Annotated in this window: 49 protein-coding genes, 1 tRNA gene and 1 pseudogene (1 of these 51 running past the window's edge); 26 read left to right on the top strand and 25 right to left on the bottom strand. The window is 63.1% G+C overall.

Translation table 11 applies throughout. The features are described 5' to 3' along the window. On the bottom strand, nt 1-759 hold the 5' portion of the coding sequence (locus tag FQU96_RS34280; protein ID WP_146545904.1) for an amidohydrolase family protein. The gene continues 102 nt to the left of window position 1, outside the view; the window shows 759 of its 861 coding nt (coding positions 1-759); its start codon is at nt 757-759; the stop codon falls past the left edge of the window. Nucleotides 760-816: 57 nt separating this feature from the next. After that, nucleotides 817-1,476 (bottom strand): RraA family protein, encoded by a 660-nt coding sequence (locus FQU96_RS34275; protein WP_146545903.1) that lies wholly within the window; start codon nt 1,474-1,476, stop codon nt 817-819. Nucleotides 1,477-1,706: 230 nt separating this feature from the next. Between FQU96_RS34275 and FQU96_RS34270 the strand changes: the two genes are divergently transcribed. From FQU96_RS34270 to FQU96_RS34240, 7 genes are all read left to right on the top strand, one after another. Next, nucleotides 1,707-3,317 (top strand): ABC transporter substrate-binding protein, encoded by a 1,611-nt coding sequence (locus tag FQU96_RS34270; protein ID WP_178130902.1) that lies wholly within the window; start codon nt 1,707-1,709, stop codon nt 3,315-3,317. 43 nt (nt 3,318-3,360) lie between these two features. Further along, nucleotides 3,361-4,305, top strand: coding sequence for an ABC transporter permease (locus FQU96_RS34265; RefSeq protein ID WP_146545901.1), 945 nt, complete (start codon nt 3,361-3,363; stop codon nt 4,303-4,305). Beyond that, nucleotides 4,305-5,174, top strand: coding sequence for an ABC transporter permease (locus FQU96_RS34260; RefSeq protein ID WP_146545900.1), 870 nt, complete (start codon nt 4,305-4,307; stop codon nt 5,172-5,174). Before FQU96_RS34265 ends, FQU96_RS34260 begins: the two co-directional genes overlap by 1 nt. Nucleotides 5,175-5,182: 8 nt before the next feature. Then, on the top strand, nt 5,183-6,181 hold the full coding sequence (locus tag FQU96_RS34255) for an ABC transporter ATP-binding protein (protein WP_255468719.1): 999 nt from the start codon (nt 5,183-5,185) through the stop codon (nt 6,179-6,181). Beyond that, entirely contained in the window at nt 6,181-7,182 is a 1,002-nt protein-coding gene (locus FQU96_RS34250) for an ABC transporter ATP-binding protein (protein ID WP_146545899.1), read from the top strand. The genes FQU96_RS34255 and FQU96_RS34250 overlap by 1 nt, the downstream gene beginning before the upstream one ends. A 174-nt stretch (nt 7,183-7,356) precedes the next feature. Further along, a complete protein-coding gene (locus FQU96_RS34245) occupies nt 7,357-7,920 on the top strand; it encodes an HNH endonuclease (RefSeq protein WP_146545898.1) in 564 nt (187 codons plus the stop codon). An 84-nt stretch (nt 7,921-8,004) separates the two neighbouring features. Continuing rightward, the gene (locus FQU96_RS34240; RefSeq protein WP_146545897.1) at nt 8,005-8,790 is read left to right on the top strand and encodes an SDR family NAD(P)-dependent oxidoreductase; all 786 of its coding nucleotides are present in this window, start codon (nt 8,005-8,007) and stop codon (nt 8,788-8,790) included. Here FQU96_RS34240 and FQU96_RS34235 read toward each other — a convergent pair whose 3' ends face one another. Then, the gene (locus FQU96_RS34235; protein WP_146545896.1) at nt 8,791-9,429 is read right to left on the bottom strand and encodes an isochorismatase family protein; all 639 of its coding nucleotides are present in this window, start codon (nt 9,427-9,429) and stop codon (nt 8,791-8,793) included. It abuts the gene before it with no gap. A gap of 114 nt (nt 9,430-9,543) precedes the next feature. Here FQU96_RS34235 and FQU96_RS34230 point away from each other — a divergent pair, with 114 nt between their 5' ends. Next, nucleotides 9,544-10,125 (top strand): NUDIX domain-containing protein, encoded by a 582-nt coding sequence (locus FQU96_RS34230; protein ID WP_218574995.1) that lies wholly within the window; start codon nt 9,544-9,546, stop codon nt 10,123-10,125. On the opposite strand, the gene FQU96_RS34225 is transcribed toward FQU96_RS34230, so the two are convergent. From FQU96_RS34225 to FQU96_RS34215, 3 genes are all read right to left on the bottom strand, one after another. Beyond that, nucleotides 10,126-10,746, bottom strand: coding sequence for a demethoxyubiquinone hydroxylase family protein (locus tag FQU96_RS34225; RefSeq protein ID WP_146545894.1), 621 nt, complete (start codon nt 10,744-10,746; stop codon nt 10,126-10,128). A gap of 9 nt (nt 10,747-10,755) precedes the next feature. Further along, nucleotides 10,756-11,289 carry a disulfide bond formation protein B gene (locus FQU96_RS34220; RefSeq protein WP_146545893.1) on the bottom strand — a complete coding sequence of 178 codons (534 nt, stop codon included), beginning with the start codon at nt 11,287-11,289 and terminating at the stop codon, nt 10,756-10,758. A gap of 96 nt (nt 11,290-11,385) precedes the next feature. Continuing rightward, nucleotides 11,386-12,039 (bottom strand): glutathione S-transferase family protein, encoded by a 654-nt coding sequence (locus FQU96_RS34215; protein WP_146545892.1) that lies wholly within the window; start codon nt 12,037-12,039, stop codon nt 11,386-11,388. 81 nt (nt 12,040-12,120) lie between these two features. On the opposite strand from FQU96_RS34215, the gene FQU96_RS34210 reads away from it, so the two are divergent. Further along, on the top strand, nt 12,121-13,338 hold the full coding sequence (locus FQU96_RS34210; RefSeq protein WP_146545891.1) for a polyhydroxyalkanoate depolymerase: 1,218 nt from the start codon (nt 12,121-12,123) through the stop codon (nt 13,336-13,338). A gap of 3 nt (nt 13,339-13,341) precedes the next feature. On the opposite strand, the gene FQU96_RS34205 is transcribed toward FQU96_RS34210, so the two are convergent. After that, complete coding sequence (locus tag FQU96_RS34205; protein WP_146545890.1) at nt 13,342-13,923, bottom strand: YqaA family protein; 582 nt, start codon at nt 13,921-13,923, stop codon at nt 13,342-13,344. Between the two features lie 274 nt (nt 13,924-14,197). Here FQU96_RS34205 and FQU96_RS34200 point away from each other — a divergent pair, with 274 nt between their 5' ends. Both FQU96_RS34200 and FQU96_RS34195 read left to right on the top strand, forming a co-directional pair. Next, nucleotides 14,198-15,463 carry an efflux RND transporter periplasmic adaptor subunit gene (locus FQU96_RS34200; RefSeq protein WP_218574992.1) on the top strand — a complete coding sequence of 422 codons (1,266 nt, stop codon included), beginning with the start codon at nt 14,198-14,200 and terminating at the stop codon, nt 15,461-15,463. A 22-nt stretch (nt 15,464-15,485) separates the two neighbouring features. Next, entirely contained in the window at nt 15,486-18,593 is a 3,108-nt protein-coding gene (locus tag FQU96_RS34195) for an efflux RND transporter permease subunit (protein ID WP_146545888.1), read from the top strand. A gap of 9 nt (nt 18,594-18,602) precedes the next feature. Here the strand turns inward: FQU96_RS34195 and FQU96_RS34190 are convergent, their stop codons facing one another. After that, complete coding sequence (locus tag FQU96_RS34190; RefSeq protein WP_146545887.1) at nt 18,603-19,106, bottom strand: peptidoglycan-binding protein; 504 nt, start codon at nt 19,104-19,106, stop codon at nt 18,603-18,605. A gap of 186 nt (nt 19,107-19,292) precedes the next feature. Here FQU96_RS34190 and FQU96_RS34185 point away from each other — a divergent pair, with 186 nt between their 5' ends. Then, complete coding sequence (locus FQU96_RS34185) at nt 19,293-19,889, top strand: 2-hydroxychromene-2-carboxylate isomerase (protein WP_146545886.1); 597 nt, start codon at nt 19,293-19,295, stop codon at nt 19,887-19,889. A 31-nt stretch (nt 19,890-19,920) separates the two neighbouring features. After that, nucleotides 19,921-21,051 carry a serine hydrolase gene (locus FQU96_RS34180; RefSeq protein ID WP_146545885.1) on the top strand — a complete coding sequence of 377 codons (1,131 nt, stop codon included), beginning with the start codon at nt 19,921-19,923 and terminating at the stop codon, nt 21,049-21,051. Nucleotides 21,052-21,057: 6 nt separating this feature from the next. Here the strand turns inward: FQU96_RS34180 and FQU96_RS34175 are convergent, their stop codons facing one another. Then, nucleotides 21,058-22,278 (bottom strand): MFS transporter, encoded by a 1,221-nt coding sequence (locus FQU96_RS34175; protein ID WP_146545884.1) that lies wholly within the window; start codon nt 22,276-22,278, stop codon nt 21,058-21,060. A 125-nt stretch (nt 22,279-22,403) separates the two neighbouring features. Here FQU96_RS34175 and FQU96_RS34170 point away from each other — a divergent pair, with 125 nt between their 5' ends. The 3 genes and pseudogenes from FQU96_RS34170 to FQU96_RS43205 form a co-directional block, all read left to right on the top strand. Continuing rightward, nucleotides 22,404-23,120, top strand: a complete 717-nt coding sequence (locus FQU96_RS34170) for a hypothetical protein (RefSeq protein ID WP_146545883.1) — start codon at nt 22,404-22,406, stop codon at nt 23,118-23,120. A 115-nt stretch (nt 23,121-23,235) separates the two neighbouring features. Beyond that, nucleotides 23,236-23,856, top strand: coding sequence for an NYN domain-containing protein (locus tag FQU96_RS34165; protein WP_146545882.1), 621 nt, complete (start codon nt 23,236-23,238; stop codon nt 23,854-23,856). A gap of 48 nt (nt 23,857-23,904) precedes the next feature. After that, nucleotides 23,905-25,020, top strand: a pseudogene (locus FQU96_RS43205) (hypothetical protein); the annotation flags it as partial. Nucleotides 25,021-25,233: 213 nt separating this feature from the next. Here the strand turns inward: FQU96_RS43205 and FQU96_RS34155 are convergent. From FQU96_RS34155 to FQU96_RS42350, 6 genes are all read right to left on the bottom strand, one after another. Next, on the bottom strand, nt 25,234-26,205 hold the full coding sequence (locus FQU96_RS34155; RefSeq protein ID WP_146545881.1) for a zinc-binding dehydrogenase: 972 nt from the start codon (nt 26,203-26,205) through the stop codon (nt 25,234-25,236). 151 nt (nt 26,206-26,356) lie between these two features. Further along, complete coding sequence (locus FQU96_RS34150; RefSeq protein WP_146545880.1) at nt 26,357-27,898, bottom strand: AMP-binding protein; 1,542 nt, start codon at nt 27,896-27,898, stop codon at nt 26,357-26,359. 471 nt (nt 27,899-28,369) lie between these two features. Next, the gene (locus FQU96_RS34145) at nt 28,370-29,560 is read right to left on the bottom strand and encodes a Wadjet anti-phage system protein JetD domain-containing protein (protein WP_146545879.1); all 1,191 of its coding nucleotides are present in this window, start codon (nt 29,558-29,560) and stop codon (nt 28,370-28,372) included. Beyond that, nucleotides 29,560-33,060, bottom strand: a complete 3,501-nt coding sequence (locus FQU96_RS34140) for an SbcC/MukB-like Walker B domain-containing protein (protein ID WP_146545878.1) — start codon at nt 33,058-33,060, stop codon at nt 29,560-29,562. Before FQU96_RS34140 ends, FQU96_RS34145 begins: the two co-directional genes overlap by 1 nt. Beyond that, on the bottom strand, nt 33,057-33,713 hold the full coding sequence (locus FQU96_RS34135) for a DUF4194 domain-containing protein (RefSeq protein WP_146545877.1): 657 nt from the start codon (nt 33,711-33,713) through the stop codon (nt 33,057-33,059). Before FQU96_RS34135 ends, FQU96_RS34140 begins: the two co-directional genes overlap by 4 nt. Beyond that, entirely contained in the window at nt 33,713-35,122 is a 1,410-nt protein-coding gene (locus tag FQU96_RS42350) for a Wadjet anti-phage system protein JetA family protein (protein ID WP_178130900.1), read from the bottom strand. The genes FQU96_RS34135 and FQU96_RS42350 overlap by 1 nt, the downstream gene beginning before the upstream one ends. A 205-nt stretch (nt 35,123-35,327) precedes the next feature. Between FQU96_RS42350 and FQU96_RS34120 the strand changes: the two genes are divergently transcribed. The 4 genes from FQU96_RS34120 to FQU96_RS34105 all read left to right on the top strand — a co-directional run bounded on the left by FQU96_RS34120 (nt 35,328) and on the right by FQU96_RS34105 (nt 38,913). Further along, entirely contained in the window at nt 35,328-36,164 is an 837-nt protein-coding gene (locus FQU96_RS34120; protein ID WP_146545876.1) for a type IV toxin-antitoxin system AbiEi family antitoxin domain-containing protein, read from the top strand. Beyond that, nucleotides 36,165-37,082 (top strand): nucleotidyl transferase AbiEii/AbiGii toxin family protein, encoded by a 918-nt coding sequence (locus FQU96_RS34115; protein ID WP_146545875.1) that lies wholly within the window; start codon nt 36,165-36,167, stop codon nt 37,080-37,082. Nucleotides 37,083-37,085: 3 nt separating this feature from the next. Continuing rightward, a complete protein-coding gene (locus tag FQU96_RS34110; protein ID WP_146545874.1) occupies nt 37,086-38,255 on the top strand; it encodes a peptide chain release factor-like protein in 1,170 nt (389 codons plus the stop codon). A gap of 572 nt (nt 38,256-38,827) precedes the next feature. Then, nucleotides 38,828-38,913: transfer RNA gene (locus FQU96_RS34105), tRNA-Leu, on the top strand. A gap of 328 nt (nt 38,914-39,241) precedes the next feature. Here the strand turns inward: FQU96_RS34105 and FQU96_RS34100 are convergent. The 5 genes from FQU96_RS34100 to FQU96_RS34080 are packed head-to-tail and all read right to left on the bottom strand — an operon-like array spanning nt 39,242 to nt 44,482. Beyond that, nucleotides 39,242-40,492: a M24 family metallopeptidase gene (locus FQU96_RS34100; protein WP_178130898.1), complete on the bottom strand. Its 1,251-nt coding sequence runs from the start codon at nt 40,490-40,492 to the stop codon at nt 39,242-39,244. Beyond that, complete coding sequence (locus tag FQU96_RS34095) at nt 40,489-41,772, bottom strand: Rieske 2Fe-2S domain-containing protein (RefSeq protein ID WP_146545872.1); 1,284 nt, start codon at nt 41,770-41,772, stop codon at nt 40,489-40,491. The genes FQU96_RS34100 and FQU96_RS34095 overlap by 4 nt, the downstream gene beginning before the upstream one ends. Before the next feature lie 41 nt (nt 41,773-41,813). After that, complete coding sequence (locus tag FQU96_RS34090; protein ID WP_146545871.1) at nt 41,814-42,836, bottom strand: ABC transporter substrate-binding protein; 1,023 nt, start codon at nt 42,834-42,836, stop codon at nt 41,814-41,816. A gap of 27 nt (nt 42,837-42,863) precedes the next feature. Further along, a complete protein-coding gene (locus tag FQU96_RS34085; protein ID WP_146545870.1) occupies nt 42,864-43,634 on the bottom strand; it encodes an ABC transporter permease in 771 nt (256 codons plus the stop codon). After that, nucleotides 43,631-44,482, bottom strand: a complete 852-nt coding sequence (locus FQU96_RS34080; protein WP_146545869.1) for an ABC transporter ATP-binding protein — start codon at nt 44,480-44,482, stop codon at nt 43,631-43,633. The genes FQU96_RS34085 and FQU96_RS34080 overlap by 4 nt, the downstream gene beginning before the upstream one ends. Nucleotides 44,483-44,651: 169 nt before the next feature. On the opposite strand from FQU96_RS34080, the gene FQU96_RS34075 reads away from it, so the two are divergent. Next, nucleotides 44,652-45,119, top strand: coding sequence for a MarR family winged helix-turn-helix transcriptional regulator (locus FQU96_RS34075; protein ID WP_146545868.1), 468 nt, complete (start codon nt 44,652-44,654; stop codon nt 45,117-45,119). A gap of 175 nt (nt 45,120-45,294) precedes the next feature. Here the strand turns inward: FQU96_RS34075 and FQU96_RS34070 are convergent, their stop codons facing one another. Next, on the bottom strand, nt 45,295-45,798 hold the full coding sequence (locus FQU96_RS34070) for a GNAT family N-acetyltransferase (protein ID WP_218574991.1): 504 nt from the start codon (nt 45,796-45,798) through the stop codon (nt 45,295-45,297). Nucleotides 45,799-46,009: 211 nt separating this feature from the next. Between FQU96_RS34070 and FQU96_RS34065 the strand changes: the two genes are divergently transcribed. Further along, complete coding sequence (locus FQU96_RS34065) at nt 46,010-46,963, top strand: cation diffusion facilitator family transporter (protein WP_146545867.1); 954 nt, start codon at nt 46,010-46,012, stop codon at nt 46,961-46,963. A gap of 14 nt (nt 46,964-46,977) precedes the next feature. Here the strand turns inward: FQU96_RS34065 and FQU96_RS34060 are convergent, their stop codons facing one another. Next, complete coding sequence (locus tag FQU96_RS34060; protein ID WP_146545866.1) at nt 46,978-48,006, bottom strand: helix-turn-helix domain-containing protein; 1,029 nt, start codon at nt 48,004-48,006, stop codon at nt 46,978-46,980. A gap of 117 nt (nt 48,007-48,123) precedes the next feature. Further along, the gene (locus FQU96_RS34055) at nt 48,124-49,020 is read right to left on the bottom strand and encodes a helix-turn-helix domain-containing protein (RefSeq protein WP_178130896.1); all 897 of its coding nucleotides are present in this window, start codon (nt 49,018-49,020) and stop codon (nt 48,124-48,126) included. Nucleotides 49,021-49,286: 266 nt separating this feature from the next. Between FQU96_RS34055 and FQU96_RS34050 the strand changes: the two genes are divergently transcribed. Further along, entirely contained in the window at nt 49,287-50,132 is an 846-nt protein-coding gene (locus tag FQU96_RS34050; protein WP_178130894.1) for a LysR substrate-binding domain-containing protein, read from the top strand. 417 nt (nt 50,133-50,549) lie between these two features. Here FQU96_RS34050 and FQU96_RS34045 read toward each other — a convergent pair whose 3' ends face one another. Both FQU96_RS34045 and FQU96_RS34040 read right to left on the bottom strand, forming a co-directional pair. Continuing rightward, entirely contained in the window at nt 50,550-52,076 is a 1,527-nt protein-coding gene (locus FQU96_RS34045; RefSeq protein WP_146545863.1) for an FAD-dependent oxidoreductase, read from the bottom strand. A 274-nt stretch (nt 52,077-52,350) separates the two neighbouring features. Continuing rightward, nucleotides 52,351-53,196: a LysR substrate-binding domain-containing protein gene (locus tag FQU96_RS34040; protein WP_146545862.1), complete on the bottom strand. Its 846-nt coding sequence runs from the start codon at nt 53,194-53,196 to the stop codon at nt 52,351-52,353. A gap of 259 nt (nt 53,197-53,455) precedes the next feature. On the opposite strand from FQU96_RS34040, the gene FQU96_RS34035 reads away from it, so the two are divergent. From FQU96_RS34035 to FQU96_RS34025, 3 genes are all read left to right on the top strand, one after another. Continuing rightward, nucleotides 53,456-53,704: a helix-turn-helix domain-containing protein gene (locus tag FQU96_RS34035; RefSeq protein WP_146545861.1), complete on the top strand. Its 249-nt coding sequence runs from the start codon at nt 53,456-53,458 to the stop codon at nt 53,702-53,704. 605 nt (nt 53,705-54,309) lie between these two features. Further along, entirely contained in the window at nt 54,310-54,714 is a 405-nt protein-coding gene (locus tag FQU96_RS34030) for a response regulator (protein ID WP_218574990.1), read from the top strand. Between the two features lie 537 nt (nt 54,715-55,251). Further along, a partial coding sequence (locus FQU96_RS34025) for a hypothetical protein (RefSeq protein ID WP_370461635.1) occupies nt 55,252-57,671 on the top strand: 2,420 nt, incomplete at its 3' end.

The raw sequence follows: 57,671 nt of genomic DNA, 5'->3' as shown, positions 1-57,671 counted from the left end.
CTGGTTGTTGATCGCACGCAGGCCGTCGATCGATTCCTTGACCTGGGAGAACGGGAAATCGGTTCCCCAGAAGATCTTGTTGCGGTGGGTGATGAGATATTCCTGCGCCGCGATGAGGATGTTGTAGAACTGCCATGGGCGGTAGAACAGGGCCGAGACCTCGCAGTAGACGTTCGGCTGCTTGCGCGCCACGACGATGCATTCCTCGTACCAGGGATGCGCCATGTGGGCCATGACCATCTTCAGGTCCGGGTAGCGTGAGGCGATGGTATCGACATCGAGCGGCCGCCCGTAGTCGATCGGCGCCAGACGGCCATACGTCGTCCCCATGTGCATGGTCAGCGGCAGATTGTTGCGCTGGAGATACTCGTAGAGCGGGACAAGCCGCGGATCGAGCAGCGAGACGCCATTGTAGATGGGGCCGAACTTGACGCCCTTCAGCTTCAGGTCCTCGATCGCGTGGACCAGCAGATCCATGTAGTTGGGCATGCGGGGATCGACGCACGCGAACCCCACCAGCTTGTCGGGATACTTGGCGACGGCGCGCGCCGTCACCTCGTCGTCGCCGTCGATGCCAACCGAATCCTTATAGCGCAGCGAGAAGATGATGGCCTTGTCGACGTCCTTCATCGCCGCATAGACCGTGTCGGGATCCGACTTCGGGGACACATCGCCCGGGCGCGCACTGACGATAGACGTCGAATGCAATGGCAGCATCTGGCTGTCTTCATACACGTTGACATGGCAATCGACGATCATCGCGGATCTTCCTGACTCATAGGTGCTTCTGTGGCATCGACGGGGACGGCTCCGACATCACAGGATGCCGTAGCGGGCGAAGACATCGCCCAGCTTCTGACCCGCCTTCAGTTCCTCCAGGGTCTTGGACTCGCCGGACACCTTCTTGTCGGCCAGCGCCAGCACCTCGGCCTCGGCCGCCTGCGGAATGACCACCAGGCCGTCGGCATCGCCGAAGACGAGATCGCCCGGCCGCACATGCACGCCGCCGCATTCGATCGGCACATCGACGGCGATCACCTTGCCACGCCCCTTGCTGTCGAGCGGGGCGATGCCGCCATGGAAAACAGGGAAACGCATGTCGCGGATAGCGCGGATGTCACGCACGCAGCCGTCCATCACGGCCCCGACCGCCCCGCGTGCCGCCGCCGCGGTTGACAGCAACTCGCCCCAGGGCGCGATCCGACCGGTGGCGCCGCAGGAGAAGACCGGCAATTCACCCGGCTTCAGACTGTCGACCAGGCCGATCTCCAGCTCATACGGGTTCTCACCCGGCGTAACGTCATAGACGTCGACGTAGAGCGCGGTGCGCGCGCGGCCGACCATCACCAGCGCATCATCGAGCGGTCGAATTCTTGCCTGCATCGCTTGGCGCGTATGGCCGGCCTGGTCGAGACAATCCGACAGCACGGAAGCGAAGAATCGCTGCGCGATCTCCTGCAGGCTGAACTGTTTCATGGGCACTGCCTCCTTCAAGTGAACAGCGCTGGCATCGGAACGATGAACGGACGGCGACCCGCGCTTCTATCCTGGTCGCCATCTGATTTTACTGATTTTGACTTTAACGTTATAGGAATTTCATCTCATAATTGTCAATTGAACGGTATGAAATCGATCAGCCTGAATCCAGATTGCATGATTTTAACTATAACGTTAAAGTCATCACCATACTGAAAATGGGGCTCTCGATGCGTGATCGTCTTGGAGGCCGCTGCGGCCGCCTGATCTCCGGTCTGTTTGGCCTTCTGGCCGTCGCTTCCGTCGCGGCCACCGCCGTGCCGGTGGCAGCGCAGACGGTGTTGCGGTTCGTGCCCCATGCTGATCTGCGGTCGGTCGATCCGGTGTGGACCACCGCATATGTGACCCGCAATCACGGCCACATGATCTACGATCAGCTCTTCAGCCTCGACTCCAAGCTGCGGCCGCAGCCGCAGATGGTCGAGAGCTGGACCGTCACGCCGGACAAGATGCAGTGGGAATTCACGCTTCGCCCCGGGCTCAACTGGCACGACGGCAAGCCGGTGACGGCGGAGGACTGCGTCGCCTCGATCAAGCGCTGGGGGGCGCGCGATGTGCTCGGCAATCGCCTGCTGGTGGCGGCTGAAACACTGGAGGTGGTGGACGCGCAGCGGTTCCGCCTGACGCTGAAGCAGCCGTTCGGCCAGGTGCTCGAGGCGTTGGCCAAGCCCAGCAACAATGCGCTCTTCATGATGCCCAAGCGCGTGGCGGAGACCGATCCCTTCAAGCAGATCGAAGAGACGATCGGCTCGGGTCCGTTCAAGTTCGTGCGTGCCGAGTGGTTACCGGGCGGCAAGGCCGTCTATGTGAAGAACACCGACTATAAGCCGCGCAGCGAGCCGGCCGACTTTCTCTCCGGCGGCAAGGTGGTGAAAGTCGATCGCGTGGAGTGGATGTCGGTCCCGGATTCGGCCGTCGCCGTCGCCGCGCTGGGTGCCGGCGAAGTGGACTGGCTGGAGGTCCCGTCACCCGACCTGGTGCCGATCATCGAACGCGACGCCGCCATCACCGTGCGCCCCATCGACATGATCGGCAGCCAGCTGTCGATCCGCATCAATCATCTGCATGCACCGATGGACAACCCCAAGGTGCGCCAGGCCCTGCTCACCGTGATCGGCCAGTCCGACTACCTGAACGCCATTTCGTCCGATCCGCGCTGGGTCAAGGCCTGCCCGGGCTATTTCGGCTGCAACGGCACGCCCTACGAAAGCTTGGCCGGCACCGAGGGCCATCTCAAGCAAGCCGACTTCGCCAAGGCCAAGCGCCTGTTGAAGGAGGCCGGCTACAAGGGCGAGCGTGTCGTCGTGCTGGATCCGGCCGACGTGCACTATTCACATGCGCCGGCCCTGGTGACGGCCGAAAACCTGAAGAAGGCCGGTTTCAATGTCGATCTGCAGACGATGGATTTCGGCACGGCGATCGGCAAGATCAACAGCCAGGCACCGTTGGATCAGGGTGGATGGAGCCTGTTCCACAGCTACGCCACCATCATGGATGTGCTGACACCGGCGATCGCCACCGGCCTGCGCGCCGGCGGAGCCAAGAACGCCGCCTATGGCTGGCCGACCGATCCCGAACTGGAAGGCCTGCGCACCAAGTGGCTCACCCTGACCGACCCCGCCGAGCAAAAGGCCTATGCCGACAAGGTACAGGCCCGCGCCTTCGAGGCGGTGCCCTACATCGTCACCGGCACACTCATCATTCCGACCGCCTACCGCAAATCGGTGGACGGCATTGTCCCCAGCGGCATCCCCGTATTTTGGAACCTGACCAAGAAGTAGGGCGGCACGACCGACCATCGTCATGATGCAACGGGGCTAGCGCATGCTGGGCTACGTTCTGCGCCGGCTGGTGGCCACGATCCCCGTCATCATCGTCGTGGCGGTGGTCGTGTTCTCGCTGACGCGCCTCACGCCAGGCGACCCGGCGGCCGTCATCGCCGGCGAAAACGCGACGACCGAGCAGATCGCGCTGATCCGCAACCGGCTCGGCCTCGATCAACCGTTGCTGGTTCAGTTCGGGCGCTGGAGCTGGAACATCGCGCACGGTGATCTCGGCGTTTCGATCTTCACCAACACGCCCGTGGCCGGCCTGATCGCGCAACGCATCGGACCGACGCTGTCACTGGCCATCGTCACGGTCATCTTCGGGCTTTCGCTGGGCATTCCCGCCGGCGTCCTGGCCGCGGTCTTCGCGCGTCGCCTGCCCGACCGCGTGGTCATGGTACTGGCCGTCGCCGGATTTTCGATTCCGATTTTCGTTCTGGCCTATCTGCTCATCCTCGGCTTTGCGATTTCCTGGCCGATTCTTCCCGTCCAGGGCTACACGCCGATGGCGCAGGGTTTCCTGTCCTGGCTCGGCAAGTTGATCCTGCCGAGCCTGGCGCTGGCGCTGGTCTATGCCGCGCTGATCGCGCGCACCACGCGGGCCGCCCTGCTCGATGTGCTGGCCGAGGACTACATCCGCACGGCCAAGGCCAAGGGCCTGCTGCCGCGCGAGATCGTCTGGCTGCACGCCCTGAAGGCAGCCTCCGTTCCGATCGCCACCGTCGTCGGTATCGGCATCGCGCTGCTGGTTGGCGGCGCCGTGGTCATCGAAACCGTGTTCGCCATCCCCGGCCTGGGCCGACTGACCGTCGATGCGATCGCCCGCCGCGACTTTCCCGTAATCCAGGGCGTCATCCTGCTGTTCTCCGGAGTCTACGTGCTGATCAATCTGGTGATCGATCTCAGCTACACCTGGCTCGACCCTCGTGTGCGGTTTGCCTGATGACCACGGCCCTTGCCCTCGAGGAAGACACCCCGCCGCGACGGCGAGCCGCATGGCGCCGGCACCCCACGGTCGCAATCGGCCTGATCATCCTGGCCGCGGTCTGCGTGATGGCGATCGTCGCGCCCTGGCTCGCGACACTCGATCCTACGGCGCTGTCGCCCGCGAAACGCCTGCGGCCGCCGTCGCCGGAGTTCTGGTTCGGCACCGACATGATGGGCCGCGACGTCTGGAGCCGCACGGTCTACGGTGCGCGAGTCTCGGTGATCACCGGTCTGTCGGTGGCAGCGTTGGCCACCACGATCGGACTGGTGCTTGGTCTGCTGGCAGGCTTCGATCGCACCGTCGATGCCGTTCTGATGCGGATCATGGACGGCCTGATGGCTATTCCGGCCATTCTCCTGGCCATCGCCCTGATGGCCCTCACCCGCGCCAGCCTGGGCAATGTCATCATCGCCATCGTGATCGCAGAAGTGCCGCGGGTCGTGCGCCTGGCGCGCGGCATCGTGCTCACCTTGCGTGACGCGACGTTCGTCGAGGCCGCCACCGCTTCCGGCACGGGCTTCTTCGGCGTGTTGTTCCGTCACATCCTGCCCAATGCCGTCGCGCCGCTGGTGGTGCAAAGCACCTATATCGCCGCCTCGGCGATGATCACAGAGGCGATCCTGTCCTTCATCGGCGCCGGCGTGCCGTCCAGCACGCCGAGCTGGGGCAACATGATGGCCGAAGGCCGTACGGTCTTTCAGGTCGCACCACAGTTGGTGCTGTTCCCCGGCTTGTGCCTCTCGGCGACGGTGCTGGCCATCAACATGCTGGGCGACGGGCTGCGCGACATGCTCGACCCCCGCCTCGCCCGCCGCGTGAAATAGAGAGCACCGTGACCGAGCCGCTCCTTCGCATCGATCAGTTGCGCGTGCGCTTCGATACGCCCGAAGGCGTCGTTCACGCCGTGGAGGATGTCAGCTTCCAGGTCGACGCCGGTGAAACCCTGGCGATCGTCGGTGAATCCGGCTGCGGCAAAAGCGTGACGGCGTTGTCCATCCTGCGGTTGCTGCCGTCACCGCCGTCGCGGCTCGCGGGCGGCAGCATCCGGTTCCAGGGTCGCGAGCTCACGACGCTTGGCGAGAGCGCGCTGCGGCAATTGCGCGGCGATCGCATCGGCATGGTGTTCCAGGAGCCGATGACCTCGCTCAACCCGGTGCTGACGATCGGCCGCCAGTTGACCGAAGGCCTGCTGCGCCACCGCAAGCTCACGCGCGCCGACGCGCGCGCGCAGATCATCGCCCTGCTGGAGCGCGTGCAGATCCCCGATCCCGCCCGGCGGCTCGAGCAGTATCCGCACGAGCTGTCCGGCGGCATGCGGCAACGCGCGATGATCGCCATCGCCATGGCGTGCAAGCCCAGCCTGCTGATCGCCGACGAGCCGACCACGGCGCTGGATGTCACCATCCAGGCCCAGGTGCTCGACCTGATCGGCGAACTGCGCGACGAGATGGGTACCGCCATCGTCCTGGTAACCCACGACCTGGGTGTTGTCGGTGACGTCGCCGATCGCGTCATCGTCATGTATGCCGGCCGCGTCGTCGAAGACGCTGCGGTGGATGACCTCTTCGACAACCCGCTGCATCCCTATACGCAGGGCCTGTTCGCGGCACGACCGCATCTGACGCCTGCGGGCACCGGCCGCCGCGGGCGACTGACCGAGATTCTCGGCATGGTGCCCTCGCTGCGATCGCCCGTGGCTGGCTGTGCCTTCGCACCGCGCTGCGCCGCAGCCACGGCCCGCTGCCGCTCGGAGACGCCGCTCCTGCAGTCGCGGGACGCCTCGAGCCACAGCGTCGCCTGCCATCATCCAGGCCAGCAGCAGGCATCGTGATGCAGCGTGATGAGACATCCGATCGCGAAACGGTTCTCGCCGTTTCAGGGCTGAGAAAATCGTTTCCGGTTGCGCGCTCATGGTTCGGCCGTCATCGCAAGAGCCTGCGCGCCGTCGATGATGTCGACCTCTCGATCCGCCGTGGCGAGACGCTGGGATTGGTGGGCGAGTCCGGCTCCGGGAAATCCACGTTGGCACGGCTATGCCTGAAGCTGATCGAACCGACAGCAGGACAGATCCGGCTGTTCGGCGAACCGATCGAGAGATTGTCGCCGCGGGCCATGCGTCCGCTGCGCCGCAACTTGCAGATGGTTTTCCAGGATCCATTCGCCTCACTCAACCCACGCCTGCCGATCGGCCGGATCCTGGCCGAGCCACTGCGGAACTTCCGGATCGCGCAGGGCGCGGACCTTGCCAGACGCGTCGAGGCCCTGCTGGCGCGGGTCGGGTTGCCGGCCGACGTGGTCAACCGCCGCGCTCATGAATTCTCGGGCGGCCAACGCCAGCGCATCGGAATCGCCCGGGCTTTGGCGCCCGAGCCCAAGCTGATCGTGCTGGACGAGCCTGTCTCCGCTCTGGACGTCTCCGTACAGGCCCAGGTGCTCAACCTGCTGAGCACGTTGCAGGACCAGGCAGGCTATTCCTATCTCTTCGTGTCACACGATCTTGCCGTCGTGCGACACATCAGCCATCGCGTCGCTGTGATGTATCTCGGCCGAATCGTCGAGATCGGGCCAGTGGAGAGCATCTTCTCGACGCCGCGGCATCCTTACACCGAGGCCTTGCTGGCGGCGGTACCCGATCCTGCCGGAAGGCAGCGAGGCGGCACGAGACGCCGCGGTCCCCGCTTGCGCGGGGAGATTCCCTCCCCCATCAATCCGCCGTCAGGCTGCGCGTTTCGCACGCGCTGTCCGCTCGCTACGCAGCGCTGCGTGGAAGAACGCCCCGCCCTGCTGGGCAGCGGTGACCATGCGGTGGCCTGCCATCTTCGCCAAGCCTGAAAGGCAGCCTGCTCGGTGACAGCGGCAAAACGGTTCGGTTACCGGCCGGTGAAATTCCATATCTGCACGCCTGCAAACGGAATCTATTCGTTGTGTTTTGGCGGGAAACTGGCACTATCCGCGCCATGACGAACGAAGCGACATACGCGCGGTTCGTTGCGCGGAGTATCTCCGATGTTGCCGGCGCCTGAGGCTTGCCCGGCGCTGGTGTTGAATGCCGATTTTCGGCCGCTGTCGTACTTCCCGTTGTCGTTGTGGTCCTGGCAGGACGCCATCAAGGCGGTATTTTTGGATCGCGTGAGTGTCGTTGCCGAATACGACCGTCCGATCCGCAGCCCCAGCATCACGATGAAACTGCCCAGCGTGATTGCGCTGAAGGAGTACGTCCCAGCCGATCGACGGCCTGCGTTCACGCGCTTCAATGTGTTCCTGCGCGACAGTTTCACGTGCCAGTATTGCGGCGATGATCTTCCGGCGCATGAGCTGACGTTCGACCACGTGGTACCGCGGTCGAAGGGCGGCCGCACGGTCTGGCGCAACGTCGTGACGGCCTGCAGCCCGTGCAACCTGATCAAGGGCAATCGTCTGCCGCACCAGGCGCACATGCACCCGCTGCGCTCGCCGTACGAACCGACAGCCATGGAACTGCAGGAAAACGGTCGGGCCTTCCCGCCGAACTACCTCCATGAGAGCTGGCGTGATTATCTCTACTGGGATACCGAGCTCGATCCCATGTGACGTCCTCGCCTCAAGCCGAGGAACAGTGGAACAGCACGCTTCTGGCGGATAGCCTCCCAGGGTTACCCATGGGAGGAATTGCGTATGGTTGAACGGACAGGGCGGGTCGCCAGCAAGGTCGCACTGGTGACGGGCGCTGCGTCGGGGCTTGGCAAGGCGACAGCCGAACGGCTGGCCGCGGAAGGCGCCGCCGTCCTGATCGCCGACATCCGCGCCGAGGCCGCTGAGGCGGCAGCCGGCGTCATCCGTGACGCGGGCGGACGCGCCGAGGCGCATCCGCTTGACGTTACGAGCGACGAGAGCTGGCAGGATGCCGTCGTCCACGCCGAGCGCGCGTTCGGCAAGCTCGACATCGTGGTCAACAATGCCGGCACCGCAGATGGCGGCTGGATTCACAAACTCAGCCTTGAGCGCTGGCGCAAGGTCATGGCGGTCAACCTCGACGGCGTGTTCCTCGGCATCAAGCACGGCGCCGAGGCGATGAAACGCAACGGCGGCGGCTCGATCGTCAACATCTCCTCGGTCGCGGGCCTGGTCGGCATTGCCGAGGGTGCCAGCGCGTATTGCGCCAGCAAAGGTGGCGTCACGCTGCTCACGCGTGCTGCGGCGCTGGAGTTCGCCTTGCTGAAGAACAACATCCGCGTCAACTCGGTCCATCCCGGCTACATGCAAACGCCGATGCTCGAAGGCGTCATCAACACCTACCGCGAGCCCGACGCGGCACGCGACGCCCTGATGAAGAATGAACCGATGGGCCGTTTCGGCGAGCCCAAGGACATCGCCAACGCCGTACTGTATCTCGCCAGCGACGAAGCCGCTTTCGTTACCGGCACCCAGCTCGTGGTCGACGGCGGCTACATTGCCAAGTGATCAGGTCCGCGTGTTCTTCCGCGCCCAGTTTTCCAGATAGGCAATACACGACGCCAGGTCGGTGACATCGACGTAGCGGCGGCCGATATCACGCAAGTTGTCGTGATGCGGGCCTTCCTCGATGTCGCCGACGCAATCCTCGGGCACCAGTGTGCGGAAGCGATAGCTGAAGCTGTCGATGGCGGTGGCACGAATGCAGCCGCTGGTGTTGCAGCCGGTGATGATGACCGTATCGACACGTTCCTTGATGAAATAGTTGCCGACGCCGGTCTCGAAGAAGATCGACGGCCCCTTCTTGCAGACGGTGAGGTCGTAGGCGGGATCATGGATGCGTTCGTCCAGCGCCGTGCTGGGGTGGTCGTGCAGGAACGTCTCCCGCACCGCCGTGATCTTCCAGTACGGCATCTCCCGCTCGTTCATATAGGCCGTGTTGCAAACCGCAACCGGCACACCATAACGACGCGCGAGGGCCAGCAGCTTTGCCGTGTTATCAACCGCCCGCATGACCAGCGGCGCGCCGCCCAGTGGATAGCGAGGGTCTGTAAATCCCTTCTGGAAATCGACGACGACGATGCCGGGTTTTTCACCGGCGCCGACCGCTATCTCGCCATAACTGCGCTTCGCGTAGTCGTCGGTCATCGTGTGATCCAGTCTGTTCTTGTCTGGGTACGGGCACCACGATAGGCCATGGTCCGCGGTGGTCAAGCGACCCCTGCCGCTGTCCGCTTCCGAGGTCTCCTGATGAGCCTGTCCATCCACGATCGCATACGCATCCGCCGGGTCAAGATCCTGTCGGATGACTGGTCCGTGCTGAAGAAGACAACGTTCGACTACCTGCGCAAGGACGGGACATGGCAGACCCAGAATCGCGAGACCTACGACCGCGGCAACGGCGCCGTCATCCTGCTCTACAACCGGACGGCCAAGACAGTGGTGCTGATCCGTCAGTTCCGCTTTCCGGCGTACGTCAACGATCATCCCGAGCCGCTCATCGAAGCGCCCGCCGGACGGCTCGATGCGCACGATCCGGAGACCTGCATCCGCAAGGAGACGGAAGAAGAAACGGGCTATCGCGTCAGCCAGCCCCGCCGCATCTTCAACGCCTTCATGAGTCCCGGCAGCATCACGGAGCGGCTGGTGTTCTTCGTGGCCGAGTACAATCCCGCCGATCGAGCCGGCGCCGGCGGCGGTGATGCTGCCGAAGGCGAAGAGATCGATGTCATCGAACCAACGCTCGACGAAGCCCTCGCCATGATCGACCGCGGCGAGATCGCCGACGCCAAGACCATCATGCTGCTGCAGTACGCCAAGCTGCATGGCCTCGTCAGGCCGTAGCTACACCCGCGTCGACAGCCAGATCGCCAGGCGCGAACCGCCCTTGATGGCAGCGGTCAGCAGTTCGTAGGCTGGCGCGCCCTCGGCGCCGCTGGCCAGCGCTTCGTCGCGATGCGCGACCTCTTCCTGACGGAAGCGCTCGACCGTCTCGCGCAGCGGCGCTTCGTCCTCGCCCAGCTTGTCGCGCTGCGCCGCATAGTGCTCGTCGATCGTCTCCTCGACAGCGACCGTGCACGCCATCGCCGCAGCGTCACCCATCAACGCCGTCGCCGCGCCCAACGCGAAGCCCGCGACCGACCACAACGGCGACAACGCGGTCGGCCTGACCCGGCGATCGGCCAGCAGATTGTCGAACGTCCGGCGATGCTCGACCTCCTGTGCCAGCATGTGCTCGATCTTGCGCGCCGCCGGCGATGCGCCCTGCCCGCGCCAGCGCAACGCCGCCAACTGGCCCTCATAGATTCGCACGGCGCCGAACTCGCCGGCCTGATCCACGCGGATCACTTGCTCAACAAACGCACGCGGCGTCGGATCACCGGGCTGCCATCCCTCGTTGGTACGGGCAGGTACGGCGGGAGTCGATGCAGTGTCGCTGTTCGACCGCGGCGCGTCGGTGCTCATACTGCCTCCTTAGACGCTCTTCGGCGCCGACCGCCAGGTCCGCTCCAGGACCCAGCCGCCCAGGATCGCCGACAGCACCGCGTTCCAACCCGCCATCGACAGCCCGAACAGCGACCAGGGAATCTCGTCGCAGCGGATCATCTTGGTGCCCATCAGAATGCGCTTCAGTTCCTCGACCGACATGCCGAGGCCCGAGACAGCACCCGTGCAGCCGCTGGGGCCAGCCCACCATTTCCATTCCACGCCGACGTGGTAGACGGCGATACCGGCCGTGGCGAGAAGCGCCACGCCGCTCAGCGTCGCGAACGCGATCTTGGCGCTACGACCCAGCGGCAGCAGCGCCAGCCATGCCAAAGCCATCACCGCCACGTGGCCATAGCGCTGCCAGTAGCACAGGCTGCACGGGGGATAGCCGCCAAGGTACTGGAAACCCAAAGCACCCAGCAGAATGGCACCGCTGCCGCACAGGGCGGCGATCGCCGGCAGATCGAGGCCGGACGAACGAGGCGGGTCGATGGTGGCGACGGCCGTGATGGAACTCATGGCGCATCATATAGCGCCGAACGGGCGTGGGCGGGAGGGGCACGGCTCTACACGTCGTCTTGAGGAGGCTGCCACAGTTGGTCGCGCCCGCAGACGTCAGAATTCGACGTCGAGCTCCTCGATTTCCTCCGGTTCGGCGCGTGCCGCCGTGATCCATTCCAGCATGAACGGCAAGTTCAGGATGCGCCCGCAATAGGCCGCGCTCTGGCTGTCGACCGGCACGTCATACGTCCGCAGTCGCGTGCACACCGGTGCATACATGGCATCGGCCATTGTCAGCGTGCCGAACAGATAAGGTCCTCCGTATCTGACCAGGCAGTCGCGCCACACGGCGGTGATACGGTCGATGTCCCCCTGCGCCCCGGCCCAGACCTTGAAGCGAGGATGGTAGGCCTTGAGGTTCATGGGCAAGGCGGAGCGCAGATTGCTGAACCCCGAATGCATCTCGCCCGCGATCGCCCGGCAGTGGGCACGCACGGCACGGTCCTGCGGCAGAAGGCCTGCCTCCGGCCTGATCTCGTGGAGATACTCGGCGATCGCCAAAGTGTCCCACACCGAGATATCGCCATGCTTCAGGCAGGGCACCAGGAACGAGGGCGAGAGCAGCAGAAGCTCGGCCCGGGTCGACGGATCGTCCGCCGGCAAGATCCGCTCCTCGAAATCGAGTCCGGCCATCTTGCACAACAGCCAGCCCCGCAGGGCCCAAGAGGAATAGTTCTTGCTACTGATGGTCAGAGAGGCCTCGGCCATAGGCGTCATCCCTTTGCCCGTCCGGCTTTCTTGGGGGTTTTCGACCTTGCACGCCCTGCAATAACCGCGCCGGTGACGCTGATGTTGTACCTCGCCTACCAGGCGCAAGCCGACTTCATGCAACCGTTTCGGGCCCTGGCCCGCGCCGCAGCCCCGGCATTGCGCCAACCGTTCGCGGGTATGTCGCCCGGCCTGGCTGCCAAGCGCCTCGCCGCTGCCTGCGAGCTGATTGCGCGGGCCGGCCTGAGCCACCGCCGCCCGCCTTTCCGGATCGACCATGTTGTCGTCGACGGACGCGAGATGGCCGTCCGCGAGGAAGCCGTCCACGTCACGCCGTTCGGAACGCTGTTGCACTTCGCCAAGGACATCGACGTGGTGCAGCCCCGCGTGCTGGTGGTGGCGCCCCTCTCGGGCCACTTCGCCACATTGCTGCGCGGCACGGTCCAGACCCTGCTGCCCGAACACGATGTCTATATCACCGACTGGCACAATGCGCGTGACGTCGGCGTGTGGCATGGCCGCTTCGGCTTCGACGAATATGTCGATCACTTGATCCGGTTTTTGGAGGTCATGGGGCCCGGCGCACACGTGGTTGCGGTCTGCCAACCGTGCGTGCAGGCACTGGCAGCCGCTGCCGTGATGGCCGAGGCCGACCATCCGGCCCAGCCGCGCAGCCTCACCCTGATGGCCGGCCCGATCGACTGCCGCGTGAACCCGACCGCGGTGAACCAGCTGGCCACCAGCCGGCCGATCGAATGGTTCGAGCAGAACCTGATCTCACCGGTACCCCTCACGTTTGCGGGTGCCTGGCGCCGTGTCTACCCGGGCTTCCTGCAGTTGCTGGCCTTCATGAGCATGAACATCGACCGCCACCTGAAGGCGCATGTCGACCTGTTCCATCATCTCGCTGAGGGCTGTCACGCCCGGGCGGCGGCGACCAAGGCGTTCTACGATGAGTATTTCGCCGTGCTCGACATGACCGCCGAGTTCTATCTCGAGACGGTCCGCTACGTTTTCCAGGAGTACCGCCTGCCGCTGGGCACGCTGACCTGGCACGGCCGCGCGGTGAATCCGGCCGCCATTCGGCGTACCGCCCTGCTCACCGTCGAGGGGGAGAAGGACGATATCTGCGCCGTCGGACAGACGTTGGCGGCGCATGACCTGTGTACCGGCCTGCGCCCCTACCGCAAGCGCCACCACCTGCAACCGGGCGTCGGGCACTATGGCGTCTTCAGCGGCAAGAAATGGAGCGGCCAGATCTACCCGGTCGTGCGCAACGTCATCCTGTCGAGCGATTGACCCTCAGAACAAGTACCGGAATGCGACAAAGCCACCCACGAGGGCGATCAGGAAGATCCAGGTCAGCAACGTCAGGTGCTTCTCGATGAAGTGGCGGACCGGCTCACCGAACTTCCAGAGAAGGGCCGCGATCACGAAAAAACGCGCACCCCGTGTGAGGATCGACGCCCAGATGAAGGTGAACAGGTCGAAGTGGGCGGCGCCGCTGGCGATCGTCACCAGTTTGTAAGGGATTGGCGTCAAACCTTTGATCAGGATGATCCACGTACCGTACTGCTCGAAGCCGGCCAGGAAGCCGTCGCGGGCCGATTGCAGGCCATAGACGCGGACCACCCAGGCGCCGAGCGTTTCGAACAGGTAGTAGCCGATGGCATAGCCCAGAAGCCCGCCCAGCACGGATGCGATCGTACAGACCAGGGCGATCCGAAAGGCCTTGGCCCGGTTGGCCAGGACCATGGGCACCAGCATGACGTCGGGCGGGATCGGAAAGAACGAGCTTTCGAGGAAGGACACCGCGCCCATGGCAGGGACGGCATGGCGGTGACCGGCAAGCGCGATCACCCAATCATAGAGGCGACGGAACATGGCAGACGGGGTATCGCAACCGGACAAACGTGTTCCAGGCCGTCATAGCACGACCACCCTGCCCTGTCCTGAACAGCGCTGATGGGCCCCGAATCGGTCGCAGACCGGACCCGGCGGCCCTGATACCAGCGCAAAACGAAGTGAATCGTGACCCGCGGGTGCGAGATTCCGATTTCCCGGCAGGCTTTTGTCGGTACACTGTGAGTAACCAAACTTTACAGGGTGGCTCGCGGCGTTTGCCGCCGCCGGGCTCGCAGACATGAGAAGGCACATAGTGACGATCGTGTCGTCGCTGCTGCTCGTGGCAGTGGGAGGCGGCGCATGGTGGTGGTTCAACAAGGGACCCGGTGTGGGCAGCCTGGCTGCGGGCAGCCGCGTCGCTGACCCGCCGCTTGCAGGCTCGACGCAGGCCGCCGGCAAATCGCCCGCGCCGCAGGCGGCTGTATTGGTCGAGGCTGTCAAAGTGCGGATCGGCACCAGCCGCCAGACCGTCGCGGCGGTCGGTACGTTCCGCTCCTTCGAAGCGGTGATGGTGCGCCCCGAACTGGCCAGCCGGGTCATCGCCTTCAACTTCACCGAGGGACAGAAGGTCGCCAAGGGCCAGGTGCTGGTCAAGCTGGACTCCTCGCTCGACGATGCGGTCCTGGCCCAGGCGGAAGCAGCCCTGGGCCTCTCGAAGGCCAACTACGAGCGCGCCATGTCGTTGCTGGCACGCCAGGCCGGCACCGAGAAAGCGGTCGATGAAGCGCGTGCGGCGTTGCGGCGCGATGAAGCGGCGGTGGCGCTGGGCCGTTCCCGGGTCGAAAAGTACACGCTCGTGGCGCCGTTCGATGGCGTCATCGGTCTTCGACGCGTGTCCATCGGCAGCTACCTCCAGGCCGGCGCCGACATCGTGAACCTCGAACAGATCGACCCCTTGAAGGTCGATTTCCGGGTGCCGGAAATTTTCCTCGCCGCCGTCCGTGTCGGCCAGACGATCACGCTGTCGGTCGACGCCTATGCTGGCCGCGAATTCCCAGGCCACGTCTACGCGATCGATCCTCTGGTCGACGAAGCCGGCCGCTCGATCGTCGTGCGCGCCCAGGTCGAGAACCGGGGCAACACCTTGCGACCCGGCGTATTCGCCCGCGTCGCCCTGACGCTCGCGACGCGAGAGAACGCCATGTTCGTGCCTGAACAGGCCATCGTACCCGTGGGCGACCGGCTGCAGGTCTACCGGATCGTCGATGGCAAATCGGTGCCGACCTTCGTGAAAGCCGGCCAGCGCGAGAAGGGCCAGGTCGAAATCCTCGAAGGCATCACCGCCAGCGACATGATCATCACCGCCGGCCACCTGAAGCTGTCACGCCCCGGCATGCCGGTGACGATCGTACCGCCGGGCGGCGGCAAATCCGGCGCGACACCCGCCGCCGGCACGCAGCCCGCCGGTACGGCGGCATCCAATGACCCGGTGGCGCCGGCAGGCGACGGACCGTCACCGGCCATGCGCGCACCGGCAAATGCCAAGACGCCGGGCGCCGGCCAGGACCGCGGCGGCTGACCGCCGGCAGACGGACAGGACAATGCGGCTGCCTGAAATCTCCATCCGCCGACCTGTGTTCGCCACGGTGATGAGCCTGGCGCTGATCCTGCTCGGCCTGGTGAGCTACCAGCGCCTGTCGGTTCGCGAGTATCCCAACATCGACGAGCCGACGCTGACGGTCGAGACGACCTACCGCGGCGCCTCGGCCGAGATCATCGAGAGCCAGATCACCCAGCCGCTGGAAGAGTCGCTGTACGGTATCGACGGCATCGATCTGATGACGTCGTTCAGCCGCGCCGAGCGCAGCCAGATCACCGTCAAGTTCCGCCTGTCGCGCAATGTCGATTCCGCCGCCGCCGACGTGCGCGACCGGGTCAGTCGCGTACGCTCGCGTCTGCCGACGGAAATCGACGAACCGGTGATCGCCAAGGTCGAGGCTGACGCCAATCCGATCATCTACATCGCCTTCACCAGCGATTCGGTGTCTCAGCTCGAGATCACCGACTATGTCGACCGCTTCGTGAAGGATCAGCTGCAGACCATCGACGGTGTCTCGCAGCTGCGCATCTTCGGCGAGCGGACGTTCGCGATGCGCATCTGGCTCGACCGTGTCCGCATGGCGGCGTATCGCATCACCACGCAGGATGTCGAGAACGCGCTGCGGCGCCAGAACCTCGAGGTGCCGTCGGGCCGTATCGAGAGCACGGAACGCGAATTCACGATCCTGGCCGAGACCGACCTGCGCTCGCCACAGCAGTTCGACAACCTGATCCTGCGCGACAACGACGGCTATCTGGTGCGCCTCAAGGACGTCGGGCGGACCGAGGTCGAAGCGCGCGATACGCGCGTCATCAGCCGCTACAACGGCAAGCTGGCCGTCAATGTCGGCGTCATCAAGCAATCGACCGCCAACCCGCTGGCGGTCGCCAAGGACGTGAAGGCGCGCCTGCCGCAGATCCTCGCCGACCTGCCACCGGGCATCAGTGCCGAGATCGCCTACGACACGACGGTGTTCATCGACCGCTCGATCTCCAACGTGTTCCACACCATCGGCGAGGCCGTCCTGCTCGTCGTCCTGGTGATCTTCGTCTTCCTGCGCACGCTGCGCGCGACCCTTGTGCCACTGGTGACGATTCCGGTGTCCCTGATCGGCACCTTCACCATGATGCTGGCGCTGGGTTTCTCGGTGAACACGCTGACCCTGCTCGCCATGGTGCTGGCCATCGGCCTGGTGGTCGACGATGCCATCGTGATGCTCGAGAACATCGCGCGTTACGTCGAGCAGGGCATGGACCCGTTCGCCGCGGCGCTGAAAGGATCGCGCGAGATCGCCTTCGCCGTCGTCGCCATGACGATCACGTTGGCCGCCGTCTACGCACCGATCGCGTTCCAGACCGGCCGCACCGGCCGGCTGTTCACGGAGTTCGCGCTGACGCTGGCCGGTTCGGTGATCGTCTCCGGCTTCGTGGCGTTGACCTTGTCGCCGATGATGTGCTCGCAGCTGTTGAAGCACCATCATCAGCATGGCCGCATCTACATGTTCGGCGAGCGGATGCTCGACGCCATGAACCGCGGCTATCGCCGGCTGCTGGGCTGGACGCTCGCCGTGCGTCCCCTCGTCGTCGTGGCCGGCCTCGTCGTCGCCGGCGGCGCCGGCCTGGTGTTCAGCATGCTGCCGCAGGAACTGGCGCCGACCGAAGACCGCGGCAATGTCAGTAACATCGGTTTCGCGCCGGAGGGCTCGACGCTCGACTACAGCATGGGCTACGCGCAGCGCCTGGAGGATATCTATCTGCGCAGCGCTCAGTACGGGCGGCCGGAGATCAGCGAGAATGTCGACCGGCTTCTGGTCATCGTCGGCTTCCCGGACGTCACCCGGATCCTCGCCTTCGCGCGCATGCGTCCCTGGGAGGAGCGCACCATCAAGCAGCAGGCCGTGACGGAATGGGCGCGACCGCTGACCCAGCGCATACCAGGCATCCTGGCGTTTCCCGTCAACCCGCCTTCGTTCGGGCTGCGCTCGACGGACAAGCCGGTGCAGGTGGTGCTGCTGACGACGCAGCCCTACGAAGTCCTGGATGCCGCCACCGGCCAGATCATGGCGATCGCGCGCACCAACGCCTGCCTTACGGCGCTCGATACCGACCTGAAGCTCAACAAACCGGATCTGCGCGTCCGCCCCGACCGCGAGAAGGCCGCACTGCTGGGCGTCGAGGTCGACACCATCGGCCGAACGCTCGAGACCCTGATGGGCGGCCGCCAGGTGACGCGCTTCAAGCGCGAAGGCAAACAGTATGACGTGATGGTCCAGGTCGCCGATTCCGATCGCGTGCGGCCTGACCAACTCAACGAGATCTTTGTGCGCGGCCGCTCCGGGCAGATGATCCCGCTGGCGACGCTGATCAGCATCCACGAAACCGTGGCGCCGAAGGAGCTGAACCACTTTAACAAGCTGCGCGCCTCGACCGTATCGGCCAACTTGGCGGCGGGCTGTGCGCTGGGCGATGCGCTGACCTTCATGGAAAGAGCCGCCGGTCAGCTGCCACCTTCGATCCGCATCGACTACAACGGCGTCAGCCGCGAGTTCAAGATCTCGTCGAAGGGACTATACGAACTCTTCCTGATGGCGCTGATCTTCATCTTTCTGGTGCTGGCGGCGCAGTTCGAAAGCTTCATCGATCCCCTGATCATCATGCTGACGGTACCGCTCACCATGACGGGCGCGCTGCTGGCATTGCACTTCACCGGCAACACGCTGAACGTCTACAGCCAGATCGGCCTGGTGACTCTGATCGGGTTGATCACCAAGCACGGCATCCTGATCGTGGAATTCGCCAATCAGCTTCAGGAAACCGGGCTATCGAAGATCGAGGCCGTGCAGCAGGCCGCCACCTTGCGCCTGCGGCCGATCCTCATGACAACCGGTGCGATGGTGCTGGGCGCCATTCCGCTGGCCACCGCCACCGGCGCCGGCGGCGAAAGCCGGCAGGCGATCGGCTGGGTCATCGTCGGCGGCCTGACGCTCGGCACGCTGCTGACCCTGTTCGTCGTGCCGACGGCCTATACCTATCTGGCACGCACACGCCGTCCACATCAGGACGCCGCGGCGGCTGCGCCGCACGATGGCACGGCGCAGCCGGCGGAATGACAACAGACGTTACTTGAAGATGCCCTTGACGGTCTGCCAGATGCTCTTGCCGACCGAGACGATGGCATCGGCAGGGCTTGACGACGCGACTTCGTCGGTCACCTTCGAGGCTTCGACGACGGCGGGTGTGATCTCCGCGAACAATTTCATGCTCGCCAGGGTCACCGGGCCGGCATAACCGTCGGCATCAAGACCGTTCTTTTCCTGGAAGGCCTTGACGGCCGCCGCCGTCCCGGCGCCGTACTGGCCATCCGCCGCAATACCCAGCGACGTCTGCAGCTTCTTCACGGTCTCACCCGTCGACCCCGGCATCAGCAGGATCAGTTCGTGCAATCCCATCTGCGCGAACGTGTCGGGACCCGCGATGCCGTCGACGCCGAGGCCGTGCTCCTTCTGATAAGCCTTCAGGGCGGCATCGGTCGCCGGACCGAATTGCCCGTCAGCGGCGACACCCAGTTTCTGCTGCAACCGCTTGACGGGCTCGCCCGCCATGCCGAGCTTCAATAGCGCCATAACTTGTCCTCCGCTGCTTGGGGGGCCGGGTACGGCCCGGCCTAGAAACGGCGCACGCTTCGCCGTAGGTTCATGATGCCGCGCCGCAAGGGAAAGACTAGTGAAAAGATGCCGAAGTCAGGCCTTGGCGCGTGACAAACGCTGCCGCAAACTGTCATGGCGCTGAAATGAATCGGACCCCAATTCATGTCGACGGTTGAGTTCTGGTACGAATTTGGCAGCACGTACTCCTATCTTGCAGCCGAACGCGTCGAAGGCGTGGCGCGTGTCATGGGCGTCGAGGTGTGCTGGCGCCCCTTCCTGCTGGGGCCGATCTTCGGCGCGCAGGGTTGGGCCAGTTCGCCGTTCAATCTTTTTCCCATCAAGGGCGCCAACATGTGGCGCGATGTCGAGCGCATCGCGGCGAAGTACCACCTGGCCTGGACCCGGCCGACGACATTGCCGCGCAACGGACTGGTTGCGGCCCGCGTCGCGCTGGTCGGCGCCGACGAGGGCTGGATCGCCAATTTCACGCGCGCCGTCTTCCGTGCCAACTTCGTCGAGGATCGCGACATCGGCGATCCCGCGACGATTGCCGATATCGTTGTCCGGCTGGGCCTGGATCCATCGGTGATGGAACGCGCCAACACCACCGAGAACAAGGCACGCCTGAAAACCCAGACCGAGACCGCCGTTGCGCTCGGCATCTACGGCGCGCCCTCCTTCACGGTCGACAAGGAACTGTTCTGGGGCCACGACCGCATGGAGCAGGCCTTCCAGTGGGCCAAGGCGCCGTGGATGTGACACGCTCGTTCACCTTGATCAGGAGACACCGATGCCCTTTCCCTTGCCGAGCGCCGATCCGACAGCCCTGGGGCTGCGCACCGATCAGCTCGACCGGCTGATCGCGCTGATCGAGAAGCAGATCGCCGATGGCCACTACCCCGGCGCCCAGATCGCGCTGGCCCGCAACGGCAAGCTGGCGATGGTGCGGAGCTTCGGCGACGCCACGACGCAACCCGACCGGCGGCGAGCGAAGGACGACACGCTGTGGCTGCTCTACTCCAACACCAAGGTCATCCTCGCCACCACGATGTGGGCGCTAGCCGAGCAGGGCGCCTTCCGCTTTGTCGACCGCGTGGCCGACCACGTGCCCGAGTTCAAGAAGAACGGCAAAGGCAGCATCACGCTGTTGCAGCTGCTGACGCACCAGGGCGGCTTTCCCAACGCTGTCGTGCGCAAGGAGGCGTGGGACGACCACGCCAAGCTGCGCGAGGTGGTGTGCGACTTCAGCCTCGAATGGACGCCCGGCTCGAAGATCCACTACCACGGCCTGTCGGCGCATTGGGTCGCCGCGGTGGTGATCGAAGCCGTGACCGGCAAGGACTTCCGCGACGTCGTGCGCGAGACGGTGATCGCGCCACTGGGCCTGAGCGATGACCTGTTCATGGGCGTCGGACCGGCGCAGGCCGGACGCCTGTCGGACATGCACTACCCGCCGCCGCTGGGTGGCGCACCGCAGAACGACCCCGACAACAACACGCCCGAGTGGCGCCGCGCCGGCGTTCCCGGCGGCGGCGCCTATGGCACGGCGCGCGGCATGGCGGCGCTGTACCAGATGATGCTGGCCGGTGGTGAACTCAACGGCCATCGCCTGGTCTCGCCGCGCACCCTGCAATATGCGATCCGCAACTGGACCGGCGATCGCGTCGATGAGTTCATGGGCATGCCCATGCATCGCGGCATCGGCCCGCACCTGCGCGGCACCACCGAGACCATCCGCGGCATGGGCTCGGTCGCCTCGCCGCGCACATTCGGCCATGGCGGTGTCGGCACATCGTACTGCTGGGCCGATCCCGACTCCGGCGTGTCGTTCGCCTACGTCACCAACAACCGCATCCCCGATCCGTGGCACAGCTGGCGGCTCGACCACGTCGCCAACCTGGTGCACACGGCCATCCTCTGAGAAGCCTCACATCCGCTCGCGGGCCCGCGCCTCCAGCGCCAGGGGCACTGCGGCCAGCACCAGGGCGGCGAGCGACAGCATGAAGGTGCCGCGGTAGCCGCCGGTGAGGTCATGCGCCAGGCCGCCCAGCCATGCGCCGACGGCACCGCCGGCGCCCATGCCGCACGTGATCAGGCCGTAGATGCGCCCGGCATGGGCGCCGCGGTAGCGCAGGGTCGCCAAGGTCGAGATCATCGGCCCGCGCGATCCCATGGTGCTGCCGAAGAACACGATGAAGGCGCCGATCAACCACGTGTCGTCGGGGCCGCGCACCAGCCATAGCGCCACGATGCCGAGCCCCGTGCCGGTGTAGGCGGCGACGGCCCCCACCATGCGCCCGCCGCGATCGGCGAGCCAGTTGAAGCCGATCATGCCCAGCGGCGTCAGCATCGCGGTCAACGCCCAGACCCGCGCCGCGGCGGCTGCCGTGAGGCCGCTGTCGATCAGGTAGGCGTTGGCCTGCGGCGCCAGGCTGAAGATCGACAGCGAGGTCATCGCAAACGCCAGGGTCAGGCCCCAGAACGGCGGATCGCGCAACGCCATCGCCACCGTGGGGCCGGTGCCCAGCGTCTGCTCGGGGCCGCGCGTGGCCATGATCGCCGGGTCGCCGGCCGCGATGCGGCGCCACGGCATCAGGGCGACGGGCACGACACAGGCCAGGACCGCAGCACCCAGGCACGCATAGGCGAAGCGCCAGTCGTGCGCCTGGATCAGGGCCTCGGCCAGCGGCGAGATCATCATCACGCCGACACTGCCGGCCGACCACACGACCGCCAGCGCCGTGCCCAGCCGCGCCGAGAACCAGCGGCCGAGCAGCCCGGCGAACGTCACGCTGCCCAGCGCCGCCGCCGCCAGGCCGGCCGCTATCCCCAGCGTGGCATGGAGTTGCCAGACCGCCGCCGCCTGCGATGCGAGCAGCGTGCCGCCGCCGGCGCAGACCAGGCCGGCCAGGACCAACACACGCGGCCCGATGCGATCGAGCAACAGGCCGGCGACGGGACCACCGAAGCCCATCGCCAGCATGCCCAGGCCGTAGACGCTGGTGATGACGGCACGCTCGGCGTCGAACGCGGCCTGCAGCGAGGGCACGAAGACGCCAAACGACTCGCCGACACCGCGCGTGGCGAGGTTGAGCAGGAAACACATCGCCACCAGGCCGTAGGGCAGCCAACCAGCCCGGTGCTTCACGCGTTTTTCCTCCAACGATGACCTGGGTCGTGCAGATTAGTGAAGGAGGCATTGCATCGCGAGCGCTTGCTTTCCCGCCCGCCGCAAGACACGGTTGCGCCCCGCGCGGGGAAGTGAGTGTACGCATGAATAACGACAGCACGATCGTCATCGACCGCCGCTTCAACGGCCCCCGCCTGTCGGGCAACGGCGGCTACGTGGCCGGCGTGCTGGCCAGGCATGTGGATCCCGATGGCGCCGTCGAGGTCACCTTGCGTGCGCCGATCCCCATCGGTACGCCGCTCACGTTGGCCCGCAATGGCGATGACCGGACATTGCTGCAGCACGATGCCAAGCTCGTCGCCGAGGCGCGGCCTGCGACCCTGACGCTGGATCCACCCGGCATTCAGGACTGGGCGGCGGCCGAGCGCCTGGCGGCCGATGGCGGCTGCGGTGAGGGCAGCGACTTCCAGTGGTGCCTGGTGTGCGGCCGGGCGCGGGATATCGGCGATGGCCTGCGCGTGTTCGGCCAGCGCCTCGAGGACCGGCCGATGTCGCTGTCGCTGTATCAACCGCATGCCGTCCATGCGGCGGCGGACGGCCGGATCGACGCCCCCTTTCTGTGGGGTGCCCTCGACTGCCCCGGGGCGTGGGCGGTGCAGGATCCCGACGACTGGCGCCTGGCGATGACCGGCCGCATGACCGGCCAGGTCTTCCATCGCCCGCGGCCGGACGAGCCCTGCATGGTGGTGGGCTGGAAGGTCGGTGCCGAAGGCCGCAAGCTGCTGGCCGGCACGGCGGTCTACACCCGGAGCGGCACGCTGTGCGCCCAGGCCCTGTCGACCTGGATTGTTGTAGCGTAGTCGGACCGATTGACGCTTGCGAACGGCCGAGCAGGCGGCCTACACATCTCTCTGCCGGCTGCGACCATTTACGCGGACCCGGCCTCATAACGCTGTCAGGGAATTTGAGTAACCTATGGCCACCGGCATGTTGAAATCCGTCATCCTGCTGGACGGCGGCAACCTCCGTAAGAGCGCCCAAGAAATCGGCTTCCAGTACAACAACGATTTCGTCGAGCGTTTCGCATGGTCGTGCATCGATCACGACCGCGAGCATGTGCTGCGCATCCTGTACTACGACTGCCCGCCGTTCGCCGGCGAGGTGAGCCTGCCGATCTCGGGCGAGCGCCGGGTCTTCGAGTCGGGCGACGGGTGGCTGCGCGAACTGGCGCAACGCGAGCGGTTTGCCGTTCGCCGCGGCGTCCTGAAGTTCCGCGGCTTCCGCCTGCGGCGCGGCATCAACCCGGCCCCAAGCCAGGCGCTGACCGACGAGGACTTCGCGCCCGACTTCGAGCAGAAGGGCGTCGATGTGCGCATCGCGCTCGACATCGCCTCCTATTCCCATCTGCCCGACATCGATCAGATCATCCTGGCGTCGCAGGACACCGACCTGGTGCCGGCCATGAAGTATGCCCGCCGCCTGGGCAAGCAGATGGTGGTCGCCTCGCTGGGCAACATGCGCCGCCTGCCGCCGGAACTCTACGAACACTCCGACGATTCGCGCACGATCCTGCCGGACCGGCTGCGCCCGGCCTGACACGCATCGCCTTGTCCGCGGCCGGGTCCAGCGCTTACGCTGGCGGCCATGGCTGCCACACATGACGCCGATCCGTCGCCCCTGTCGCTGGCGGCAGAGCAGGCCGACGACGATGCCGTTCGCGCCCTGCTGGCCGCCGGCGCAGCCGTCGACGGCGACAACCACGCACCCTGCACACCGCTGTGGCACGCCTGCGCCGGTGACGCGCCGCCCGAGCGCCGCCTGGCCGTGGCCACGCTGTTGCTGCAGGCCGGCGCTGCCGTTCGCCGCGCCGGCGATGGCGAGGCGACGGCCCTGCACGCCGCGGCATCGCACGGTCCGGTCGCGCTGGTCGCGCTGCTGATCCGCCGCGGCGCGCTGTCGTGGCAGACGGATGCGACCGGCGCTACGGCACTCGACTGGGCCCGGCGCGGGTCGGCCCCCGACAAAGATCAGATCGTCGAACTGCTCGACCGGCCGGTGCTGCGCGATGCGCTGTTCCGCCAAGCCGTCAGGGCGATCCAGGCCGGTGATCTTGCCGGGCTGTGCCGCCTGCTGGATGCCCATCCCCGCCTGCTGCGCGAGCGTGCCATCGAGCCGGACTGCTATCCCGCCGACTACTTCCGCGACCCGCGCCTGTTCTGGTTCATCGCCAACAACCCGAACCTGATCGAGCGCATGCCGGCCAACATCGCCGCCATCGCCGATGCCATGATCGCGCGCGGCGTGGCAGCGGCCGACCTCGACTATGCACTGGAGTTGGTCATGACCAGCGCCCCGGCGCGCACGCAGGGCCACCAGATCGCACTGATGGACCGGCTCACCCGCGCCGGCGCGACTGCGAGCCGCCGGACGATCCTGATGACGCTGGGCCACAAGGAACGCGGACCGGTCGAAGCCCTGCTCGCCGGCGGCATGACGCTGACCGCGCCGATCGCGGCCGGGCTGGGCCGCGTCGCCGATCTGCAGACGCTGCTGCCCACGGCGTGCACCGAGGATCGGCAGGCAGCCCTGGCCATGGCCGTGATCAACCAGGAGACGACGTGCGCACACCTGTGCCTGCAGGCCGGCACCGACGTCAATGCATTCATTCCCGTGCACAGCCACAGCACCGCGTTGCACGCCGCCGCCGACAACGACGACGTCGCCATGCTTCAGTTGCTCGTCGCGCACGGCGCCCGCGCGGAGATCCGCGACACGCTCTGGAACGGTACCGCGCTGGATTTGGGCCATCCACATGAAGCGATCGCACGCCGAGGCCTATCTGCGCACGCTGAGCGTTTGAGACTGGTCGCTGCGCACTGTCATTCCGAGCGCAGCGAGGACTCTTTTGGCGGCCTCTGGACCCGTCATGGCGGAAAGATCCCTCGCTGCGCTCGGGATGACATGTCGCGCACGTCACATCGTCAGCACGATCTTGCCGAAGTGGGCGTTGGCCCGCATGTGGGCCAACGCCTCGCTCACCTGATCGAGCGGGAACGTGCGGTCGATGGGCAGCGACAGCTGGCCGGCCTCCAGCGCCGGCCACAGGTCGGCGCGCATCAGCCGGTTGATCTCGGCCACCTCTTCGGGCGAGCGGGTCCGGAACGTGACGCCGATATAGTCGATGCGCTTGAGCGCGTGCAGATCGAAGTCGAACTCGCCCTTCATGCCGCCCAGACGGCCGACATTGACGATGCGGCCGAGCACGGCGGCGGCCTGCATGTTCTGGTTGGCGACGCCGCCCGACACCTGATCGACGATCAGGTCGACGCCCTTGCCGCCGGTCGCCTGCTTGACCGCGTCGGGCCATGCCGCGTCGCGCGAATCGAGCGCGAGGTCGGCGCCGAATTCCTTCAGACGCAGTCGCCGCGCCTCGTTGGTCGAGGTGCCGATCACGACCGCGGCACCCATCAGCTTGGCGATCTGCAGCCCCATCAGGCCGACACCGGCACTGGCACCCTGGATCAGCACCGACTCGCCCGCCTTCAGCCGACCCGCCGTCACCAATGCGTTGTGCATGGTCTGCAGCGCCACGGGATAACAGGCGGCCTGTTCGAAGGTCATGTTGTTGGCCGGCACCTTGTGCACGCGCGCCGCCTCGGCGGTGGCGTATTCGGCATAGCCGCCCGGCGCCGAGCTCATCACGCGGTCGCCCACCGTGATGCCCTGCACCTCGGTGCCGACGGCGGCGACCTCACCGGCGCACTCCAGCCCCAGCCGGGCGCCGACGCCGCCCACCGAACCGTGGCGGCGACCGGCGGCCACAGCCAGGTCTGCGCGGTTGAGGCTGGCGGCGCGCACCTTGATCAGCACTTCATTCGGTTTGGGCTGCGGCGTCGGGATATCGCGAACCTCGACGCCCGACTCGCCCACGACGGCGGCTTTCATGATGTGGTCTCCTTGAGTCCAGTACTCACGATCATTGAAAGGTGATTCGCTACCCGCTGTCATCCCGAGCGTAGCGAGGGATCTTTTGATGCGTCGCACGCCATCATCCAAAGATCCCTCGCTACGCTCGGGATGACAGTCTGTATCAGGGTCAAACGATCCGGCTCTGTCTTCCGGCCCAATAGCGATCACGCAGCAGGCGCTTGTAGAGCTTGCCGGTGGGATGGCGTGGCAGTTCGGCTTCGAAGTCGACCGAGCGCGGGCATTTGATCGGCGACAGCTGCTGCTTGCAGAAGGCGATCAGTTCCTCGGCCAGCGCCGGTCCGGCCTCGGCCATGTCGCGCGGCTGCACCACCGCCTTCACTTCCTCACCGAAATCATCGTTGGGCACGCCGAACACCGCCACGTCGACGACCGCCGGGTGGTTGATCAGCACGTTCTCGGCCTCCTGCGGATAGATGTTCACGCCGCCGGAGATGATCATGAACGCCTTGCGATCGGTCAGATAGAGATAGCCGTCGGCATCGAGGTAGCCGACATCGCCCAGCGTGCTCCAGCCCTTGGGATGGCGCGACTCGGCGGTCTTCTTGGCATCGTTGTGGTAGGCGAACTCGCGGCCCTCGGCGAAGTAAACGGTGCCGGACTCGCCCACCGGCAGTTCCGCGCCATCCTCGCCCACGATCTTGACCTTGCCGACGACGGCGCGGCCGACCGAACCCTTGTGCGCCAGCCATTCCTGCGCATTGAGCATGGTGAGGCCGTTGCCTTCGGTGCCGCCGTAGTACTCATGCAGGATCGGCCCCCACCAGTCGATCATCTGCTCCTTGACCGGGATCGGGCACGGCGCCGCGGCATGGATGGCGCATGTGAGGCTCGACGTATCGTAGCGACCGCGCACCTCGGGCGGCAGCTTCAGCATGCGCACGAACATGGTAGGCACGACCTGGGTGTGGGTCGCCTTGTGCCTGGCGATCTGCCGCAGGTAATCCTCGGCGTCGAACTGCTCCATGATCACGCTGGTGCCGCCCACGCGCATGATCGACAGATTGAAGCGCAGCGGCGCTGCGTGATAGAGCGGCGCCGGCGACAGATAGACCGTGTTGGCGTCGAAGCCGTAGATCTGGCGCGTCACCTGGAACGACGGCGCGACGACGTCGATCGGCTCGCCCGACAGCGGCACCATCACGCCCTTGGGCCGACCGGTGGTCCCCGAGGAGTAGAGCATGTCGTGGCCGGAGATCTCGTCGGCGATGCGCGTCGCCGGATAGGCGGCCACCGTGCTCTCGAACGGCTCGTAGCCGGCGATGGTGCCGTCGATCATCAGCCGCGACGTTACATCAGGCATCAGCGACACCAGCTCGGCGGCCGGCTTCTCGAGATATTTCGACGTCACCAGCAGCTTGGCGCCGCAGTCGCCAACAATGAAATCGACCTCGGCCGCCGTGAGCCGCGAGCTGACGGCCGTGTAGATCAGTCCCGCGCGCTGCGCCGCCCAGCAGAGCTCGAAGAAACGGGCGTGGTTCTCGAGGAAGATCGCGATGTGATCCCCGATCTTCAGGCCGCGCGCCCGGAACATCTGCGCGATGCGATTGGACCTTTCGTCGAGCTGGCCATAGGTCACGGTCTCGCCGCTGCCGGCCATGATGTAGGCCGGCTTGTCCGGGTTTTGGGCGGCATGGATGTACGGATGCACGGGCGTCCTCTTGGATGCCGCGACGCGAAACGTCGCGCGGTCGTCTGGGCGTGCGGATCAAAGCATGCGGCTTTGCCGGACCTCAAGGCAGAGCGCGCGGGTCGTCTCGCAGAGCGCGGCGCGAAATGGCGAGCGCCCTTTTCGTTGAAGCACAGGGGCTGGCAGAAAGGGCAGATACGGCCAGAAAGTCGGTTTGGGGTTATGTCCCAGGGCCTTGGGCGATGTGGTTCAACGCGGCCAGTCGGTGGCAGAAAGCGGCCAGTTACGGCCAGAAAGTCGTGCGCTCATGACGATACCTCTCATGGGGCGTGTCGGGTGCTGCGCGACCAGCGGCAGCGACGCCTGCCCCCGGACGCATGCGCCTCCTGTAGAAGCACACCGCGTGCATGACGCCCACATCCGGCGGCAAGAACACTTGCCCACGTTCAAATGGGACTCTATATTTTTCTCATAAAAAGATCAAGAAAAATCTCAGGCGGCTGTGCTTGTCACAGTGGGTGTTGTTGGATTAATCGCTTCTTGTTCGAGATGCCGGATTCCTTCGCCTCTTGCGAGCCATTGGGCAAGAGGTGCGACGGCACTCGGCGTTTGGGCGATGGACGCAAGCGATGGATCCGGCGACGCCGGCCTACCTTGGGCTTCGGCGAGTTCGCGACTCATAAGATGCGGCCGCGGCGGCCGGGGCAAGGTTTCCTCTAGGTAGCGGAATATCCTGAGGCCCCCCGGGTCGATGTCTCCCCAGTGACAGAACGGTACGGCCGCATCCGTGCAGCCTAGAACGCACTTCAATAGCGCCATGACGCCGACAGAGGCGAAGCCGCCTGTATAAATGACCAGTCCGCCGTCATCCAACTCACGAACATGGCGGTTGAAACTGGCATAGTTTTCGATGGTGAGGATGTAGGGCGGTGGCAGGGCCAGCTTGAGTAGCGACAGCATCTCGGGATGGATCGATGCAAATGGCTTCCCCATGCCGTCAACAAGGACGCGCTGCCCATCTTCGATTAGGAGGGGACCGCGCAGATGGACCGGATGCGGGTAACGGTCGAGCCCGATGCAGGTCCATACCGCGTCGGCTGAGGTTTCGTTGAAGTGCGCTGCCAGCACGGCGAGCAAGCGGCTGGCGTTGCGGTCAAAGGCCTTCGTATCGCCCGTGACGCTTAGCGCGAACGTGCGCGCGTCCAGTCCGCGGGCCTGCCCTCTGGATATTGCGCAAAGCAGCGCGAGGAACTCTTTGGCTCCCTCGATGTCGTCTGCTCCGAGCCTGTAAGCCGGCTCGCCGCGCATCCATCGTCCCTGCATCTCGTCGAGTATGCCGGTGAGCCAGGGCTCGCCATCCTGGATGACCGGCTTCAGACGGCCACGCGCTTCGCTGGCCGCTTCCGGCGCTGGTGTGCGCCCTAGATGGCGCGCCAGGATGACCTGGTCGCGGACCGTGACGCGCTCAATCAGATGTTTACGCTCACGCTTGCCGTAGCGAAGCGCCACGGCGCCTGCGCGCTCGGCCGCGGCGAGTTGACTCTGAAATCGCGTAATCGCCTCGGCGCGCGGCAGACTGTCGTAGTCGGGAGCCGCCGATGCTTGACGTGTGCGATCGGGTGACCGTTCGGAGAGCACCAGAAGCCGCTTGAGAAAAGCTATGCCAGGATCCTCCAGTCCCATTACTCCGCCGCCTCTCGACGCGTGTCGTCTATGTCGGCTTTCGTCGAGGCCGCGATCAATTCCGCCTTAAAGATGTCGAAGCCTTTCCGGTATGGATCGACGCTGGCAAGCGCTTGGTGCGTCTTCTCGGTTAGGTATTCGTTGTCGACGAGGACCACGTTTCCGGTGCGGTTCACGTTCACGACCGTGTCTGCGACTTCCATGAAGATGTGCCGCTTTTCGTCCGGAGTCGCGACAATCACCTGCAGGCCAAGCGATCGCATGAACTCGGAACACGCTCCGATCGCCTTGGTATCAAGTCGGTTGAAGGCCTCGTCAAACACGGCCAGGGCGAGGCCGGACTGTCCCGTCCGCCGGTTCTGATACGTCGCCGCCAGCGAGGCGCCGATGGCGATATAGAACGGCAACTGACCTTCTCCGCCCGAGCCCGTGCCAGCGCGGCTACTGAGAGATGAGCGGACCCTCCCGGCCTCGTCGTGGATATAGAGCTCAAAAGTGAAATACTTCCGCGGGTCTTCGATTTCGTCGGTCTTGGCCTGGGGATCGGCAAGAATCTCCTCAATGCGACGCATGGCGCGCAGCATCGGTGTATCGGATCCGACCGGCTTCTCATGCGAGAACAAGGGCAGCTGGAAGTCAGGACGGCGAGATTCCTTCACCAGCTCGATCAAGTCCGCGTGCGCTGGATCATGACTTGACCGGAAGGTGTAGTAGTCGCGGCCGTGGAACTGCCGATCCTTGAGGTGACGGTTCAGCTCGTTCAGAGTCTCTCGAATACCCTCGAAGGCATCGTGCAGACGATGCAGAAGATCGTCCCGAAATGCCGTTGTCATTTCGCTGACGGCGCTCTTGCACTGCTCTTCGTACTTGACCAGCTCGTGGGATTCGAGCCGCTGGCGCTCTCCTCCGGCCCAGGTGCCGACGACATCGGCTTTCGCATCCTCCTCGGTGAACGGCAGGCTGACGGCGAATTGCTGACAATGCCTGAACAGCGCGGAGGTCAACTCGCGCTGCAAACTTTGGCGCCTGTCGCCCGCTCGACGCCGAACATCGTCGTTCCGGACCTGGATTTCTTCGGATAACCGGTCAAGCGTCATCGCGCGAACAACGAGCTCGAATTTGCTCGCCTCGCCGTCATATCCTCTGAGAAGCCGTGCGCCCGACCGGCGCCTGCTACGGAGCTGTTCGTGATCGCGAGTGGCTTTGTTGTAGTCGCCAATGAGCTGGTTTTTTGCGGCATCGGCCTCCCGCCAGACCCGGTCCGAATCCGCCTTCTCTCTGCGCGCCGAGGCGGCTTGATCCTTGAGATTTTCCAGCCGCTTCAGGAGCTTTGGATCGCCACTGCGTCGCGCCTCTTCGACGTGGTTCGCGAGCCTCGTGATCTTGGCGTCGAACTCCACGAGCATCCGCCCGACGGCAGCACAGCATACCTTCCTGCTCCGCAACTCCTCGAATCCCCGCGCAACATCGCTGATCAGCGTGCTGTCGTCCTGCAGGTGGCGCGCCGTCGCGACTTTGTCGCCGAGACGGATCATCAGCGCGGCACGCTCTTCCTTCAGAAGTTTCCGCGTTTCCTCGTCGTTCGCGCGTCCAAGCTTCAGGATGCCGGGATGAGACAGACGCTTCACCGTGCGGCCGGACTGCATCATGCGATCAGCGGTAATGGCACCTTCCGACGAGGCCATCTTTTCCATGGTCTCGACCATCGCCAGCCGTCCCAGCCGGAAATTCAGAAACGCGCGGGCATGGGGATTGTCGGTGCTCAGCACCGTCGCAAGCGATCCCTTGTCCGCGGGCCGTGTTTGCGCGGTCTTGGTCGTGTTGATGATCTCAGCCTGTCGGAAGTCTTCTTCGGTGCCGCGTCGGTAGGTATCGAGAGCGCGAACCGCGTACTCAGGCTCGACGATCAGCGCTTCCCGCGAACGACCCAGCACCGCTTCGACAGCCACACGCCATTTCTGATCCTTCACTTCGACAAGGTCGCACAATGGAATACCGACAATGCCCTCGCGGCGAAGAGCCAGCAGCAGCGCTTCGGTGCCGCGCTCGATGGTGCCTTGCCCGGAATCAATACGCTGCAGATTGCGATCGATCAGCTGCATCCGATCCTGGATATCGCGAACTTCCTTTTGAGCGGTAAACAGGTTGTCCCCAGCGCGCTTCTGCACGTCCACGAGACGCTCGACCGTGACGGCGGACAGCGCGCCGTCGAGCTGGGTGGCCTTCTCCTCCCAGCCTTCTGCAAGCTCCTTGCCCCACTTGTGAAGCTCGACGGGCCGATGCGCCAGCGTCACAGCGCTCAAAAGGCCATGCAAGGTATCGTCCCAACCGGCGATGACGCGCCGCTCCGCGAGCGTGTCGACGCGCTGGACAAGGCTTTCGACCAACTTCAGCGGGGCGAGAGCGCTCTCACGTTCATTGATCGCGAGGTTCTTGTCAGACTCATACATCAGCGCGAGCTGTTCGCCTTCGCTCGATTTGTGCGTCAGCTCGACTCTTGCGAGTTCGAGATCGACTCGCGAGAGGCGCGCCGCGGCTGCTACTGCCTGTGCCTCCTTGACCTGAGCCTCGTGTCGCAACTGTCCCAGTCGGACTTGAAGCGAGCGGACCTCGCGGCGGAACGTCTCCCATTGCATACGAGCGATCTGCCATTCGCCGACGTGAATGGCGCGCTCGTTCTCGATCACACGGCCGGCGATCCGCTGAATCTGCCCGAGACTCGCCGTTTGCGCTTTGAGCGTCTCGATCTTGCCTGTCAGGAAACGATAGAGTTCGATGCTTTGGCGGAGCCGAGCGACCTTGATCGGCTGCTCGTCCAGCACATAGTTGCGGACAAACTCCGTTGGATTCTCCACCGGCCGCAGCAACAAGGCGTTGCGAAAAGCCTTTATGAAGCGACGGGGATCGAGCGGAAAGCCCGGCGGGGACAGCGTGCGCAAACTCTCTTCGACAAATTCGGTCGCGGAGCCGAAGTCGTCGATCACTTCCGCTTCGCGTGCGCGGAGCATCGTCCGCACCGCATGCCAATGGCGCGTCTCGACATCGCCATCGTCTACCGGCTCGAGCAGGTCGTCCAAGCTGATCAGCCCGCCACGAACAAGGAAGCGCGCCTCGCATCGTTCTTCGCCGCGTCCCTCAGTGGCCGAGAATGCAATGCCGAGGTTGACCGCCGCGCCGCTATCGACATCGACGAAGCCGAGGATCACATAGGTATAGGCGTTTTCGCGTGTGGGCTGGGACCGCTCGCCGCGTTCATCCAACGAGACGACGCCCAGGCAGTAATCCCGGATGGACCGTTTGCTCTTCGAGCCGCTTTGGGCACTCGGATTGAAACGGATGCTCATCATGTTGGCACCGCTCAGTACCGTCTGCACCGCGTCGATGATAGCGGACTTGCCGGCGCCGTTCGGCCCTATCAGGGCAGTCATTCCCGCGAGGTCAATTTGCTCGGCCCGAAACAGGTACCAGTCGACCAGGACGATACGGCGCAGCTCGATCATGAGGCGGCCGCCGCGTTTGAATGATCCTGCTGACCGCCCGCCTGGGCGGCTGTCCCCTTGGCAATGAATTCGTCCAGAGATGCGAGCGTCTCTTCGCCCACGACCATCGGCAGGGCCGGGCGCAGGTAGAGTTTGAAGCTCCGGCTATCGCCCTGGTCTTCGACTCTAACCAGTCCACGCTGGCGGAAGCCTGTCAGGATTTCGTGCAGCCGCGTGACCAGCGGCCTGATGCGCCGCGTACGATCTTCATAGACCTGCAAAAGCGTTTCCCCGTCGACCTCGACCTCGCCATTGTCGTTGATCTCGTAACGCTTAAAGGCCTCCTCATAGTAAAGCCGCAACACCAGCAGCACGAGGCTTTCATCGAGCTTCATCGTCTGGCGTGCGGGAAGGTCCGTTGCGAGCAGGCCGAGCAGTCGATCGTCAGGACGTCCGCCGACGATGCGGTAGCCCAGTGCTCCAAAGAGATTCTCGAAGTACGCCCTATGTTCGAGTAGGAGGTCATAGCTGCCCTTGGATCCGAAATCGTCGCGATACAGAAATTGCGCGCGCCAGAGATTTTGCGCCGCCTGGCGCAACTCGACTTCAAGGCGTTCACCGTCGCCTCCGTTGGCATCGCATTCATCGATGATTTTTTCGAGATCCCTGAGCATCAGTTCACTCCCGCCTCCACTCGCTCGATGCGGAAGGACACGACGTTGATCCACTCGTTGTCAGTCCGGTCGCGCTCGCGAACGATGCGGTACGAGCCGATTTCGACTTCCGTGTTCGCGCTCGCGAGCGCCGGCAAGGCCCGGAATGCAAGCAGTTCTTCGATCGATTCAATCGATATTTGCGACGAATGGAGGTCGTGCTTTTCGCCAAGTTTTGTTTCGATGAAGCGGAGCATCTTGGCCGGCGTAACTCGCACCATCCGGTCGAACGCGGTCGTGGCCGCGACATACTCCCTGAGGTAGCGGTCGCGGCCGGGCAAGCGGAAGCGTGTTTTCGCTGGGGCCGCTCGCGGCGGAGGAGGCGTGTAGAGAGCTTTCTCGGATATCGGGAATCCGACATGGGGCGCCCGCGTGCGCAACTCGGCCTCAACGATCGGCAGTGCGGCAAGTCTCTCGATAACGCGCACCAGCTTTTCCGCGGAGCCCTCGCCCATGACGTCCATGTAGTAGACGGTCGTCCGGACGCGGCGTTCGAGCCTATCCCGGAAGTCTTCGATGCGCTCCATGAAGGGACCGACGTCGTCGAAGACTTGGCGGATTTTTTCGAGTTCGCTAACGACTCTCTCCTCCGCGGCTTCGAGCGAAACGCTGGCTGAGACGACGCCTTGATCGATGTAGGCGCGCGCCAACGCCCCGCGCCAAGCCATGTCATGGAGCAATTCGACTGCGAGGGTGCTGATCTGCCGGCGGTAGCGGTATGGGTTGTTCGATGTCTTCAATTGCTTGTAGTCGGCAATCAGAAGGCCATCGACGAAATCGCCAAAGAAAGTCCGCAAAATGGAAGCAGCGTCGGGATTTCCCAAGATGCGGTCTTCGATATCGCGCATGCCCACCAGGATGCGCCGCATGCTGCGGGCAAACCGCACAGCTGTCTCGCAGGCATTGGCGAGACCTTGCGCAAGTGTGACCGGGTCTCGCTGGGCAGCTTCGAGGTTGCTTTTGACTTCGACAACGGCGCCGGCGACTCGAATGCGGCTATGGGCGAAATCGGCGATCGCACCGATCACCATGAAGGCGTCCGGATGCATGTCCACCAGCACGTCCCATTTGTCCTGTTCCTCGACGAGCCAGCCGGTGGTTTTGAGCCTGGTGTAGGCGATATAGTGCGCATGAGGATGCGGATCGCCTTCGATCCCTTCCTCTTGGAGCTGATCTGGATCCGATACGCCAGCCTCCGCCAGGACGTTCGCAATGTGCCGGAGGACCTCGTCCTTGGTGGGCGTTTCGAGGATGCGGGCCGTGAACACGCGCTCGTAGAGCCGGATCAACAGTCTCGCGTAGACGTGTTTCTTCGGGCCGGCGAGCGGTTGAAAAAGCGCTTCTGGCAAGTAGCCGAATAATTTGGCCATGCACCGTCCTCAGCCGGCGGCAAATGCGATCGAATGAAACCTCACCTTGGTTGATGGTAGCTGCGACGCGTAGCTGGAACAATAGAGGAACATTGCGCTTCGCGCTGCTCTGGTTTACAATCTGCGGAGTTAGCTCAGTAGAATTGAGTTAATGGGTGAAGGAGTAAACTAGCGTTCGGTTTGAAATTGTGCCGGTTTACTCAACGTGAATGAACCCAGGACGAGCAAGCTAAACCAACTTGAGAGACAGCTACCGGAAGGTCTGCTGGTAGACTCGGCTTGGCTCACTGAACATGGCTTCGCGACCAACCTGCGCAGCCATTACGTCGCGACAGGCCGCCTCGAACAGCCCGCCCGGCGCGTCTACCGTCGCCCGCGCGGCGCTCTGTCCTGGCAACAGGTGGTTATCTCGCTTCAAACGCTGCTGCTCAGAAACCCGCTCACCGTGGGAGGGCGTACCGCACTTGAACTGCAAGGTTTCACTCATTTCCTCAAGGAGGCAGAGACCGAAATACATCTGTACGGCTCCAAGCCGCCGCCATCCTGGCTCTACACGCTGCCGTTGAAAGTGCGCTTCCTCTATCACAATGACCGGACGCTGTTCCGCAACGAGCCGGTTCATTTCGGGACGACCAGCCTTGCGTGGGATATGGCGAAGAACAAGCTTTCCGACGCAGCGGCAGCCACCAGCTTCACCGTACAGCCTTGGGGCCAGTGGGATTGGCCGCTGACTCTCTCGACTCCGGAACGCGCCATTCTGGAACTGCTTGATGAGCTGCCTGCTCGAGAAACCTTCCATCAGGCAGACAAGCTGTTCGAGGGGCTCACGTCGCTCAGACCGCGCCGATTGCAGAAGCTCCTCGGCGACTGCAAGAGCGTCAAAGTAAAACGCCTCTTCTTCTTCTTCGCAGCCCGGCATGCGCATTCATGGATCAGGTTCGTCAAACGCGACGACTTCAACCTCGGCAAAGGAAAGCGCATGCTCGTGAGAGGCGGGCGCCTCGATCCGGTCCTCCAGATAACCGTTCCGGAGGACCTGTAAATGCCGTTCTCCGAACAACACCGACGCCAGGTCTCGCTGCTCGTGCGCATCCTTCCGCTGGTCGCGCAAGAGACGTGCTTTGCGCTGAAAGGCGGGACAGCTATCAACCTGTTCGTGCGCAACATGCCGCGCCTATCGATCGATATCGATCTCACCTACCTGCCGGTGAAACCGCGCGCCGATTCCCTCAGTGAGATCGATGCCGCCATGAAACACATCGCGGAGCGCATCCGCAATACTATCGACAAGGTCAAGGTGGTCGAACAGCAGCATGAAGGAGCGGTGACGTGGCTCCAGGCCCGCGCCCGCGGCGTCCAGATCAAGATCGAGGTTACGCCGGTCCTGCGAGGCTGCGTCTTCGAGTCCGAACGCCGCACCGTGTCCGAAAAGGTTGAGAATGAATTTGGCTTTGCGGAAATTCAGGTCGTCTCGTGGGGCGACCTCTATGCCGGGAAGATCGTCGCGGCGCTTGACCGGCAGCATCCGCGAGACCTGTTCGATGTCCGTGATCTGCTGGCGAACGAAGGCATCGACGACGATCTGCGTACAGCCTTTGTCGTCTACATACTCAGCCATCACCGGCCAATGAGCGAAGTTCTTGCGCCAGTACGCAAGGCGATCGGCGACGAGTTCATGCGCGGCTTCGACGGAATGACCGACGAGCCGATATCGCTGGACCAGCTTCTTGCCGCGCGTGAGGCCATCATTCGCGAGATGGTCGGCAAGATGCCGGACAGGCACCGCGCATTTCTTCTGTCATTCGAGCGTGGAGTACCGGACTGGGATCTGCTCGGCGTGACCGGCGCAAGCGACCTGCCTGCTGTCAGATGGCGGATACAGAATCTCGACAAGTTGACGCCAGAGAAACGCGCTGCCCTTGTAGTGGACCTTGAAAAGGCGCTTGGCCGAGGAACCTGATCCATGGATCGCGCATATACCCGCAGGGAGTTCTACGACCTGGTCTGGTCACAGCCCATGAGGACGCTCGCCGCGGACTTCGGAATCTCCGACGTTGCGCTCGCAAAGCACTGCAAGCGAATGAACATCCCAGTGCCCGAACGCGGCTACTGGGCTCGGAAGCAGGCAGGAAAGCCCGTCAGCAAAGTCTCTCTGCCGCCACGATTCTTTGGCGCGACCGATCGGATCGGATACTCCAGGGACGCATCGGCATATGGCTCTGACTGGGCGGAGCACTTCGTGAAAATGGTCGTGCCGGAGCCGCCGGAGTTCGACGAAGACATGGACTCCGTGAGGTATCGCGCCACCAAACTGGTTGGCAAGGTCCGTTACCAGAAGACATTCGAGCTTGCGCATCCGCTCGTTTCGCGGCTGCTGGCGCATGAGGAGGAGGAGAAGCACTATGCCCTGAGATGGCAGCTGAGCTCCCCCAGAACCAAATACGAGACGAGTATCGAGCGACGTCGCCTCCTGCTGATCAATACAATCTTTCTCGCAGCAGCCCGCCTTGATTGCCGTCCGTCCATGAGCACGTCCAAGTATCAGGACGAGCGTGATGGCCGTCCGCTAGACATCAAGATTGGCGATACAAACGTGCCCTTTACCATTGAAGCTGTTGCGTCTCGGAAAGAGCCACAACGCACACGACTTCGGCTTGCGCTGGGGACGGCGCATAGTCGGGCCGGCTTCTCACAGTTCTGGGAGGACGACGACACGACACTACTCGATCATCAATTGACGACAGTGTTGGTCGAGATGCTGGTAGCGGCAGAGGAGTCCCACCGGCAAAACCTGGTCAGGCACAGGGAATGGCTCGTTGAGCGCAAGGCGGACGCCGAGAAAGAACTGAGAGAACGCGCGGAGAAGGCGGAACGCGAAGCAAGGCTTCTGGCCGAGAAGCAGGCGCGTGAGCGCGTCGCCCTTTTGTTGGCGCAAGCCAGGGAGCTTGAGAGAGCGAACCGGATCCGCACATATGTCTCGACCGTTCTTTCTCGCGCGTCGGAGATTGAGGCACCTTCGGAAGCTCTTGACGAATGGGCTGCGTGGGCAAGAGAGCAAGCCGACAGCCTCGACCCTCTTCTGAATGGCGCAGTTGTGAAATCAGTATCTCGCCACCGCGATCTGCCTGCATGACCTGATGCCAGTGCCGCGTCCCAGTGCAATAGGCATAAGCCCTGCACCGGTCAGGGCGTGTCCCTCGCTGCGCTCGGGCCGGGCTCTATGCGGTCGCCTATGAGGCGATCGGCCGCACACAGCCGCCCTCCAGCCAAGTCGATAGTCGGGCAGCTCCGCCCTCGGTAACGATCCCTCACGCATCTGAATGGTGGCGCTCCGCGCCGCGTTAGCCCGATTGGGGCATAGCCTTTTCTTCAGTCATGCCAATGGCTTGGCGATTGTACTGACTGCGCTGGCCGAGATGGCGCAACTAGCGCCACTATCGCGTGCTGTCCACCCAGCCAAAACACAGCGCATCCCCCGTAGATGTACGAGCCACGGAGGCATGATGAGCGGACAATCGGCGGCCCGCTTCGGCGGCAGGGACCCAACCTCAGATACCTTGGCATAAAATTCCTGACTAAAGAACAATGAAAATCGCCATAAGGGAACCGTTGGGCCAGCACCCACCGACAGATCCGCTGCACCGTCAGCACTACGATTGACCGCACACACAGGTTCGGGTTTATTCGCGCCCCTACCACCGGTGTGCCCCTGTGGCGGAATGGTAGACGCGGCAGACTCAAAATCTGTTGCCCGCAAGGGCGTGTTGGTTCGAGTCCGACCAGGGGCACCACTCTTTTCAAAGACTTAGATCCGTCTTCGGTCCTCGCCGAGGTGGAACGAACGCGAAGAAGCGACGGTCGGCGGACGGCAGGGCGTCTGGCATGCCCGGGTGAATACCTGTGAGTTTTTCGACGTATCAGCTCGCCGAAGCAATCACCCGCCGGGACGACAGATCTCCGGTGTAGCTTTGGCTCCAGAGCTACCGTCACGTTTCGACCGTACCAAGCTCCGGCAGCGACGATGATGGGCTTGGGCAAAAGGTTATCGCCTTCGCCAACAGTCCGATCGCTACCCAAGCTAAAGTCGTTTTAAGAAACCACTCAGCGACACGTGAACATCTACCTGCCGGCTCGATGGAAGACCCGTGTCGGTATGTCGTTCAATTCCTCGCAGCCCCCTTCTGTCACCACGACCCCGGCGCCAATGTTGATGCGCCGATTGCCCAGGCACGCGTTGGGTTCAAGCTCAAGTGCCATGCCCGGTTGAAGCACCAAGTCCGCGCGCCGTATGCCAACCTTTGTTTGACCTTCGATCCAGCCTTCCTGCGTATTGGCAAGCTGGTCGCGGTTCAGCGGCGTGAAACCCGTTGAGCCAAAGGTGAAGGTATGAAGCAGCGGCGTCTTGCTCCAGCAGCCGGACTCGCGGAACGGCCCTTCCATCGCCGCGACGACCTCGCCGAAGGTTATGCCAGGGCGGATGGCGCGCACCCCAGCGTCATAGGAGCGCCGCGCAACGCTTTCGCATTTCATCAGATCGGGATGCAGCGGATCGAGCGCGATACACATCTGCACCTGCGCCTCCTGGCCGCCATAGATCGTATGAATCTCCGCCTGCACAACATCGCCAACCTGCAGGACGCGCGGTGGCTCGGCCCGCACGGTCCAGCGCGGTACACCCCAGGAAATGTTGTCCGGGCCGGACTGCAGGCTGAAAGAAGGATAGCGAGTGTCACAACCCCAGCGATGGATCTCGCGCATCACCTCAGCGTAGACCGTGGCCTCGCTGACATCGGCCGCGCAGACTTCAGCCATGACTTGGCATGCTTCCTCGCTGACACGCGCGGCAAAACGCAGAAGCTGCAGCTCGTCGTCGCTCTTCAGCAAGATGAAGTCGGTCAGGTTCTGCGTAAAGTCGACCACCCGGGCCCGCGGTAGTGCTGCGGTCAGGCTTGCATGAAAGCCCAACGGTAGCAGACCTTCCATCTCACCCGGCGCAGTAGGGCCAAAGCCGACGAGGCCGATGCAGCCTTCTGCAAGACCGCGCTCCGCCAAGATGGCAGCGATTCGGCCGCCGCCGTAGCCGATGCGGATATCGTCGATCCAGCAATCGTAGCCGCGCCGCACGCTTTCGTAGGCGCGCGACACGCGCGAAGGGGAAAAAGCCAGCATGACCGGTGGGCTGTCCAGCGGCAACACGACGACGGCATCGAGGAAATCGTCGCTCAAGTAGCTTTCCAGTCGTTCGCGTCCCTGGAAACTGCCAACCACGATAGCGTCGATAGCCCGGCTGCGCATGATCCGGCGCAACCCGGACCAGCGGCGGTCCCGCTCGCGTAGCGGCAAAGTCGGACCAGCCTCGACTGGCTTCATGACCGCTTGATGTCGTGCAACGCCTGGCGCTGCATTTCGATTTCCACATAAGGCCGCGCGTCGACCACACGCGCGCCGCCGGCTTTCTCGTCGATGCCGCCCATGCGCGGTGCCGGCTTGCCGGCAAGGCCCCATGTCTTGGGAATGATGCGGTTGTTGCGCATCCAGTGTTTCTGACGCTTGCCCTCCAGCATGAAGCCAAGCTCGCGACGCCATAGTCTCCGGATCACGGCGATGCCGATGTCACTGCGGCCCAGGCGTTCGGCGCCACGGTCGGCGCGGCGGCCCTGGCCAATCTGGGCAACATCGTCCTGCAGGCGCACGAGGTCGACGCGCTTATAGTCGACGTCACGGATGCTGATCATGCCGCCGAGGATCTGTTCGCATACGACCTGGTGCGGCAGGTCGATCTCCTCGCGCCGCTTCTGGCGGCGATTGTGCACGCGCTCGGCCGCCTCACCGACGACCGGCACGCGATGTAGGCTGAACTGAATGTGACGGTCGTCATCGATCGGAACCCACCAGAAGAGCGATTCCTGCCAGCCGATATCCGGGTCTGTCGGCAACGCGTTCATATAGAAGACGTTCGGCATGCCAAACTGTTGAACGCGGAGCTGGCCGTCTGAGCGTGTAAAGGTATAGGTCACACCCCAGTCGGATTCCTCAGCCCGCAGGCTGCGGCCCAGGCCGATGCCATTGAAGGCCGCCTGGTTGTCGCCATGGGTGAAGCCGACATGGGCCATGTCCAATGCGTTCTCGAGGTTCTGGAAGTAGTTGCAATCACGGAAGTACGAGTCGATTTCCAATAGTCCGTCGAAATTCTCGAACTCCGGGTAGCGCGGCAGATCGGGCGGCTCTCCCTCGCCGAAATAGGCGAAGATCAAGCCGAGATACTCGTGTACCGGTTTGGAGGTCAGCTGTACTTTACCGCAGAAGGCATTCTCCTCCGCCGGCTGCTCCAGGCAGGCGCCGTGGCCTGCGAACTTCCAGCCATGATAGAAACAGCGTAGCGCATCCCCCTCGACCCAGGCGGCCGATAGCTGCATGCCGCGATGCGGACAGCGCGCATCCACCAGGAAGATGCCAGTCTCTCCGCGATAGAGCGTGAAGTCGTCGCCCATGATCCGAAGCGGCACCGGCTTGCCCTGCACCAGATCGCAGCCATGGTAGATCGGTTGCCAGAATTGGCGCATGTAGCGCCCAGCCGGTGTACCAGCACCAGTCGCGATGAAATCGTCCTTACGCAGGGTCGGGCCTTTGATCGTTGCCGCCTGTGTCATGAATGGCTCCTGTGAATCGTTGTCTCTCGCCGCGGCTCCGACTAGGGGCGCACGCGACCGGTCTTGCTGATGGCGTAGTCGATGAAGGTGGTGTCGATCATTCTGTCGACGTCGGCCTTGCGCTTCACCGCGCCGTAGCGGGCATACCAATCCTGCTGATCAACCAGGCTGGGCTTGGATATCTCCGCATTCGGGTCCATGTAGCTCCACTGCATTTGGTCATAAACCGGTCGATCCTTGAGACTGGTGTATTTGATCAGGATGTCGATGACCGTGGCCCGCTGATCGCCGCCGGTCATGGCGTTGTAGTAGTCGCGCACGCCCCTCAGATAGGCGACAGTGAAGGCCTTGGCCTGGTCCGGTTTCGCATCGGTCCAGTCCTTGCTGTACAGAATCACCGAGACTTCCAGCGGCGGATTCTTCAGCACATCGGCGGCTCGCTTGTAGACATAGGCCGACTTGCGGTCGGCATAGCGCGCTGCGAACGGTTCGGTAACGGCGCCCCAGTCGATCGCCTTTGTGTCGAAGGCAGGCCCCATGTCGGGCCATGACAAATAGACGATCTTCAGGTCGGTGACGCTCAACCCCGCCGAATCCATGAACTTGCCCATCATGTAGTGCAGCGCGCCGTAGGGCGCGTTCACCGCGACCGTCTTGCCTTTGAGATCGGCAAAACCGTTGATGGAGTTCTTGAGGTCTTCGCGCCCTAGCAGGGTGTCGCTGGAATAGCCCGGCATGTCGCGCGTGCGCGCCATGACGATACGTACCGGCCAGTCGCGCTCGAACGCGTTGAATAGGCTGGCGCTTGCGCCGCCGCCTGCGACCTGGATCTGGTTGGTCGAAAGCGGCGCAGTGGCGTCGGTAGCCGAACGGAAGCGCTGTAGCCGCACATCGAGCTTCTCTGCAGCGAAGTAACCTCTGTCGAGCGCAATATAGAAGGGCGCATCGGCCGTAATACCCAGATCGCCAACAACAATCGGCTGGGCGACCGCCGTCGCCGCATATCCCAGCCAACCCAGCAATCCAACTGTGATGGTCCTGCATATCCGCGCGGCAAGCGTCATGATGGCTCCTTGTCACTTAACCGCGGCTCAGCGGTCATCGCTGCGCCATGGAATCAGGTGACGCTCTAGTTCCTTGAGGACAAAGCTGGCCAGGAGGCCCAGCACAGTAATGGCGATGATGCCGACGAACATGTTGTCGATCACCAGTGTCTGCCACGACGTCCAGATCAGGAACCCGATGCCGGCACGCGAAGCGACGAATTCGGCGCTTACCAGCACGATGAAGGCGACGCCCAGGCTGATGCGCAAACCAGCGAAGATCGTGGGCAGCGCTCCGGGCAGGATTACGCGTCGAAACAGCTTCGGCCAGGGCGTCGCGAAGTTGCGCGCGACATCGAGATAGACACGATCGATGCCCATGACGCCGACCGTGGTGTTGATGGCCACGAGGAAGAAGACGGCGACGGCCACGACGGCGATCTTGGAGCCGTCGCCGATGCCGAAGAACAGCATCAACAGCGGCAGCAACGCGATCTTCGGCACGGGATAGATCGCGGCAATGAGTGGATCGAGCATGGCGCGCACGAAGCGGTTCAGCCCCATCACCATGCCGATCAGGATGCCGGGGATGGCGCCGAGCGCAAAACCGATGGCGAGGCGATAAAGGCTCGCCGCGACATCGATGAGGAGCTCACCGGTCAATATCAGCTGCCAGCCGGTCTGGAAGATCTGCGCCGGCGAGGGCACGTAGCGCGCGCTGATGACGCCGAGCTGCGACAGGATCTGCCACAGTGCCAGCACAGCGACCGGGGTCAAGATGGTGAGCAAGCGCTCCTGGGCGGTCTTTGCCAGCCTCATGGCATGCCGATTCCCTCTGTTTGCCGTGCCGTCTGCACTTCGTCCTTCAAACTGCGCCAGATGTGCAGTGACAACTCGCCGAACCGAACATCGGCGCGCAGTTCGGCCACCGAGCGCGGGCGCGCGAAAGGCACAGGGATGACTTCCTTGATGCGGCCGGGATTGGCAGACATCACGACGATGCGGTCGCTGAGGGCAATGGCCTCGTCGATCGAATGGGTGATGAATACGACGGTCTTGCGCGCATCTTCCCAGAGGCGCAGGAGTTCGTCCTGCATCAGGATCCGGTTCTGCGCATCGAGCGCTGCAAAGGGCTCGTCCATCAGCAGGACTTCCGGGTCGGTGACGAGCGCTCGCGCCAGGCTGACGCGCTGACGCATCCCTCCAGAAAGCTGACCGGGATAGTGATCGCGGAATTTCAGCAGCCCGATTGTTTTCAGGAATGGCTCGACTTGCCGGTGCCGCTCGCGCCGGGAGAGACCGCGCACCTCGAGCCCGAAGGCGACATTGTCGATCACCGTGAGCCAGGGAAACAGCCCGTGCTCCTGGAACACCATGGCGTTCAGTGGCCGGCCGACCTGATCGCTGGACGGCACCACGCGCACGCTGCCGACCGTCGGCTGTTCCAGACCGGCCACGATGCGCAACGCCGTGGTCTTGCCGCAGCCGCTGGGACCGACGATGCAGATGAATTCGCCATCGTCGATGGTGAGGGAGAAATCCTGCAGCGCGGTAGTCCGACGCGATCCGGCGCCGAAGGATTTGCCCAATCCTTCGATCCTGACCTTCTCTCCACCGCTTCGGGCGGGCGAAGTGTCGCCCGATCGCTCCCCCAATCGCACGTTCATCGCCTCGTCCTTGATTGAACGTCGCGCGCCACCGCAGACTCGCGAATAGTAGTTTTCGTCATCTAGTTGTACTTGGCAACTATTATTTTTGATCCTATTGTGGTGACGCTTGAATGCGGAGACTGGCGTGCCGTCACAACGGACTGTAGCTGCGAGAAGAAACGCCCGGTTGGCGACCACGGCGGCGGTCGGACTGCCCAAACGGGCGACGCTCAAACTGGAGAACAACCTCTCCTACAAGCTGTCTATCTTGAATTTCTTGATGGGGAAGGTGACTGCGAGCATCTATCGGTCGAAAGATCTCAGCGTTCACCAATGGAAGGTGCTCAGCGTACTGTACGCTCACGAGCCGATGCCGGCGTCCGATATTCTGCGCTGGGTTACGCTGGATAAGGCGGCCATATCGCGTGCCGTGCGGCAACTGCAGCGTCTCGAACTGATCGAACGCAAACTGCATCCGATCGACGGTCGTTCCGTGAATATCAGTCTGAGCGCGCAAGGACGCGAACTTTACACCCGGATGTCGGAGGAAATGGCCGTACTGCAGGCATCCATATTGGCCGGCTATAGCGAAGAGAAGGTCAAAGTCTTCCTTGCAATGTTGAGCGACATCGAACAGCGATTGCGCGACGCCTAGACAGGGCTGCGCTTACAGTCGGCGCGAGCAGGCACATATACTTCCCTGCCTCCTTCCAGCGCTTCCCGGATGAGATAGCGGAAGGGTCAACAGCATCTTCGCCATTTTCTCAAAATCTGTTGCCCGCGAGGGTCGGCCAGCTCGAGTCGACCAGGGGCACCATTTCGTCAACGACCTACGCCAGCGCGCACACCATATAGGTCGCGGCATCCCCGTAGGACTGTGGCCCTGGCGTCAGTTCTGGCGTCGTCACCCCTCGATACCCCTGCCGCTCCCAGAACGGCTGTGAATTGTGGACTGATGTCAGAGCGAGACGGCTAAATCCTTCGCTTCTCGCAACGCGCTTCAGGAGGTCGGATATCTGGACACCGAGGCCCCCTTTTCGGGTCGCCGGCAAGATCGCCACGTCATGGACATAGAGACAGTCCGCATCCTTGGGAATGTCGCCCAACATGGTGTTGAGCGCCGGAATCCGCCCAAGTCTCCACGGATGAGCGATGCAGTACCCATCACAAACGGCGTATTCAGCGTTGGCCGCGACGAAACACCCTTTCGCATAGAGGTTCAGCCTTTCCGCGAACACCACCGGATCTTCCGGATAGGCGGCGTGAACCGCATCGGCGATCCTGTTGACGGCGTCCAAGTCCGCTGCCGTCATCGGCCTCCAGGCGAGCATCATCGCGGCTCCTGTTAAGCGGCAGGCGTGGCGAGAGTGGTCACGACGTTTGCCTCCGGCGACGCCGACACAACGACTGAAACGATGTATCCTTCACTTAGCTTCTTCGAGAAAGACTTATGAGTAAATTCAACAAAACTCATCACATCGGCTCGATGTGTGCGCCGGCCACGCACCTGCGCCGAGACCGCCTCAAGACGCACGGGTGATTTCAATGACGCAAGGCGCTGGTTTGCTCAATCTTGCGGACGAGCGCGGTGTGCTGCGGGCCTCGATCCTGGCGACACTGCTCATCTCCGCGCTCGGCATCGGCTTCGGATTGGCGGCTGGCTCCTTTTCCATCGTGTTCGACGGTGTCTACCTGCTGGTGGATGCCAGCATGAGCATGTTGGCGCTGGTTGTCGTGAACCTCATCATGTCCCACGCGGTGTCCAAAGACCTTCCCGACAGGATGCGACAACGCTTCTCGATGGGCTTCTGGCATCTGGAACCCATGGTGCTCCTTCTGAACGGCACGCTGCTCATCGGAGTCGCTGTCTATGCACTGGTGAATGCCATCGACAGCCTGCTCAATGGCGGTCGCGACCTCCAGTTCGGCTGGGCCATCATCTACGCAGTGGCCACCGTCACCGTCTGTGCAGCCATCGCTTTCCTCGAGGCGCGGGCCAATCGGAAGATCGGCTCCGATTTCGTTCGCCTCGATGTGAAGGGGTGGATCATGTCCACCTGCATCACCGCAGCATTGCTCGTCGCGTTCTCCATCGGCTATGCAGTCCAGGGTACGCCGTGGCAATGGGTGTCACCTTACATCGACCCTGCGGTGCTCGCCGTGGTCTGTGTACTCATCATCCCGCTGCCTGTCGCAACACTCCGGCGGGCGCTCGGCGACGTGCTCCTGCTCGCACCGGATGATTTGCGCCAACATGTGGATGCGGTCGCCAGCGCCTTCGTCGAGCGACACGGATTTCGATCGTATCGAGCCTACGCAGCCAGGGTGGGGCGATCGAAGATCATCGAGCTCTACTTCATCGTGCCAGTGACGATGCCAACGAAAGCGATCGGCGAGTGGGATGCTCTGCGTGATGAGGTCGGCACGGCAATCGGCGCCGCGGACCCGCATCGATGGCTCACGGTAGTCTTTACGGCAGACCTCGCATGGGCGGACTAAGCGCAGGATCGCGGCTACACCCCGTCCTTCGTCAACGACGAATGACGCGATCGCGCGATAACCATGGACCGATCGAGGAAGCGATAGTCAGTCGGTGATGAATTGAACCGAGCCCGGAACGAGCGGTTGAAGTGGCTGAGGTCCTTGAACCCATTCCGGAGCGCTATATCGGTCACTGTTTCGTCGTTGAGCGACGCGCCGGCGAGGTCCGCTGCACTGCTATCGAGGCGCATGTTTCGAATGTAACGAGCCACCGAAGTGCCATCATCGGCGAACAGCTTGTTCAAATAGCGCGGCGATAGCCCGAATTCGTTGGCGACGCGAACCGGCGCAAGAGCCGTGTCGGGCAAGTGACGCTGGATGAATGACTTCACACGTGCAAGCGTCGCACGTTTGTGGCCGGGCGGCGCCCAGGCTGCTCCGCCCGTCATGACAGCAAGAACCGTTTCGAGCAGGTCGATCAAATGCAGCATCAGCCTGGCATTCACCCGAGCATGCAGGTTGGTCGCTTCCCGGCTCAAGCCGAGGGTAAAGTTGAACAGCATGGCGCCGACCTGACCGGCACGGGAGAAGTTGAGCGCCGTCATGCGTTGCAGATCCGATGCACGCGATAAGATCTTCCGATCGAACTTGAAAACGATCACCTCGAATGGCTGGTCCGAGTGGATAATAAACGGCCGATCGGGCACACACAGCGTCCCGTCGCCCGGGCCCACGATCGCCGTTCGGCCATCCTGCTCAACAACGAGCGTGCCCGAAACGACAAAGTGGACGATCGCCGATTGGGACCAGTGGTTTTCGCTTAACCGCGGCTGTCGAATGACCCGGCACGGCGAGGATGTCATCGTCATGAAGCCGAATCGATCCTGAAACACTATTGTCGCGTCGACATCGAATGCCTGGACAGCCGACAGGGTTGCGATGCGTAATCCAATGACACTGTTGCCAGTGAAGTCATGCCAATAGTCGAACTTGTCGCGACGCGGCAGGTGTAGCGTGCTGACTGTCGCGATGTGCTGATTTGAACTCTCGAGTTCGCTCACTGCGATCTGCGCCTTCGATTCAAAAGACGTGTGCACGCCGGCCAACGGTCGACCGACGATACCTCAGCAGTTGTGGCCATACACTTTGTCAAGGTCGTGATCCTATCCCATCACCACTCAAGTTGACGGTTTTTGACGTCCACCGTTCATCGCGAGCGCGCGGTCACGATAATCGGATGGAGACCATCCGAATGCGTCGCGAAAAGCGGTGCTGAAATGGCTCGCATTCTTGAAGCCGTTGCGCAGGGCGATCAGCTTGACCGGCTCATCGCCGTGCGTGAATGAAACAAGCTCCGACGCCGCATTGCGCAAGCGCTTGTCCCACACATAGCGCATGACGGACGTGCCTTCACGCTGGAACAGCCTATTCAGGTAGCGTGGCGACAAATTGAGCACCGCCGCCACCCGCGCCGGCGTCAACGCCGCATCGTGCAGGTGCGCCAGAATGACGGCCTTCGCTTTGATGATTGTCGCCTCCTGTGACGCGGATGACAGCGAAACCGCCCTATTGTTCAGCTCCGAAAGAAGCGTTTCGAGGAGCGCGGCAAGATGCTCCGTCAGGCGCTCGAAGAGAATATTGTCGAACGCTGCCGCGTGCTCTCTTAGATCGCAGGCAAATGCAAATAACAGCCGTCCGACCCCGGGCGCCTCCGCGAATCGGAGAGCAGTCAAGGTGCGCAAATCGCAAGGATCCGACAGTCGCGTCCGTGGAAGCCTGATCGCAAAATGATCAGGCGCAGACTCGTGACGCACCGCGTAAGGACGGTCCGCAACACAGAGCGTTCCATCGCCAGGCCCCAGAATGGCCATGCGGCCATCCTGCTCGACGGTGAGCCTGCCCCTGACAACAAAGATCAGGATGATGTGATTATTTCCGCCGTCGAGAGATTGTTTTGAATTGCGAACAACGATGCAAGGCGTTGACCCCGTCCGCACCTGATCAACGTCACCCGGCGATGCTGGGTCCTCCGCGGCTTTCATCGAAGCAGAGACGATCTCGCGCAAAGCGGGCACGGTTCCCTACACTGGTGTCATCGGTTCTGATCGATTGGCTCGCGGTTTCGCAGCGCGTTCGGCTTCGTTGCGATACTACGCCGTCGTTCGTCGGGCCAAGTACCGAGCCGTCATGGCTGCCTCCCGCCCGATCAATTCGCATTGGCCTGTTAGCATGCCTCGAGCGAGGGCCTTTTCGGAAAACTCAATGGGCCGTTTGGGCACAGCAAAAAATGGGGAGCAACGATACTTTGAGCCCGAAGAGGCGCGTCCTCAGCAAACATTGCATGCTTACCAATTTCGATCTCGCAACGCTCCGATCTTTTGCCCTCATTGCCCGAGGCCACACCTTCGCAGAAACGGCAACCGCCGTCGGCAGATCACAGCCCGCGGTCAGTCTGCAGATTCGTCGTCTTGAAGCCTCCATCGGCGCACCGATCTTCCACCGCGGCCATTCGTCCGTGACCTTGACGTTGGCGGGCCAACGTCTCCTCCCCTATGCGCAACGCCTTATCCAAATAAACGACGAGGCCGTTCTCAACACCAGCCAGATTGCATCGAAGCGCTTGCGCGTTGGCATTACGCTGGACCTGGCAGAATCGGTGTTACCGCAAGTGTTGTCCGAGTTCCGATTGGAGCATCCCGATCTCGATGTCACGCTGTGCATTGATGATCCAAACCGATTGATCGAAGCCGCTCGCGGTGATCAGCTTGATCTCGCCATCGGTCTCCACGGGAACGACGGGCTGAGCAATGGCGTCATTGCGGAAGCCCCCATGATTTGGATCGGAAAACAGGGGTTCGAGCCATTCGAGGATGGACTGCTACCGCTCGCGCTCTGCCAGAGAGACTGTTCGTTTAGAACCACGGCACTCCACGCGCTCGGAATAGACTTTCCATTTCGGGTTGCTGCCACCAGCTCGAGCCTGGAAGGGATCCTGGCTCCGGTGCGGGCCGGCATTTGCATCACAGTCAGAACCAGACATCTGCTCGCACCATCGCTGGCGGACGTTGGCGCTGAACTCAACCTGCCGACACTTCCCAACCTGGGCTTCTGCTTTTATGCGCCGAAAGCGACATACCCTGTCCGGGATGACCTGATCGAAATATGCCGGACCCGTCTTCGGCAGTAACTGTCATGGCGCGATCCGCGACGCACTTTCGGCTCTCTTTTGCTCTTTCTCTGCAATCGGATCCAACCCGACCAGGCGAAACGGGGCCACTGCAGCAAAATCAATCAACCTAATCAGACAAGCCGATAGAACCCGCCACGACTATCCTGCCTGCAGAGCAAGCAAAAAAGCATCCGGAGGGAACGCGACGGGGATCTGGAGGAAGCATAATGGCTACAATTGATCTTACCAAAAAATCCATGGAAGTCAGGCTCAGCAGGATGCGGATGTCGCGACTGGTGATGTTAGCGCTATTTGTGGTTTCGATGGGGGCAGCCGCGAGCATGGGAGTGTTGCTTGTGCGCCAGTGTTACGATCATTAGGATGGTGCACCATTTCCAGAGTGACTTGGCTCACCCGCGACTCTCTTGAGTCCGATCACGCCGCCACGATCTCATATCGAACTGCAGATGACGGCCGTCGTTCCACTACTGCACGCCGCTGCCCATCAAGATACGCCTCGACATCGTCGCGCATTTCTGGCGGCAAACGACTGAGTTCGTCGCGCGCAGCAGCAGCGGTCGTGATCCCCAGCGATGCCGCAGCGAGTATCCAGTCGACGACCTGGAACAGGGACTGCCAGCCGCTCCCACAGTAAGCCTCGATATCGAGAAAGCGCGGTGTCCGTCGTTGAAGACATGCCCTCATCTCGGCATAGCTCTCCGAGAGCTGCGCTGTTGCGGCATCTCGCCAGAAAGCCGTATCGCGCCTCTGGCAGTCATAGTGCATGCGCAGGAAATCACGGATTCCTGCCCAACACTGCGCATTGGCTCGATTGAATCGCTCGATGGTCTGATGGCCGATAATCCCGCCGGTGCCGAGGAAAATCCGCTCCAAGTTTCTGAGCTGTTCCAGCAGCTGGCCCATCGAGGTCGCTTCAAGGGGCTCGACCGCGCCCGAGGCGAGCCCAAGGGCCACGACGTTGTTAACCCACGCCGTTTCAAAGTGGCCCGGTTCGAAGCGGAGCATCGGCATGGGCGTCATCGCCTGTCCAAACCGGGTCGCGATCTCTGCGATAGCCGACGGCTCGTCAATATGACCACTACTGAACACGTAACCGGCGCCAATCCGATCGATCTGCGGTGCCAGCCACGTCCATCCGGCGTTCATCGAAACGGCGTGCGTCAACAGCGCGGGGTTTCCGGAAGTACGCCAGTGAAAGGGAATCACCCGATCGGCCAACAAATGGTCGGAGAACGATCGCCACGGCGCACGAAAGGTATTGCCGATGCCAATCCTGGCCATGCCAGAAGCATCGATCACGAAGTCGACGCCCAAGCTGTCTCCAGTTATGCGCAGCGCTCGCACGTAGCCTCGCTCGTCAAGCTCCAGCGCGTTCACGCGCGACGTCCGATACTTGACGCCGCGCGCGAGCGCTGCCTTGCGGAAGTAGTTTGCCGCCCGGCGACCGTCGAAATGATAGGAAGCCACAAGATCCGCTTTTCTCAGCAGCGCCGGTATGTCCTTCTGCGGCGCATTTCGCGCGATCGTCTCAAAGCCTGGTATCCAACTGTGAAGATCCAATCCGGCAGCGATCCGGGCCGACAAAAGCGGGCAGAAACCGTTCTGCCGCCAGCTCAACTCACGGCTTCCAGCGCTGCAAAAGAGGCGATAGTAACGGTCGTTGCGGTCGTCGCCTCGCCAGCCTTCGTAAACGACCCCCAACTTGTAGACTGCGCTTGTTTCACGGACGAATTCGTCAACGGGGATCTTGTTTCGGCGCAGGCCGTCCACAAGGTTGACATGTGCACTGACGCCAATATCGCCCGCGCCTCCACCAGGCGTGTCAATGAGCGTCACGTTGACGTCCGCTCCCAGGACACGCCGCAGCATCAGCGCCGAAAACCAGCCAGCGATCCCTCCGCCAACGATCGCTGCAGTTTTCACTGCCGTCAGATCAAGCATCCACGCTCCCAATCTAATGTTGATGGCCTGGCTGTTCTTTCGCGCGCCACCGGAGCAGATTTTCTGTATGGAAGAGAAGATAGCCCCGGTTCTTGTCCAGAGATTCTGGGAGCCAGGCGCTTCCGACTACTGTCGCGGTAGAGCCAAATCAAATTGAAATTTCAAATCATCGTCATGAGCTTCGGAAATGTTGCGCGACGGATGAACCGCATCAAGGCGACCCGAAGACCGACCACTCTCGAACAACGACCGCGCCCTGAAGAAGGACGGTCCGTCAGAAATGCTGCCTGCACAGCTCGATCAGGTCATCGCGGGCCGGGTGCCGCTCGCGCTGGCGCGTATAGAGGCAGAACGTCACTGGGGGAAGCTTCGGCAGGTCGAGCTCTTCGCCCACATCCGCCAGCATGGGAGCCAGCATGTGCCTGGTCCGGACCGTAACGCAGAAGCCAACTCTGACCGCAGCCACAAGACCGCCGAGGCTTGGACTGATCGCGGCGATCCGATACGGGCGATTGGCAGCAGCCAACGCATCCAGGGCGGCGGATCGAAATGTGCACGGCGCTTCGAACAGGGCCAGCGGGAGTGGCCGATCGCCCGGTCCCGGAAAGCCCCGACGCGCAATCCATATCATGGATGCTTCCGTGAAAACGCCTTGATTGAGTGGGTCGTCGCGCGTCAAGGCGATGACGACGTCGAGTTCCTCGCGATGCAACGCTTCAACGAGCGCCTTGGACGTGTCCACACGCAAGGTGACTTCAACACCGGGGTGCTCTTGCATGAATCGCTGAAACACCTCCGGCAGCACCGATTCGGCGAAGTCCGGCGTGACACCGAGGGAAATTGCCTGCGGTGCAGTGTCATTGAAGCTGAATATCGCCTCGTCATTGATTTGAATAAGACGCTGGGCGTAGCCCAGCAGCCGCTCGCCTGCCGTCGTCAGCTCGACACCCTGCCGGTTGCGGTGAAAAACGGAGGCACCAACGTCGCCTTCGAGTCGTTGGATCTGCAGACTCACCGCGGACTGTGATCGCCCCACAGCCTCCGCTGTTTCAGCGAACGTACGACCCTGCGCAATCAGCACAAAGGACCGAAGGATGGTAAGATCAAGATTGATGGCCATTTGACAACAGTACCTCATCTTCACGCGAAGTGGCGCTTTCCCGAAGAAAGAGGAATGCGCTTCGGCGCCATCTGCGCGGTTGGACTGTTCGACCCAGCCAAGCGTGGTGTTCGCAATGACCGGCAGACGAGATACAGCGACATCCACTGGACGCCCAACCGCTGTCTGAGTGCCGCAATCGATCTACGGAAGAGGCGGAACAACAACGGGGCGGCCCACTCGCCGCGGCTCCGGACAGCGCCTCAGGCCCCAATCCGCAATGGTTCTTACCGTCGATTCGCCGCGTTACCTGAACAAGTTGTTCGCCAGTGAAGACACGTCGGTCGCACGCTTCATCTGGGAGGAACGCCTTCAGCGCGCAGCACGCATGCTCGGCAACCCGGCCAGATTGCCCATCACGACTGTCGGGCTCGACAGCGGCTTCAGCACTATGAGCCACTTCAGCCGCGCCTTTCGTGATCGCTTCGGCCTCTCACCCCGGGGCTACCGCGCGCAGCGCTCGCAATGACGGCATGGCGCCGTTGCTAGCCTTCCCCGCACAAGCCGCCAGCGCCGCGTCGGCGCATCCGACGCCACGACCTTGGTTGTTACCGCTTGTCGTCGCTTGCGCGTTCGACGCAAGACCGGCAAGCCGCCCAAGTGCGAGGAACGCGCCTGGTACGGTGCGACGCAACATGTAAGGTTTCTGGTTTCTGAAATGCAAATTTGAATTCTAAATGTCCATCATTAGTTTTCATTATTGATAGATGACCTGCATGGGGCAGCATATACTTTGGCATTTAACTAAATACCCATGTGTGGAATTATAGAGGTGCTTCAGCCTGTTTCTCCCTTTTGGAATCTTCGCAGCTTTACTGACAGCCGTTCCAATCCATTGACGGTGTCCTATGACCAAGATCCGGCTCCCGGTGGCTCGTCGATGTCGCTGTCGAGATGAAGTCATCCCCAGGCGTCAACTTAACCACGATACGCCCGAAGCTCGAATTTCTTCTGGCTACAACGCCGCTCTGAATGATGGCGGCAAAGCCGTCGCCGCGACCCCCAGCGCTGCAATGCAGATCCTGCGCAGGGTGCAAGCCGAGGCACATGTCACCGGCACGTGAACCGACAGGCATGCCCATGCCGAAGCAAACGACTGTCCTGATCGTCGATGACGAGGTCGGCCTGCTCGACGAGATGCAAGTCGCGCTGACCCGGGAGGGTTTCAGCGTGCTTGTCGCATCGAGCGCCGCGGCCGCGCTGGAGGCGTGCACCACCCGTACTGATATCGCTGTCGCCCTCATCGATGTCGGATTGCCCGGCATGAACGGCTTCGATCTGATCGAGGCCCTCACTAACCGCTTTCCGGCAGCCTCGCGACCGCGAACGGTACTGGTCACCGGCCAGGGGTCGGTGGATATGGTGATCCGCGCCATCCGGATCGGCGCTTTCGACTTTCTCGAGAAGCCGATGGCACGCAGTGAGCTTATTGCCGCCACGCACCGAGCCGCGAACAGCTGGATAAAGGGAGGCCTCTGAAACGACCGCAGCGAATATCGCGCCAGGGCCCGAAACCCGCGTCGGGTTGCTCTTTCCGGAGCACTCCCGACGCGAGTCCCGGACAGGGCGGCACCCACCACACCCTGCACCGGAGAGCCTAGAGGCGCCGAGTCGCCCCGCCATTCCCCTGCCCACTACGCTGAGGCACCAAAGATCGCGCCAACCTCGACGCGAGCGCTGACTACGATCACAAACAATAAAATAGCAAATTTGATTTTTTAATTTTGGATATTTATTTTATTTATCATCAAAATAATCTGTAATATGCTAAAATTGTTAGACATTTGTTTGAATCCGACATGCGGAATATCATCTATTTTCTTGGTGACTTCCATGCCTGGTGAATTCTAATTCAAACCAATCCGTGATCGATCTCACTGCCCACGTGAAGCACGGATATCCGATTTCCCAGCAAACACCTGAGCGATGCGAAACAATACGTTCGCCAAAACGGGATGGTCAGCAATGTCTTGCCACGCTGACTTCCGATCGACTGTTTCTCGTCTTGCGATCGCGGTGGCACTCCTGCCCGCACCCGTCATGGTAGGGCAGGCATTTGCCGAGAACGAGTGTGGGACGGGGACGACCGTCACCTGCGTCGTCGATCCAGGCAACTATCCGGATGGAATTACTTATTACGCCCCCCCGACACTAAGCCTGACGTTCGATCCTGGCGTCGTGGTCAGTCCGCCACCGGGAACCGGCGGCCTCAATGTGTCCATCAATGGCGATCTGTCGATCGATACGAGACAAGGCACTGTCACGACGACAGGTGCGTATGGCTACGGCATCCAGGCGTATACCAGCGGGGCCTTGACCATAACGACTGCCGATGTTTCGACGACCGGCGACTACGCCGGAGCCGTGTCGGGAAGCAACGGAGAAAGCCCGGCCATCATCGACACGACGGCCGGGTCGATATCGACCACCGGCAAGTCCGCCTCAGGGATCTACGGATCGTCGAGTGGTTCAATAGCCATCACGACCGGCGACGTCACGACATCCGGCATCAACTCGAATGCCGTCAGCGGATACCTGAATAGCTATACCGCCCCCGGCACCCTGACAATCGACACAACCCGTGGACAGACAACAACGACGGGCGGCGGCAGCGTTGGTGTTTACAGTAATGTTTACAATGGTGGAGCCTCGATCACGACGGGAGCCATCACAACGCAGGGGGACAGTGCGCCCGGGATTGCCGCTCTCCACGACGGCGTTGCCACCATCGACAGCACGGCCGGGCTGATCAACACAAGCGGGGATGGTTCAGCGGGCATTCACGCCTGGTCTTTCACGCCCACTTACGCAGCCGATATTCGCACGGGCGGCATCACGACCACAGGCGCCGGCGCCTTCGCTGTGGCGGCGGCGGCCATGGGCAGCGATAACGATTTCGATGGCGTGACGGAGGGATCCGGCTCCATCACGATCACCATCACGGCGCCGATCCGCGCCACCGGCTCGGAAGCCGGCGGCGTCGTGGCCGTCAGCTACCCGGGCGATAGCGCACCGTCCGGCACCGTCACGGTCAATGCCAACGCCAACATCACGGCGTCCGGCCAGAACGCGCCCGGTGTCGCGGCGTCTTCCTCGACAGCGCCTGTCGCCGTCACCGTCGCCGCGGGCGTCAGCGTCATGGGCGGCTGGGCGGCCAATCCGGGGGATCTGTCTGTCACCATCGCGCAGACGGGCACTTATAACGACGACGGCACTTTCGGCGCTCAGCATTCGATCGGCTCCAACCTGCCGGCTGCCGGCGTTGTCATTTTCAGCGGCGCAACGTCGACCGTGCCGGCCATGTCGATCAACAACCAAGGGGTGATCGGCGCGCTCAGCGACCTCGCCATCACCATGGGCACCACATGCGCAGCCGGCGGCGGCAGCAGCGGTGGGCTTCTGGTGGCCGCAGCAGCGGTCAACGACGGCAGCATGACCTGCATGGGGCGCACCGTGCCGGTGCAGGCCCTGCACGTGCAGAATGATGGCGTGGTCGAAGGCTACATCACGTTCTGGCCCGGCGCCGCACATGTCTTCAACAACAACGGCACGTTCAACATCCGCCACTTCGCCGACACCGACGGTGACGGCGTGCGCGACACCAAGCGCGTCTCCATCTCGGATTTCGGCGGCCCGAATGCGACGTTCAACAACATCTCGACCGACACCGTAAAATTCGCGCCGGTGAGCGGCGCCAGGACCGTCGACCCGGCCAACTACTATGTCCCCACCACGGGCATCGACGGCCGCAGCCTGGGTACCACGACCTACGACCTCAATCGCGAGGGCGTCGTGCAGGGACAATTCATCAACCTGGCCACCTTCAACAACACCGGCACCATCGACCTGCGTGGCCCCGTCGTCGGCAACACGCTGCTCATCACCGGCGGTGCCAGCGCGGCCACGCCCGGCACGGGCGTGTTCGTGTCCAACGGCGGCCAGTTGCTGAGCAATGTCGTGCTCAACGGCGGTGTCGACGGCGACGGCGGCAGCATCGCGGACGTGCTGATCGTCGATCGCACGCAGCTCGGGTCGGGCGCCACGCAGATCGCCGTCACCAATGTCGGCGGCGCCGGCGCCCTGACCCCCGGCAACGGCATCGAGCTGGTCGAGGTGCGCGACAAGCCCAACTCCGCCGCCGGCGCCTTCGCGCTGGCCGGCCGCGTGGTCGCCGGGCCCTACCAGTATTCGCTCTACCACGGCGGCGTCGGTGCCGACGCCGCCGACGGCAACTGGTACCTGCGCTCGGTGCTCGACTGCACGCAATCCCCGCCGCCCGCCGGCTGTCCCACACCGCCGGCTCCAAAGCCGGGCCCGGACCCAGATCCTGGCCCAGGACCGGGTCCTGGCCCGGGACCGGATCCGACGCCGCCGGCGCCCGTCGTGCCGGACTACCGCCAGGAGACGTCGCTCTACTCCGCCCTGCCCTCGATGGG

The sequence above is a fragment of the Reyranella sp. CPCC 100927 genome, assembly GCF_007859315.1.
Classification (GTDB): domain Bacteria; phylum Pseudomonadota; class Alphaproteobacteria; order Reyranellales; family Reyranellaceae; genus Vineibacter.
The sequence above is the reverse complement of the archived record's forward strand: the minus strand, read 5'-3'. Positions and strand labels throughout refer to the sequence as shown.

Bases quoted from the DNA above. Each gene is read 5' to 3' on its own strand.
- FQU96_RS34275 (WP_146545903.1), bottom strand. From the start codon at position 1,476: ATGAAACAGTTCAGCCTGCAGGAGATCGCGCAGCGATTCTTCGCTTCC.
- FQU96_RS34270 (WP_178130902.1), top strand. From the start codon at position 1,707: ATGCGTGATCGTCTTGGAGGCCGCTGCGGCCGCCTGATCTCCGGTCTG.
- FQU96_RS34265 (WP_146545901.1), top strand. From the start codon at position 3,361: ATGCTGGGCTACGTTCTGCGCCGGCTGGTGGCCACGATCCCCGTCATC.
- FQU96_RS34260 (WP_146545900.1), top strand. From the start codon at position 4,305: ATGACCACGGCCCTTGCCCTCGAGGAAGACACCCCGCCGCGACGGCGA.
- FQU96_RS34250 (WP_146545899.1), top strand. From the start codon at position 6,181: ATGCAGCGTGATGAGACATCCGATCGCGAAACGGTTCTCGCCGTTTCA.
- FQU96_RS34245 (WP_146545898.1), top strand. From the start codon at position 7,357: ATGTTGCCGGCGCCTGAGGCTTGCCCGGCGCTGGTGTTGAATGCCGAT.
- FQU96_RS34240 (WP_146545897.1), top strand. From the start codon at position 8,005: ATGGTTGAACGGACAGGGCGGGTCGCCAGCAAGGTCGCACTGGTGACG.
- FQU96_RS34235 (WP_146545896.1), bottom strand. From the start codon at position 9,429: ATGACCGACGACTACGCGAAGCGCAGTTATGGCGAGATAGCGGTCGGC.
- FQU96_RS34225 (WP_146545894.1), bottom strand. From the start codon at position 10,746: ATGAGCACCGACGCGCCGCGGTCGAACAGCGACACTGCATCGACTCCC.
- FQU96_RS34220 (WP_146545893.1), bottom strand. From the start codon at position 11,289: ATGAGTTCCATCACGGCCGTCGCCACCATCGACCCGCCTCGTTCGTCC.
- FQU96_RS34215 (WP_146545892.1), bottom strand. From the start codon at position 12,039: ATGGCCGAGGCCTCTCTGACCATCAGTAGCAAGAACTATTCCTCTTGG.
- FQU96_RS34210 (WP_146545891.1), top strand. From the start codon at position 12,121: ATGTTGTACCTCGCCTACCAGGCGCAAGCCGACTTCATGCAACCGTTT.
- FQU96_RS34205 (WP_146545890.1), bottom strand. From the start codon at position 13,923: ATGTTCCGTCGCCTCTATGATTGGGTGATCGCGCTTGCCGGTCACCGC.
- FQU96_RS34195 (WP_146545888.1), top strand. From the start codon at position 15,486: ATGCGGCTGCCTGAAATCTCCATCCGCCGACCTGTGTTCGCCACGGTG.
- FQU96_RS34190 (WP_146545887.1), bottom strand. From the start codon at position 19,106: ATGGCGCTATTGAAGCTCGGCATGGCGGGCGAGCCCGTCAAGCGGTTG.
- FQU96_RS34185 (WP_146545886.1), top strand. From the start codon at position 19,293: ATGTCGACGGTTGAGTTCTGGTACGAATTTGGCAGCACGTACTCCTAT.
- FQU96_RS34180 (WP_146545885.1), top strand. From the start codon at position 19,921: ATGCCCTTTCCCTTGCCGAGCGCCGATCCGACAGCCCTGGGGCTGCGC.
- FQU96_RS34170 (WP_146545883.1), top strand. From the start codon at position 22,404: ATGAATAACGACAGCACGATCGTCATCGACCGCCGCTTCAACGGCCCC.
- FQU96_RS34165 (WP_146545882.1), top strand. From the start codon at position 23,236: ATGGCCACCGGCATGTTGAAATCCGTCATCCTGCTGGACGGCGGCAAC.
- FQU96_RS34155 (WP_146545881.1), bottom strand. From the start codon at position 26,205: ATGAAAGCCGCCGTCGTGGGCGAGTCGGGCGTCGAGGTTCGCGATATC.
- FQU96_RS34145 (WP_146545879.1), bottom strand. From the start codon at position 29,560: ATGGGACTGGAGGATCCTGGCATAGCTTTTCTCAAGCGGCTTCTGGTG.
- FQU96_RS34140 (WP_146545878.1), bottom strand. From the start codon at position 33,060: ATGATCGAGCTGCGCCGTATCGTCCTGGTCGACTGGTACCTGTTTCGG.
- FQU96_RS34135 (WP_146545877.1), bottom strand. From the start codon at position 33,713: ATGCTCAGGGATCTCGAAAAAATCATCGATGAATGCGATGCCAACGGA.
- FQU96_RS42350 (WP_178130900.1), bottom strand. From the start codon at position 35,122: ATGGCCAAATTATTCGGCTACTTGCCAGAAGCGCTTTTTCAACCGCTC.
- FQU96_RS34115 (WP_146545875.1), top strand. From the start codon at position 36,165: ATGCCGTTCTCCGAACAACACCGACGCCAGGTCTCGCTGCTCGTGCGC.
- FQU96_RS34110 (WP_146545874.1), top strand. From the start codon at position 37,086: ATGGATCGCGCATATACCCGCAGGGAGTTCTACGACCTGGTCTGGTCA.
- FQU96_RS34100 (WP_178130898.1), bottom strand. From the start codon at position 40,492: ATGAAGCCAGTCGAGGCTGGTCCGACTTTGCCGCTACGCGAGCGGGAC.
- FQU96_RS34095 (WP_146545872.1), bottom strand. From the start codon at position 41,772: ATGACACAGGCGGCAACGATCAAAGGCCCGACCCTGCGTAAGGACGAT.
- FQU96_RS34090 (WP_146545871.1), bottom strand. From the start codon at position 42,836: ATGACGCTTGCCGCGCGGATATGCAGGACCATCACAGTTGGATTGCTG.
- FQU96_RS34085 (WP_146545870.1), bottom strand. From the start codon at position 43,634: ATGAGGCTGGCAAAGACCGCCCAGGAGCGCTTGCTCACCATCTTGACC.
- FQU96_RS34080 (WP_146545869.1), bottom strand. From the start codon at position 44,482: ATGAACGTGCGATTGGGGGAGCGATCGGGCGACACTTCGCCCGCCCGA.
- FQU96_RS34070 (WP_218574991.1), bottom strand. From the start codon at position 45,798: ATGATGCTCGCCTGGAGGCCGATGACGGCAGCGGACTTGGACGCCGTC.
- FQU96_RS34065 (WP_146545867.1), top strand. From the start codon at position 46,010: ATGACGCAAGGCGCTGGTTTGCTCAATCTTGCGGACGAGCGCGGTGTG.
- FQU96_RS34050 (WP_178130894.1), top strand. From the start codon at position 49,287: ATGCTTACCAATTTCGATCTCGCAACGCTCCGATCTTTTGCCCTCATT.
- FQU96_RS34045 (WP_146545863.1), bottom strand. From the start codon at position 52,076: ATGCTTGATCTGACGGCAGTGAAAACTGCAGCGATCGTTGGCGGAGGG.
- FQU96_RS34040 (WP_146545862.1), bottom strand. From the start codon at position 53,196: ATGGCCATCAATCTTGATCTTACCATCCTTCGGTCCTTTGTGCTGATT.
- FQU96_RS34035 (WP_146545861.1), top strand. From the start codon at position 53,456: ATGGTTCTTACCGTCGATTCGCCGCGTTACCTGAACAAGTTGTTCGCC.
- FQU96_RS34030 (WP_218574990.1), top strand. From the start codon at position 54,310: ATGCCCATGCCGAAGCAAACGACTGTCCTGATCGTCGATGACGAGGTC.